The organism is Ruegeria sp. A4 (genome assembly GCF_056543025.1).
This window is the reverse complement of record NZ_JBQGAW010000001.1, coordinates 1,587,233-1,642,262: the sequence shown is the minus strand read 5'-3', so window position 1 is coordinate 1,642,262 and position 55,030 is coordinate 1,587,233. Positions and strand designations below refer to the sequence as shown.

The window sequence follows — 55,030 nt, the reverse complement described above, 5'->3', positions numbered from 1 at the left end:
GCATAGAGGATCAGCGCCAGCAGGTTTGCCACAATCAGAACGCCAAGGAAGCTGAGACCGTCCATAAGCGCCTCTGAGGCCGGGATGCGCTGTGCGGGCGGCAACGCCGGAAAATGCTTGTCCTCAACCGCCTGTGCCACCTCGTCCAGAAAGATCGAGGTGATGGCCGACGCGACCGGCACCATCAGAAAAACGGGCAGGATCAGGACGAGCACGATACCGGAATAGTTCAGAACGTCGTTCAGCCACGGCACAGCCCCCACAAACGGCAGTGAGATTTCGCTGCCTGACAGCCAGTTGATCAACCAGATCGCACCTGCACAGGCCAGAACCAGCAGCAGAATGGTCAGACCCACGCCGCGCAGCAATACGGCGCGAAACCTGGGGTCTCCGGTCTGGCCAAGTGCGCTGAAAAAGGCGTTCAGGATGATCATTCCGTAACCCACTCTGTCAACGCGGCCACGTCGGGCCGGGGGCGTTCCGGAGGGGTCGCTCCCTCGGTGGCGATATGAATCAAACCGGCCACGCGTTCGTTTTCGGCAAGCCCGAAAGCATCGACACAGAATTCGCGATCATGTGTTTGCCAACCCGACAGCCAATTGGCGCCCCAGCCCGCAGCCAGCGCGGCATTCAGCAGCGCCAGACAGACCGCGCCAGCAGAGTAGGATTGTTCGATGGCCGGAATCTTTTCGGATTGTTTGCGAACCTCGATGACCGCGACGGCCAGATGCCCCATATCGAACTGGCTGCGCGCCTTGGCGATGTCTTCCGGGCTTTTGTTCAGCCTTTGTCCACAGACCTCGGTCAGGGTCGCCAGGCGTGGCATGGCGCCCTTTTCCAGAACGATAAATCGCCAGGGCTCCAGTTTGCCGTGATCGGGGCTGCGGGCTGCGGCCGTCAGCAACGGCAGCAACTCTTCCCGGGTTGGGGCCGGAGCAACCAGTGTCTTGGCCGGCCGGGACCGGCGCGACTGCAAAAACTCCAGAGCGGCGGGGTTTTTCAGGGACATATGTTAACTTCCTTTACATCGGGACTCTGTATCTTGGTCGGTATTCTGCCCGTTTCAAGGGCACGCCAATGGATTGCGTGGATCAATTTCATTACGACGTGCTTCGTGCAAGACTTTGAGAAAAAAAGAGGAGACAATGGCGAAACCCAAACTGCGCGATCTGCCGGATCTCAGCGCGATGGCGCAGGCCGGGGCCGTGTTCAAACTGAAGGTGACGCCCAAGGCGGCCCGCGATCGGGTGAGCGTCGAAGACGGGCAGATCAAGGTATCCGTTACGGCCCCGCCGGAAAACGGCAAGGCCAACAGGGCCGTGCAGTTGCTGCTTGCAGAATGTCTTGGCGTCGCGCCCTCGACCCTGACGCTGAAGCAGGGGCAAGCCGCACGGATAAAGCTGTTTTCCTATGACCCCTGAGGTCCGGTTTCGCGAATTTGATAAACACCTTCGGGCAGATCCAGCGCGGCCGCCAGATCCCGCACCTGCTCGGGCGACAACGTGATCTTCTGTATTTGATCGGTGCGGGGATCAAGTTGTTCCAGCGTGACGCATTCCGCGAAATTGTTGATCACCACATCTTCCTGCAAAGGTTGTTCACCTTCGTCCACAAGCGTAATGACCGTCGAGTCGAATTCATGCTCAATCGTAAACATGAGGCCAGAGTGCAAGCCGCCGGGGCGCAATGCAAGCCGTTCGTTGAACCGGCGGTGTGGTTTCGCCGGCACGGGCGTACTATGTTGAAATCACGGCCATTCGGTCTCAAAGGATATGACATGCACAGATGGTTTGTTTTTTTGCTGTCCCTGCTGCTTGCGGCATGTGGAGAGGGGGCCTTGCGCGTCCAACCCGCCGAGGAATGGCGGGGGGATGAGCCAGAGGCCGAACCGATGGTGCAAACCTTCCGAGAGGTCAGTCGGGCCGTTGGGGCGGAAGCCCGCAGACAGTGTCTGAAACAGACGACCGGGCAGAATTGCGACTTTCGGATTCTTGTCGACTTGAACCCACAGGCTTCGGTCAATGCATTCCAGACGCTGGATGAAAACAAGCAGCCGGTGATCATATTCACCCGCTCGATGATCGAATCCACCCAGAACGCGGATGAACTGGCGTTTGTCATGGGGCATGAAGCAGCCCACCACGTGTTGGGACACATCGCCAGGCAGAGTGAAATCGCCAGCGCCAGCGCGGCTGAGTTCGGGCGGGTGGCAGAGTTGCGCGGCGGGGACGCCGCCGCCATTGAAGAGGCGCAAAAGCTGGGCGCGCAGGTCGGCGTTCAGGCTTATGTGAAAGACTTTGAGCTGGAGGCAGACCAGTTGGGAACCATCATCACGTATAATGCGGGATACAATCCGTTGGTCGGGGCAAGGTTCTTTGATCGCATCCCGGATCCCGGTGACAGGTTTTTGGGAACCCACCCACCAAATGCACAACGTGTGCAGATTGTGCGGGAAACAGCAGAGCAGTTGGGTTTGTCCCAATGACCGAACTTACATGCTTGGGTGTTGTCATGACGGATCGCGGCTCGAAATACGCGGTGTCCGGGGCGCAGGTCACGACGCGGGCTGAAATCGACGCCGTTTTGAACGATTTGAAATCCGACAAGAGCTATGCCAAGGCCACCCACAACACCTGGGCTGCGGTCTTGCCGACCGGCGCGTTGAAAGCTGATGACGGAGAAAGCGGCGCGGGCATGGTGATCCTTCGGATGATCGAACGCTCCGGGCTGAAAAATCACGTAATTATCGTGACGCGCTGGTATGGCGGCAAGAAACTGGGCGGTGACCGCTTTCGCCGCGTTCAGGATGCCACGCGGGCCTATCTGGATCACATCGGCGTCCAATCTTGACCTGAGTCAATGTTTGCCTTCGCGGATGCGCTACCCTTTGGACACAGCGTGAAAGCGAAAGGAAACAGCATGCCCACACACGAGACCCTTCGGCTGCATGCCGGATTGGTGGACGATATGGCCAGAATGCTGGACATTGATCTTGAGGAAGCCGCCATTGATGGTTCCGTTTCCGTGGACCAGATCTCTGATGCTGTTTTGCGCTGTACCGACTGCCCGAACCCGGATCACTGCAAAAGTTTGCTGAACGATCCCGGATCTGCTCGGCGTACGCCCGAATACTGCCGAAATCAGGAATTGCTTCACAATCTCCTGCCTTGACACAAAGGTCTGCCATGACACATCTGGGCGAAATCATGACCCATCTGCGCTTGGTGTTGCGTATGGGGCAAGCAACCGGAACCGACTTGGCCGCGGCCTATCGGAAAGGTCATCTGAAACAGGAAGAATGGGCTGAAATCGTGCAGCAGTGTCGCGGCTGTTCCTGGGCCAAGGACTGCCCGGAATGGTTGGAACGGCGTGAGCAGGTTGAACAGGCGCCGTCGACATGCCCGAATCGCAAATACTTTGCAGCCCTCAAAACCAAGCAGGTGGGGAACGCTTGATGTCTCAGGTCGCGTTAGGGGAAATCGAAAAGCACTTTTGGCTTACACGCTCGGTTTCACGCTGCATGGGTATTTCAATGACCGAAGCGATGGCCGAAGGACGTCTTTCACCCGAAAAATACGCCGAGCTTGTCACACGGTGCCGCGCTGCCGGATGTGATGTGCAATGCGAGTTTTGGCTTGCCCGGCAACAGGGCACAGCGACCACTGCCCCGGATTTTTGCCCCAATGCCGAGATACTGAATGGGTTGAAAACCTGATCAAAGCCCGCTGTGCGTTCCGTCGCACAAAGGCGGTTTCGAACTGTGTTTGCAGCCACAAAAGAAGACCTTTTTGCTGCTTTCCGCTGTATATTTCACGGGCTCTGACCCGGTGCCTTTGTGCGATCCGTCGCAAAACGGCTGGCGGCTGGATTTGCCGCAGGCACACCAGAAATAAGTTTTCCCTTCGACGACCTCGACCGGAAATGGCGATTTCTGGGCAACAATGGGCGCGTTTGACATATGGCTTCTCCGTCTTTAGCTGAATTCGCTGCAACAGTTTAGGGCGCCGGAGTCAGAAGAATAGGTTTCACGCCTCAAAGAACATCATTGCGCCATTTGATTGGCATGGATTCGCTGTGACTCACGAAGACGTGATCGATTCAGTTGCCAGATTGCCGTTCAGCCCGTATTCTTAACCTGGCCCCGAAAAGCTGGGCAATATCAGAAAAGTAATAAAGGATTGACGGACATGAAACTGAAACTCGCTGCCGTTGGCGCATTTGCACTGATCCTGACTGCCTGTGCGCAGCAGGAAGAACCGACACCTGTTTACGTTCAGCCCAGCTATGACAAAGCCGGCACACCCAGCTGTCCGGGTGGTTATCAATTGGCCACAACCGAGGCTGGCCAGACGGTCTGTGACCCAATCACTCAGTAAGCCATTCGCAGGCGGCCCGGACCCGGACCGCCTGTACGCTTTCGGGAAAGACCGTCACCAGTTGTGGCGGTTTTTTCTTGCCTGCGATTTCGCGGCTATCGGACAATTTGCGTTCTTCGCGTTGCGCGAACCCTGTTCAGTGCCTTTTTAGGCCGTAGTTATGCTTGAACTTGAATGACTTGAATTTCTGTCGCTTGACCGACCCGTAGGGGATATGCCCGATGACACGCCGTTTGGGGGCGGTGTATCGATAAACCGGGGCCGGCTTTTTGTTATGCGCCTTGGGCCGCTTGGCATATGACTTGGCCTTCGGGGCCACGTAATACCGGTTTATCTTGTGACGGCCGTTTTTGTGAAAGCTTAGATGTTTGCCGCCAACCGCAATGACTCCGGCAGAGCCGACCTGTGTACGCTGGGCGTAACCGGGAGTGGCCACGAAATGCGCGGCCATCAGGAAAACCACGCAGTTCAGGCCAGGCTTGAAGATACGGGACATGAAAACCTCCATGATTGGCTTTCAGTCCAAGATCGGGTCTGACCGCGTGTTCGGCCAATAAACTCGGTTCACGCTTTGCCCATATGCCGTGTGCTCGACGCGGTGTCAGACCTTAGACGGGCTTGCCCCACAAATCGTATTCTCCGGCCTCGTCCACTTCGACCGTGACGATGTCACCGGGCTTGAGGTTTTCGAACCCCTCATCGATGAACAGGTTGCCGTCGATCTCGGGCGCGTCTGCTTTGGTGCGGCAGGTGGCGGCCTCGTCATCGACCTCGTCCACGATCACCTCAAGCGTCTGTCCGACCTTCGCCCGCAACTTGGCCTCCGAGATCGCCTGTGCCTTTTCCATGAAGCGATCCCAGCGTTCCTGCTTGATTTCGGCCGGAACGTGATCGGGCAGGTCATTTGACCGCGCGCCATCGACGTTTTCATACTGAAAACACCCGACCCGATCCAGTTGAGCCTCGTCCATCCAATCCAGCAGGGTCTGGAATTCCGACTCCGTCTCACCCGGATAGCCGACGATAAAGGTCGACCGCAGGGTGATATCCGGGCAGATCGCGCGCCAGGCCTTGATTTCATCCAGCGTTCTGGCCGACGCGGCCGGGCGGGCCATGCGTTTCAGCACATCCGGGTGGGCGTGTTGAAACGGGATATCCAGATAAGGCAGCACGTTGCACCCGGCATCCGCCATCAGCGGAATCAGGTTCCGCACATGCGGATAGGGATACACATAGTGCAGCCGCACCCAGGCATCGAGCTGCCCCAGCTCGCGCGCCAGATCGGTGATATGGCTGCGCACTTCACCGTCTTTCCACGGGTTGATGTCGTATTTCCGGTCCAGCCCATAGGCCGAGGTGTCCTGCGAAATCACCAGCAGCTCACGCACGCCGTTTTGCACCAGCTTTTCCGCCTCGCGCAGAACCGCATGCGCCGGGCGGCTGGCCAGCTTTCCGCGCATGTCGGGGATGATGCAGAACTTGCACTTGTGGTTGCAGCCCTCGGAAATTTTCAGATAGCTGTAATGGCGCGGCGTCAACTGTACGCTGCTGGCGGGCAACAGATCCACGAACGGATCAGGATCGGGGGGCACGGCGGCATGCACCGCATCCAGCACCTGCTCGTATTGGTGTGGGCCGGTGACAGCCATGATGCGGGGGTGATGTTCGCGAATGTAATCCGGCTCGGCCCCCAGACAGCCGGTCACAATGACCTTGCCGTTTTCCACCAGCGCCTCTCCGATCGCGTCCAGCGATTCCGCCTTGGCGCTGTCGAGGAATCCGCAGGTGTTCACAATGACGGCATCGGCCCCGGTATAATCCGGCGAAATGCCGTATCCTTCGGCACGCAACCGGGTCAGAATGCGTTCACTGTCGACCAACGCCTTCGGGCAGCCCAACGACACCATGCCGATGGTTGGCTGGTTCGATTGGGGTGTCTCGGTGATCCGGGCAGAAGGTGCCAGGTCGGGGCGGAGGTTCGGCGGGTTTGTCGTCATGCGCGGCATATAGTCGGGAAAGCTTGCCCTTGCAAATGTGATGCGTGATTTGAATGATCACGGCAATGACAAGCCAAAAGGCGGAGAGCAGAATATGAAATGGCTGATGCGCATCCTGTTTATCGTTGTCGCCGTGATCGCGTTGATCATTGGCGCACTGTTGCTGATGCCGGGGGAAAAGCTTGCCGCGATTCTGGCCGAGCAGGTCAAGGCCCAGACCGGGCGTGATCTGACGCTGACCGGTGATGTGCGCATTTCCTTCTGGCCGGTGGTCGGGATGGAAACCGGGCCGGTGCGTTTCGGCAACGCAAGCTGGGCCGGACCGGAGCCGATGCTCAGCGCGGATAGCCTGGCCGTCGGGGTGGACGCTGCCGGGCTGTTGAACGGGGATCTGCGGATCAAACGTGTTTTTGCAAACAATCCCGTGTTGCGGTTGGAACGATCCGATGGGCGCGGCAATTGGGAATTGAGCACCCCGACAACAGCGACAACTGCGGCCACGACCGGGGGCACCACGCCCGCTGAACCATCGGGGCAGGTCACGCTGGATCAACTGGAGCTGACAAATGCACGGCTGATTTACGTGGAAAATGGCGTCACGCAGATGGACTTCTCGGGCGTGACACTATCTACAAGCTGGCCCGAGGTGACGGCCCCGTTGGTGATGGAGGCCGCCATGCCAGTGCCCGGAGGTGCGGTTCAGGTTGATCTGAAAATCCCGGATTTACCGGCTTTTGCGGCCGGGTCAGTGACTGATCTGGAACTGGCGTTGACGGCTCCGGGCGGCGAGATCGGATTTGAAGGACGCGTCAATCTTACGGGTGAAATGGATGGAACCATCAAGGTCGTGACGCGGGACACTGAAAGAATGCTTGCCGCCTTCGGTCAGGCTGGCACATCTGTACCGCCCGGATTGGGCAAAATCGCCGACATTTCAGCGCATATGACGTATACGCAGGACGGTCGGATTTCCATGCGGAACATGGTTGCGCAATTGGATGACAACCGGTTTGTGGGCGAGGCGGATATCACGATCTCGGACCCGCCGCGTATCGTGGCCCGTCTGGAAGCCGGTGATTTGGATCTGTCGCGGATTTCCGAAACCGCTTCTGCCTCAGGCGGCACGTCTCAGGCAAACGCTCCTGCACCTGAGGGGTGGTCGAAGGACCCTATCGACGCGTCTGCTCTGGCATTGGCGAACGGTAAGATCCGCCTGACGGCGAACTCGATCGCCGTGCCCGGGATGACGTTCGGCAAAAGCGATCTGACCCTGTCGCTGGATCGGTCGCGGGCCGTTCTGGAAATGCACCCGGCCACGCTGTTTGCGGGTCAGTTGCACGGTCAGGTGGTGGCCAACAACCGCAACGGCCTGTCGGTCGGCGGCAACGTGACCGCCACCGGGATCGATCTGAAACAGGCACTGACCACGATGGCCGGGGTCAAACGCCTGTCGGGAACCGCTGCGGGAGCGTTTGAGTTTCTGGGCGTCGGCCAGTCCGAGGATCAGATCATGCGGTCCCTCAGCGGCAAAGGAAATCTGGATGTCGGTCCCGGAGTGATTTCCGGGCTCGATCTGGACCGATTGATGGGGCAGGGCACCGGATCAGGCGGAACCACCGTGTTCAACAGCCTAACGGCCAGTTTCACCATCGACCAGGGCGTGTTGACCAACAGCGACCTGCTCATGTCACTGAAGAATTTCCGCGCAGATGGCACCGGTACAGTGGATCTGGGAGCTCGCAACATCGACTATCTGTTCACGCCCGTGGCGCTGCGTGCCAATTCCGGGCAGGGGATATCGGTTCCCGTTCACGTCAAAGGCCCCTGGAGCGATCCGGCGATCAAGCCGGACCTGACCAAGGTGATCGAGGCGGCCGCGGATGTGAAGGTCAAGGAACTGGAAGACGACGCCAAACAGAAGGTTTTTGAAAAGGTCGGCAACGAATTGGATACGACGATCACCGACAGTGATCAGATCGAAGACGCCATCAAGGACAAACTTGAAGAAGAGGCAAAAAAAGGTCTGCTCAAATTATTCGGCGGCGACTGAGCAACCATCGTGCTTGGGGCATCGGGATATGCCCCAAGCAGTTGTGTTCAGATGGTTTGGTCGTAATCGCCGACACCGGGCTCGGTTCGGATGACGGCGTCTAAGTCCGCGAAGATGGCGCGCATCTCAGCCTCGCTTTCGCTGCTTTCACAGACAACGACCAGATTGGGGGTATTGGACGAAGCCCGCACCAGGCCCCAGCTGCCGTTGTCCAGAATCACGCGTGCGCCGTTCACCGTGACCACTTCTTTGATTGCACGGCCAGCGAGTGTTTCGCCCGCATCTCCCTTGGCGACCAGCTTGTCGACCAGCCGCTGAAGGATTTCATATTTCTCGGTATCGGCGGCGTGGGGCGACATCGTGGGGGTGGACCAGGTCTTGGGCAGGGCCTTGCGCAGGTCCGACATGCTTTTGCCCGGGTTGCGGTCCATCAGTTTGCAGATTTCGACTGCGACACGCATTCCACAGTCGTATCCACGCCCGATCGGTTCGGCCAAAAAGTAGTGGCCTGATTTTTCGAACCCTGCCAGTGCCCCGATTTCCTTGACGCGGCGCTTCATGTGGCTGTGGCCGGTCTTCCAGTAATCGGCATTGACGCCCAGGGCCTGCAACTCGGGGTCGCTGGCAAACAGACCGGTGGATTTCACATCCGCAACAAAGGTCGATCCGGGGTGAAGCTTGGCCAGATCACGCGCCATGATCACGCCAACCTTGTCGGCAAAGATCTCCTCACCCTCATCATCGACGACGCCGCAGCGGTCTCCGTCACCGTCAAACCCAAGCGCCAGATCGGCACCGCTGGACTTCACCGTGGCGGCCATGTCGTGCAGCATCTCCATGGCTTCCGGGTTCGGGTTGTAGTTGGGGAAGGTATAGTCCAGCCGGTTATGGCTGGGCACGACCTCAACCCCGATCCGTTCGAAAATCTCGGGCGCAAAGGCCGAAGCCGTGCCGTTGCCTGTTGCGCAAACCACTTTCAGCGGGCGGGACATTTTGAAATCGCCGACCAGATCGTCGATATAGGCCTCTTTGACGCCATCGACGAACTCGTACGAGCCGCCTTCGCGCGCGACGCCCTCGCCGTTCAGTACGATGTCCCGCAGTTCCGACATTTCATCCGGGCCATGGGTCAGCGGGCGGTCAAATCCCATTTTGACCCCGGTCCAGCCGTTCGGGTTGTGGCTGGCGGTGACCATGGCCACTGCGGGCACATCCAGATGGAACTGCGCAAAATAGGCCATGGGGCTGAGGGCCGGGCCGATGTCTTTGACACGGATACCAGCCTGCATCAGGCCCAGCATCAGGGCATTCTTGATCGCCAGTGAATAGTCGCGATAGTCGTTGCCGACTGCGATCACAGGCTCGATCCCGCGCCTGTGCATCTGTGTGCCAAGCCCCAGCCCAAGTGCGGTCATGCCGGGCAGGTTGATCTCTTCAGGATATTTCCAACGGGCATCGTATTCACGGAACCCGGTGGGCGTGATCATCGCGTCGCGCAGAAAGTTCCAGCTGTTGGGTGTTACCTCGGTGAGGGGTTTGATCATAACAAGTCTCAATCGTTAAATCTGTATCGGATTCGCTTTAGCAAGCGCATCAAATCGCATCAATGTGTCAACAAGTTGGGGCATCTGGTCGAGCGGGATCATATTTGGCCCGTCCGATGGGGCCGAGTCCGGGTTCTGATGGGTTTCGATGAACACGGCCCCAACACCCAGAGAAACGGCGGCGCGGGCCATTACCGGTGCAAATTCGCGTTGTCCGCCCGAAGACCCGCCCTTGCCTCCGGGTTGCTGCACGGAATGGGTGGCGTCCATCACCACCGGATACCCGGTTTTCGCCATTTGGGGCAGCGCACGCATATCGGCAACCAGCGTGTTGTAGCCAAATGAGGTGCCACGTTCGGTCAGCAGGATATTCTGATTCCCGGTACTTTCGATTTTGTCGACGATGTTGGTCATTTCCCAAGGTGCAAGGAATTGCCCCTTTTTCACATTGACCGCTTTGCCGGTGTTACCGGCCGCCAGCAGCATGTCCGTCTGACGGCACAGGAATGCCGGAATTTGCAGAACGTCCACCGCCTCGGCGGCGATGGCGCATTGCGCTTCGGTATGAACATCGGTCAGAACCGGGATACCCATCGTTTTGCGGATGTCATCCAGTACCTTCAGCCCCGCATCGATGCCCATGCCACGCTTGCCCGACAGGGATGTCCGGTTCGCCTTGTCATAAGACGCCTTGAAGACGTATTGCGCCCCGGCTGCGTCGCAGGCTTCTTTCATTTTGCCCGCAATCATCTGCGCATGGTCTGCCGTTTCAAGCTGACATGGCCCAGCTATGATGGTCAGCGGAAGGTCGTTGCCGACTGTCAGGTCGGAGATTTTAACATGTTTCATGAGTTTTATGAGGATACCTGTTCACGAAGGACCGACGCGGTAAGCGAGATCATCAGGTAGATACCAGCAAACAACAGGAATGCCAAAATCGTATTTTCGAACTTGCGCGGATAACTGGGTTCCTGACTGGGAACGGGGTTGACCGAGACGGTAAGATAGCGCACCTGCCGGTTGGCTTCGGACCGGGTCGCTTCCATTTGCTGCATTGCCGTTTGCAGCATCATGTCACGCGCCGCCAAGTCCGCCTGCGCGATCTGGATACGCACGCTCAGCCGCGCCAGCGAGTTTTCGCCGTCCGAGGCATCCTGCATCTCGGCATTCAGTTCTCTCAGAACCTTTTCCAGACGGGCGATATCTGCCTTGACGCCATCAACCTTTGCCTTGTTCGGGCGCAGGTTGTCCTGAAGCGCGGCGAGCTCAAGCTCTTTGTCCTGAACCAGTATTTCGATTTCGTTGATGCGGGCTCGCAGGCTGGCAATGACGTTTTCGGGGTCAAGAACCGCGCCCTGAAGCTGAAGCTCGATCAACTCTTCCTGAGCCTGCCTGCGCGCTTCCTGCGCCGCTTCGAAACTTTGCAGCGCGTCGCGCATCTGGTCTTCACGTTTTTTTCCGGACAAGGCATTCACCCTGTCTTCGGCATAAGAGATCAGGCGCTCGGAAAATTCGGTCGATGTCTGCGCGTCGGGGGCGGCAACCTCCATCCGAATGACCCCTTCGGTCGGGTCATAGCCGATGGTGATCATGCGTTTGAACAGCTTATAGGCGTCTTCAAGCGAGGCGTCCGACGCCAGTCTTTGAATCGGGTCGATCCATTCCTGCTTGAAGACATCAGAAAACCCGGCATCGCGGTCCAGCAACAGCAAAGCTTCTTTCGACTCCAGGAAGGACTGAACCGAGATCGAATCCTGCGTGGTGGCGAATTGCGTACCGGCAAGAAGACCGCCGATATTGCCCGGTCCGCCATCCGCTTGCAGGATCAGGAATTCGGAATCGCTGGCATACATCGGCGTGGCGATGCGGTAGAAATAGAAGCCGACAATGAAGGTCGGCAGGAACACAAAGGCCGCCAGACGCGCAAACAGTCCAAACAATTTACGCTTGCGACGACGGGCGATGTCTTTTTGGATTTGGCCAATTTCAAAATTGCGCCGCTCAGCCGGGCTGAGCTCGGGCCCGGGCAGGTTTGTTTTCTCTGCACCCATGGCCTGCGGCAGTTGAACGTTGATCCTGTCCTTGGGTTTGTCACCCTCGTCCGACGGCCTTGCGGCGGCAAGGTCCAGAAGATTGGTGCGCTGGAAGGGGTCGATGCCCTTTTTGCGCAGCAATCGCACCGCGTCATAGTCCGACGTCGCGGCCAGACCGTGTTTCTGCGCCAGACGTCGTGCGATACGCAATTGACGGCCCGTCAGGCCTTCGCGCTTGATGTCATCCAGCTGCGTGCCGGGCTGCGCTTCGCCGGCGGCCTCGGGGCCCTGCGTCGCGTTGCGAATACGCGAGATGGCGTCCGATCGCGCCTCGGCCGAACTTTCCGTCTGGCGTCTGCGGCGCCAGTTGTATTTTCTAACCTTGGGTTTCGTAGTCATAAAGCTGCTTTGCCTCTTCCAAGGAGTCAAACATATGCAATTGCCCGTCCAGAAGTACGGCCGCTTTCTGGGCGAATTTCTCCAACACGGACGGGCTGTGCGATACGATCACCAAAGTCGTCGTGCGCAACCTTTCCTTCAGGATCGCCCCTGCCTTTTCGTTGAATTCGACATCTGTTGTCGCCGGCATCCCTTCGTCGATGAGATACATGTCAAAGTCCAGCGCCAGCATCAAAGAAAAGGTGAAACGCGCCCTCATCCCAGAGGAGTAAGTGGCAAGGGGCTGGTCGAAATATTCGCCCAGACCGCAGAGCCATTTGCAGTAGGCCTCGATATAGTCGGGGTCCATACCGTAGATCTTGGCGATGTAGCGCGCGTTCTCAAGCGCTGACAGTTTTCCCGACACGCCACCGGTGAACCCCATGGGGAAAGAAACCCGGCATTCGCGACGGACCACGCCTTCGTCGGGTTTCTCCAGGCCGGCCATCATGTTGATCAACGTGGTTTTTCCGGTTCCGTTCGGGGCCAGAACGCCCAGTGAGGTACCCAGTTCGACCCGAAACGAGACCCGATCCAGAATCACCTTGCGGCGCGTTCCGGTCCAGAAGGATTTGCTGACGTTGTCGAATTCTAGCATTCGGGGTCTGCTGCTCGTTTCGTTTGTGTTTTCGCACTTGCGGGCGGCCAGAAAGGGTATTTTTTACCGGCCCATGTTGGCTACATTATGTCGAATTATGAAACAAATGATCAATGCGGTCCGGTTGCGCGCATGAATGTATGATTGGGTGCAGCAAAGGTTATCGGTGACTTGGTGCCGCGTCAGGTCGTTATTATCTGTTTTGGCAGCCAACAACAGACCGGATGGGCAGGGGCCTTCACGATCAGATGAACGCTTTACGTCAGGAAATCCGCGCCTGCCGCTTGTGTGCCGACAGGTTCGCGCAAACAGAAACAGCACACGAGCCGCGCCCGGTGGTCTGGTTCCGCCCCGGAACACCGATCCTTGTCGCGGGTCAGGCACCGGGCGCCCGTGTGCACGAGTCGGGGCGGCCCTTCACCGACCCGTCCGGCGACAGGCTGCGGCACTGGCTGGGGATTGATGAGACGGTTTTTTACGATCGCGACCGTGTTTCGATCGTACCGATGGCGTTCTGCTTTCCGGGGTATGATGCGCGCAATGCTGATCTTCCGCCACCTGCGATTTGCCGCAAGACCTGGCATGACCGGGTGATGCAGGACCTGGGGTGTGTGCCGCTGACCGTTTTGGTCGGAGGTCATGCACACAAGTTTCATCTTGGCGCGCGCGGGTCGGTTACGGACACCGTCCGCAATTGGCGGGACCATGCGCCGCGGGTCTTTGCCTTGCCTCACCCGTCCTGGCGCAATACGGCATGGTTGAAGAAAAACCCGTGGTTCGAGGCTGAACTGCTGCCTGTTTTGCGTACACGGGTCCAAGAGGTGCTGAATGACTGAATCCACGGCGTTGGACACCGCGCATGCCGCGATGCAGGCGGACCCGACAAGTGATGCCGCCCGTCTGCGTTTCTTTGAACGGCTTGCGGATAGCGAGCTGTTTCTGATGCTGACCGAAGAAGCGCGGGACGAAAATATCTCGCCCGAACTGTTCGATGTGGCTGACGGGCGCTTTGTTCTGGCCTTTGATCGTGAGGACCGGCTGGCGCAGTTTGCCGGGCGGCCCGTGCCTTATGTGGCGCTGTCGGGGCGGGTGCTTTCGGGGATGCTGTCGGGGCAGGGCATCGGGCTTGGTCTGAACCTAGAGACTGCGCCATCTTCCATGCTGGTCCCGGCGGAAGCCCTGGAATGGTTGGCTGAAACGTTGCAGCACAGCCCGCAAGAGGTCGAGGAAGAGCTTGCCGAGTTTTTGCCCCCGGCCGGCCTGCCGCAGGCCCTGCTGTCCGCGCTGGATGCGAAACTGGCGACGGCGGGCGGACTTGCCAGCGCAGCCTATCTGGTTGCCACCAAGTCCAAATCGGGCGCGCAGGGCCATCTGTTGGGGTTTGTCGATGCGATTGAAGGGGCCAAGCCCGCTTTGGCCAAGGCCGCGTCCGAGGCGCTGACCTTTTCCGGGATCGAGGCAGGCGCGATGGATGTTGGGTTTTTCACCGCAAGCGAGGCCGCCGCCGCGCTGTTGGCCAAGGTGGGCCTTCGGTTTGATCTGCCCCAGCCGCAAATTGCCGAAACGGTCCGCGAAGCCCCCGGCAGCAATCCTGACAACCCACCCATTCTGAAATAACCATCCAAACGCGAACACGCGGCGCAAGCTGCACCGCGTGTCGTTGCGCCTGGGATATGTTTATTCCGCCGCCGCTTCCAGCTTGTCCTGCGTGCGGGTTTCGAAATCGCTGGCGTCGTGGCGTTCCTGAAGCTGCGTGTGCGGCTCGCCAAAGGCGCGGTTGACCATGCGGCCGCGCTGAACCGCCGGGCGCGCGTCGATTGCCTTGGCCCATCGCATGACGTTCTTGTAGGATTCCACGTCCAAAAACTCTGCCGCGCTGTAAAGGCGGCCCAGAACCAACTGGCCATACCAGGGCCAAATCGCCATGTCGGCGATTGAATAGTCTTCGCCCGCGATAAAGGTTTTTCCCGCCAGTTCACGATCCAGAACATCCAGTTGGCGCTTGGTCTCCATGGCGAAACGGTTGATCGGGTATTCCCATTTCTCGGGTGCATAGGCGTAGAAATGCCCGAATCCACCGCCCAGATACGGCGCGCTGCCCATCTGCCAGAACACCCAGTTCATCACCTCGGTCCGCTCGGGGCCGGATGCGGGCAGAAACGCGCCGAACTTTTCAGCCAGATGGAACAGGATCGAGGCGCTTTCAAAAACACGAACAGGTTTGTCGCCCGACCGATCCCAAAGCGCGGGGATTTTCGAGTTCGGGTTGGCCTCGACAAAGCCCGAGCTGAATTGATCGCCTTCTCCGATGTTGATCAGCCAGGCGTTGTATTCAGCGCCTTCATGACCAAGTGCCAACAGCTCTTCCAGCATCACCGTGACTTTCACGCCATTGGGTGTCGCGAGCGAGTAGAGCTGAAGAGGATGCTGTCCAACGGGCAAGTCCTTGTCATGGGTCGCTCCGGCGATCGGCCGGTTGATGTTGGCGAATTGTCCGCCACTTTTACTGTCCCAGGTCCAGACCGCTGGAGGGGTATACGAGGATTGGTCGCTCATCTCTTGCCTTTCTTGCCTATGTCAGGGCTGCCATACAGCTAATATTGCAAACCGCCGAGTCCAACCCCACTCAACTGGCGTATTCTGTAACAATCCGCCGCCAAACTCTCACGTTTTCTCGTGTCGGGTCACAGCGGCGTTAGGGGGACTACGCACCGCTTGGGAATCGCATATTGTCCTGTCAGACCTGCCGCAAGGCATCACGGATTTAGTTGACCCGAAAAGGATGAACGACATGAAACGCTTTGCATTGACACTCGCTGCGGCCATAGCGCTGGCGGTTCCGGCTTTGGCCGGCCCTCAATATATCGACGGCACAGGTTTTGCTGTTTCGGGTTATGATGTCGTTGCCTATCGCAGCCTGGATCAGATGCCGGTGGGCCAGTCGCAGCCCGAAGGTGTGCGCGGAAATGCCAACATCACCGCCGAATACAACGGTGCGACCTGGGCTTTTGCGACCGAGGAAAACCGCGACAAATTTCTTGAAAACCCAGCATACTACGCGCCGCAATATGATGGGCACTGCGCTTACGGCGTGTCGCGTGGTGGCAAGGTTCCGGCAAATCCGAACCTGTGGCGGATCGTGGATGACAAGCTGTATCTCAACATCACCGACGTGGTCGTCGGATTTTTCGAGGAAGACATTCCAGGCAATATCAATCTTGCCGAAGGAAACTGGCCCGGTATCGAACCAAGCGACGCTTCTACCAATGTGATCCCGAAATTTACGTCTGAAGGCCCGATCGCAAACTGATCCGGCATCAAAAGAACCAAGCCCGGCTGGTCCAGCCGGGCTGAGGCCGTTACCCCGCAAGCCAGAATTGATCCCGAATATCCTGATCGGCATCAAACCTGATCCGCACGCTCTTGGCCCCCGGAAACTTCCGTTCGCGGATCGTATCGGGGATGATGACTTCTCCGGCGCCGGTGTCTTTTGACTGAAAGCTCAGAATTTCAGCCTCGGTGTGACGCGCGTTGGTCAGGACGGTCGTTGGCAAGGCCACGCGATTTGCCCCATGATGCACGGGCGTGGTGACAAAATAGGTCAGATGCCGCCCGTAACACCCGACCGCGTCGGGAACGTGATCCGAGACACATGCATCAGATCTGTCCTGAACATCCGCTTCATCCGGCATTTGTGGCAACCTCTGGTCGGGATTCAGCATCGCCTTGCAGGCGGCGATATCCTCCAGCGGAAGTTCGATGATTCGCTTTTTCAAGCGGGGTCGGCGTGGTTGCGGAGGGCCGGAACTGGCACCACCTTTTGTAACCAACCCTTCCTTGCGCAGAAAATCATATGCCGCTTTGGCGCGCGAAAAACCGGAACTGTCCCCATCCGTATGATCGGGATGTGAATGGAAGGCGATCTGCCTCCAGGCGTCCCTGATCTCTTGGGAACCGGCGCAGGGACTCAACCCCAGATCCGCCAACGCATCCGCGCGCGCCCGCACTTTATCGACAGGTTCCATACTCAAAACACTCTTTACAAACTACACAGAACCAGTGTGGTCACAGTCATAGTTTTGTCAAATTTCAGGGATGATTTGCCGGGCTGGCGACAACAATCGCGATGCTGAGATTCAATTGTCCCTCAAAGGCACTGTTTTAGGGGCGGGGTTGTGAAACAGTACACATCTTCTGAAACGACAAACGCCCGGGCGTAACCGTAACCCGGGCGAATCATTGGGTTTTTTGAAGGTCAGGCGACGTTTTCCAACTCAACGCTCGGTGTAATGCCCAGTGCAAAGCAGACATCGCGCGTCAGTTCGGGACGGTTCAGTGTATAGAAGTGCAGCTTGTCCACGCCGCCTTCGATCAGGTCTGAACACAGCTCTGTGCAAATTGCCGTGGCCAACAGATCCTCACGCCCATCGCGCACCGCCTTTTCAAACGCCTGTTCGACCCACTGGGGAATATGCGTGCCACAGCGCTTGGCGAAGTTGCGAGCACCTGCCCAGTTCTCGATCGGCAAGATGCCAGGCACGATCGGTTTGTCGATGCCGGCCTTGGCGCAAGCATCGCGGAACCGGAAAAAGGTCTCGGCTTCGAAGAAGAACTGTGTCAGCGCTTCGTCTGCGCCTGCGTCCAGCTTGGCCTTCAGCCAGTCCACATCCGCAGCCATGTTTGCAGCCTCGGGGTGGGTGTCGGGATAGGCCCCGACGCGGATGCTGAACATTTCGGTTTCGGCCAGTGCCTCGATCAGTTCTACTGAACTGGAAAACCCGTCGGGGTGCGGCACAAACTTGTCCTGACCCTTCGGCGGGTCGCCGCGCAGGGCGACGATGTCCTGCACGCCGGCGCGGGCAAAGGTGTCTGCGATCTCCAGCGTTTCCTGCCGCGAAGCATCGACGCAGGTCAGATGAGCGGCCACGTTCAGGCCCGATGACTTGTGCAGGGTCGAAACCGCGTCGCGCGTCAGTTCACGCGTCGTGCCGCCAGCGCCGTAGGTGACGGAAACAAAGCGGGGATCCAAAGGGGCCAATGTCTGGACCGTGTCCCAAAGGCGGAAAGAGGCTTCCAGAGTTTTGGGTGGAAAGAACTCGAAGGAAATTTCAGGTTTGGACATCGTGGCCTCACTGGATCAACTGAGCCTCTTGTGCCATGGCAAGCATTGTGAAACAAACTCATATTACTCAACAACAACATGAACGCTGTTTGAAATGCATATTGAATTCCGGCACCTGCGCACCATCAAGGCGATCCATGAATGCGGCGGGTTGGCCCGCGCCGCGGATCAGTTGAACATCACCCAGTCCGCATTGAGCCATCAAATCAAAGGGTTGGAGGATCAGGCCGGGGTCGAGCTGTTTCTGCGCCGCTCCAAACCCATGAAACTGTCGGCTGCCGGTTTGCGCCTGTTGCGATTGGCCGAGCAGATTCTGCCGCAGGTCGAAGCCGCCCAGAATGAATTTTCTTCGCTGCGGGACGGGCGCACAGGGCGGATGCATATAGCCATCGAGTGCCACGCCTGTTTCGAATGGCTGTTCCCGGTGCTCGAATCTTTCAGGAAATCCTGGGGTGACGTCGATGTCGATATCCGCCCCGGTCTGGCCTTCGACGCGCTTCCGGCCTTGCAGAAGGAAGAGGTCGATCTGGTGGTCTCGTCCGATCCCGAAGACCTGCCGGGCGTCGAATTTGTCGAACTTTTTGATTATAACGCTGTGTTTGTGGCCGCTTCGACCCATCCCCTGGCCAAGAAAGACTATATCGAGGCCGAGGATTTTCGCGGTCAGACCCTGATCACCTATCCGGTGGAACGCACGCGTCTGGATGTGTTCAGCCAGCTGTTGATCCCGGCGCGGGTTGAGCCTGCAACGATCCGGCAGGTGGAACTGACCGCCGTCATCCTGCTGCTGGTCGCATCGAACCGGGGCATTTCAGTGCTGCCGGATTGGGTCGTGCGCGAGGTCAAATACAACTCGGACTACGTTACCCGACCCTTGACGAAAGAGGGCATTACACGGCGTCTCTATGCCGCCGTCCGGTCGGAAGATCTGGAGAAACCCTTTGTGCAGGAACTGGTGAAACTGGCTCGGGAAGAAGCGCGCAAGCTGCAATCCCAGTAACGGCGTTTCCTGCGGGTCTGTTATGCGCATCATTCCTCTTGGCAAGGGCGCATTGCGGCAGTATACGCGCGGTTTGACCGGACAGGAGCCTTTTGACAATGGTTGGCAGCGCAAATCTCAACATCATGATCAAGGCCGCGCGCAAGGCGGGGCGTTCTTTGGTCAAGGATTTCCGTGAAGTCGAGAATCTGCAGGTGTCGATGAAAGGCGCCGGAGATTTCGTCTCGAAGGCCGACATTGCCGCCGAAGCCATCCTGAAAGAAGAGCTGCTGGGCGCACGGCCGACCTATGGCTGGCTGGCCGAAGAGGGCGGTTCCATCGATGGCGAGGATCCGACCCGCCGCTGGATCGTCGACCCGCTGGACGGCACCACCAATTTCCTGCACGGCCTGCCGCATTGGGCGATTTCCATAGCCCTGGAACACAAGGGCAAGATCGTTGCCGGCGTGATCTATGACGCCGCCAAGGACGAGATGTTCTTTGCTGAAAAAGGTGAGGGCGCCTGGATGAACGACACCCGTATTCGCGTGTCGGGTCGTCATCGCATGATTGAATCGGTCTTCGCGACCGGTCTGCCCTTTGGTGGCCGCTCGGACCTGCCTGCGACTTTGCAGGATCTGGCGCGTCTGATGCCCGCCTGCGCCGGTGTGCGTCGTTGGGGCGCCGCCGCGCTGGACATGGCATATGTGGCCGCGGGCCGGTACGAAGGCTTCTGGGAGCGCCGCCTGAATGCGTGGGATCTGGCCGCCGGTGTGATCATCGTCAAAGAGGCTGGCGGTTTCGTGCAGGCGCTGAACCCTGAAGGCAACGTGCTGGACGATGGTGAAGTGATCTGTTCGAACGAACCGATCTTCGATCAGTTCGCCAAGGTGATCCGGGGCTAGGCGCCCTTTGAACCGGCTTTAGCGGCGCGGAACGCGCGGAATGCGGGATTGTGACAACTTGTACTTCGCCTCCGGGTGGGGCGGGTGTCCATGGGTGCGATCCCAGAACTGAATTCCGCCGCGTCTCAGCCACAGCGGTATGCACAGGATCAGGCCAACGGCAAACCCCCCGGTATGGGCCCAATAGGCGATGCCGCCTTCGTCCGGATTGCTGGTGACGCTGCCAAAGAACTGTATCGCCAGCCAGACGCCCAGCATGATGAAGGCGGGAATGGTAAAGACCCTGAAATAGACGATCAGGATCAGCAGGATATCCACGCGTGCTTTCGGGAACAGCAACAGATACCCGCCCATCACGCCCGCAATCGCGCCCGAGGCCCCAACAGTGGGAACTTGGGACTCGGGCCCGGTGATGACGTGAATCAGGCCCGCGCCGATTCCAGCTGCCATGTAAAACAGCAGGAAGGGCAGATGGCCCATCTCGTCTTCCAGATTGTCACCGAAGATCCACAGAAACAGCATGTTGCCCGCCAGGTGCATCCACCCCCCGTGCAGGAACATGGATGTCACCAGGGTTTCCAGCCCGAACCCGTCGCTGACCCGCGCCGGGATGATGGCGTAGTCGAAAAACAGCCTGCCGATCCGTGGGCCATCATCCATGATCCCGGCATAGCTGAGGAAGATCAGGATATTGGCCGCCAGCAAGGCATAGACAACATAAGGTGTGCGCCCCGAGGGGTTATGGTCGCGGATCGGAAACATGCCTTGACGCTGGGCTTTTGTGCGCCCAGCGTCAAGGCAAGCTTATGCCGCACCTCCCAACAAAGCGGCGTTTCCGCCCGCCGCGGTCGTGTCGACGCAGACATGGCGTTCACCCAGAACACGCGCGCGGTCGGGCTTGCCGGGTATAAGCGGCAGAATCGGGCCGTCGCGGCGCGCCAGATGCTGTTCGATCTGCCGGGCTGTTTCGTCGTCTCCCCACCACAACACGCCCGAAATGCCGGTCAGGTTTTCCAACCGGTGCAGGTCAAGCATCCCGGTCGCCTGAATGGCGGTGCCACCCAGCGCGTGTACAGCATCGGCCTGCGCACGCGCTGCGGCCTCTCCGGGCCCCATGCACAACAAGGGCGGGCGTGGGTATTCGCTCAGGCGGTTCGATTCACCGGTTGGGCCGGGCAGGGACCGGGTATTGACCGGCGCAGGTTGACCTTGTGCCGCAGGCAGATCAGCCACGGCGCCCCAGGTATCCGCCGTGCTTTGACGGTCGGGAGCGCAGAACCGGATCATGTAGTTCGGCCCGCCCGCCTTGGGGCCCGTGCCTGACAATCCTTCGCCACCAAAGGGTTGAGACCCGACGATGGCGCCTATCTGGTTGCGGTTCACATAGATGTTGCCCGCATGGATCGCCTCGGTCACATGCTGCACGCGGTCGTCGATGCGGGTGTGCAGGCCGAAGGTCAGGCCGTATCCGGTGGCGTTGATATCGGCGATGATCTTGTCGATCTCTTGCGACTTGAACCGGGCGACGTGCAGCACCGGGCCGAACACCTCGCGTTCCAGCGCGGCGATGCCGGGGATCTCGATCAGTGTCGGAGCAACAAAGATACCTTCGGGCGGCAACGGAAGCTCTTTCAGCACCCGCCCTTCGTGGCGCGCCTTGGTCACGTGCTCGGCGATGCCCTGACGGGCCTGTTCGTCGATCACCGGTCCGCAATCCGTCGACAAAAGCCAGGGATCGCCGACCGACAGCGCATCCATCGCTCCTTTGAGCATGGTCAGAACGTCATCGGCGATATCTTCCTGCAAATACAGGCAGCGCAGGGCGGAACAGCGCTGGCCCGCCGACTGAAAGGCGCTTTCGATGATCGACTGCACGGCTTGTTCAGGAAGGGCGGTGCTGTCGACGATCATCGCATTCAGACCGCCGGTTTCCGCGATCAGCGGCCTACCGAGGCGCATGGATCCGGCCATCGCCGCCCGGATTTTCAGCGCGGTGGCTGTTGACCCTGTGAAGGCCACGCCCGAGATGCGCGGATCCGACGTCAGCGCCGCACCCACGGCGGGCCCACCCGGCAACAGTTGCAGCACATCGCGTGGTACCCCCGCCTCGTGCATAAGCTGAATGGCACGATGTGCGATCAGGGGCGTCTGGGGCGCAGGCTTGGCCAGAACCGCGTTTCCGGTTGCCAGCGCAGCAGAGATCTGCCCAGAGAAAATCGCCAGCGGGAAGTTCCACGGGCTGATGCAGGTGAAAATCCCCGCGGGTTCGGCATCGGGGATGTTGGCTGCATAGTAACGCAGGAAATCCACCGCCTCGCGCAGTTCGGCCACCGCATCGGGCAGCGACTTCCCGGCCTCACGTGCCAGCAGGGCAAACAACTCGCCATAATGGGCTTCGTAAAGATCGGCTGCGGCATTGAGGATGCGGGCGCGTTGGGCAGCGGGGGCATCCCAGGGGTTGGCCGAGGCCAATGCCATTTCCACATCCGCCGCGCTGGCTGGGGCCACCGCGCCGGGCCTGTCCTGCGGCCGTGCCGGATTGATCACCGGCTCATCCGCATCGGGTTTGGCCGCATCGGCCAGCAAGGGTTGCGCATACCAGTGATGGGCGCGGAACTGATCCCGTGCCGCATCAATCTGATCCAGGGTAGGTGTGTGATGCAGGTCAAAACCCTTGGAATTCGGTCTTTCAGGCTGGAACAACTCCGGCCCGGTCGGCAGTGCGGGCGGAGGGGTCCGGACCGCAACAAACGGATCGGCAGCGACCACTTCCGGTGGCACATCCTCGTCCACAATCTGGTTGACGAAGGATGAATTCGCGCCGTTCTCCAACAAGCGCCGAACCAGATAAGCCAGCAAGTCGCGATGTGCCCCCACAGGTGCATAGATGCGGCACCGGGTGTTCTGCTTTTCCATCACGATCTGATGCAAGGTCTCGCCCATGCCGTGCAGGCGCTGGAACTCGAACGGTTGATCTTTGGCCATGTGAAGGATGGCGCTGACCGTGTGCGCGTTGTGCGTGGCAAATTGCGGATAGATCCGATCGGTCAGGCCCAGCAGTTTGCGTGCATTGGCGATATAGGAGACGTCGGTTGCCGCCTTGTGCGTGAAGACGGGAAAGCCATCCACCCCCTCGACCTGCGCGCGTTTGATCTCGGTATCCCAGTAGGCGCCTTTGACCAATCGCACCATAATCCGGCGATCGTGACGTTCGGCCATGCCATGCAGCGTATCCAGGACCAGGCCAGCGCGCGGGCCATAGGCCTGAACCACGATGCCAAACCCGTGCCATCCGGCAAGGGCCGGGTCGGACATCACCGCCTCGATCACCTGCAACGACAGCGACAGACGATCCGCCTCTTCTGCATCGACGTTCAGGCCCATTCCGGCCGCCTTGGCCAGCAGGGCCAGCGCCCGCAGCCGCGGCACCAGCTCGTCCATCACACGCTGTTCCTGTGCCAGCTCATAACGGGGATGCAGGGCGGACAGTTTTACCGAAATGCCCGGGTTGGCGCGGATATCGTCATGGGTGCAGGCCTCGGCAATGGCCGAGATGGCGCGGGAATAGGACAGGTGATAGCGCGCCGCGTCCGCTTCGGTCCGGGCCGCTTCGCCCAGCATGTCGTAGGAATAGGTATAGCCTTTCTCCTCCATCCCGCGTGCGCGGTCCATGGCGGACTGAATGGTTTCCCCCAGAACGAACTGCCGGCCCATCTCTTTCATCGCGCGTGCCACGGCAGTGCGGATCACCGGCTCGCCCAGCCGCTTGATCGCACCGCGCAGCGCCCCGACCGGAGACGCCTTGCCCTCGTCCAGCACCTTTCCGGTCAACATCAGCGCCCATGTCGAGGCGTTCACCAGCGAGGACGAGGATTGCCCCAGATGCTTGCCCCAATCGGAGGGCGCGATCTTGTCTTCGATCAGCGCGTCAATTGTGTCGGCATCCGGCACGCGCAGCAACGCTTCGGCCAGACACATCAGGGCGATGCCTTCGTCGGTGGATAGGCCATATTCGGCCAGAAACACCTCCATCAACCCCGGAGAAGTGCTGGACCGGATGTCGCGCACAAGCTGCGCAGCCGCGGCGCCAATGGCGCTGCGATCCGTGTCCGTCAGGCTGGCCTGAGAGATCAGTGTCTCAAGAACTGCCGACTGATCGGCATAGGTGGAAGTATCGATGAGGGTGCGCAGGCTGTGTGACATATGTCCTCCGGTCTTTGCGATAATATAATGTGGAAAAATCAGGACAACGGACTGAGTTTGATGTAATTGAAGGAGAACGATCTGAATTTTTGGTAGCGGACAGTTCAAATGAGTTTTCCTGATCTTGATCGGTTTGACCGGTCGATTCTAAGGATTCTGGCCGAGGACGGCCGTATCTCGGTGGCCGATCTTGCGCGCGAGATCGGGCTGTCGAAATCTCCGACGCAGGCGCGGCTCAAACGGCTGGAGGCGAGCGGAGTGATCACGGGCTATCGGGCGATGCTGGATCCGATCCGGCTGGGGCTGGATCACGTCGCGTTTGTCGAGGTGCGTTTGACCGATACCCGCGAAAAGGCGCTGGCCGAGTTCAACGCAGCCGTCCGCAAAACCGCCGAGGTCGAGCAGGCGCATATGATCGCGTCCAATTTTGACTATCTTCTGAAAGTGCGCACCGCCACGATGTCGGAATACCGCCGTGTATTGGCCGAGAAGATCTCGTCTCTGCCGCATGTCGCCAATACCTCAACTTTTGTTGCGATGGAGGCCGTGAAGGAAACCGGTATGCTGGGCGGTTTTGAACATCAGCCTTGACGCGGCGGAATTATGGCCCACCCTTGTTTCGTGATGCGAACCTATGCTGCAACGTTTATTCTGATCGCGTGTTCATGCTCGGCCATGGCCGAGACATGCCCCACGGCTCCGGATCATATCGAAGGGGTGGATGCGCTGATCAAGCAGGTCCAGAAGGCGCAATCGCAAAGCGACGCCCGGGTCATCTCGAATAAAATGTGGGAACTTTGGACGGACGCGCCGGATGCCCGGTCACAGACATTGCTGGATCGGGGAATGGCGCGACGAGAGGCGTGGGATTTGTCGGGCGCATTGGACGATTTCAACCAACTTGTCGAATATTGCCCGGATTACGCCGAAGGTTACAATCAGCGGGCTTTCGTAAACTACCTGAGGCAGGATTTTGATGCGGCATTGCGCGATCTGAATGTCACGATCGAAATGTCGCCAAACCATATCGGTGCGCTGAGTGGGCGGGCTTTGTCCCTGTTGGGGTTGAGGCGCCTGGAAGACGCGCGCGCAGCACTGTCCGAGGCGCTTGAGCTCAACCCGTGGCTGTCCGAGCGGGCTTTGTTGGAGCCGGGCGGCCTTCTGGAACCGCCCGGAGAAGATATCTGACAGCCGGATCGGGCAAGTTTGGAAGCCGGTCGCAAATCGCCAAACAGGTGCCTTCCGCGGCCGCCTCGGGGACTGGGCCGCCGTAATCAGAAGGGCAAATGGGTCACAAAGCCGTCAGCGTGACAGTATCCGACGCTTTTCGGCCATGGCTTCGCGACGCCGCTGCTCGATCCCGAGTTTGAAAGATTCTTCAACAAAGTCGATGTGATCCTTTGCCGCTTTTTCGGCCCGCTTTTCATCCCCTTCGATCACCGCGCGACCAAGTTCGAGATGTTGTTGCAGCAGCTTTTCGCCGGTCCCGTCAATCGTGCGCAGGAAGTCACGATTGTAGAAAACGCCCTTGCGGGTGAGTTCGTAGATCGACGCCATCATGTGGATCAGGGTCGCGTTCTGGCTGGCATCCACAATGGCTGAATGCAGCGCAAAGTCCGCCTCTTGCGAAGCCTTGGCGTCCTGCTCCTGCCAGGCACGCTCGTTTTCATCAAGGATCTCGGAAATCCGTTCCTTGTCTGCCTTGGTGGCGCGACGTGCGGCAAGCCGGGCCGCGAAACCTTCCTGCTCGCGGCGATACTCCAGATAGTCGAAGAAAGCCGGCTCGTGGCGTTCGTACAAAGCAAGAAGCGCGGGCATCATGGCTTGTCCGGTCAGGGCCGCGACGAATGTCCCCTCACCGTGTTGCGTTGTGACCAGACCGCGTTCTTCCAGCACCTGAAGGGCCTCGCGCAGCTTCGGGCGCGACACGCGCAACATCTCGGCCAGATCGCGCTCGGAAGGCAGTTTTCGGCCCTGCTTCAGGATGCCCGAAGCGATCAGGTCCTCGACCTGTGAAACCACCGCATCAGCCAGCGATTCGTGTCCAACCGGTTCAAAAATCGCCGTGGTGTTCATGAGATGCTGCCCCGTGTGACGCTAAAGTAACAAGAATAACTGGTAAATAAAGATAACCATATCCGTTCAAATTTCAAGCGCGAGGCTATTCTCCCCGGATGTGAATTACGTGTTTGTTTCTGAATGATTTTTGGAGAATCTGTTGGTTTTTGATGCAGTCATATCGGGATTTTGCAGGGCTTGTAGAAGGCGAGATTCCAGTTTCGGTTAGCGCCAGTGGTAAACAAAGTTATTGACTGGTTTAAGCTGGTAAAGTTAGTTTACCACCGGAGCGGCGCTGGAAGAGCCTGCGCCACTGATCGGAGAAAACCCGACCAACCCTGGAGGAGATTTCATGAAGAAGACCCTGACAAGCCTGGCCGTGGCCGCCAGCCTGCTGGCGGCCCCCGCAGTTGCGGCGGACAAGCTGCTGCTGAAAACACCGATTGCCTTTTCGACCGAACTGCCGGGCCTGGGTTCGCCTATTCCACGTGTGGCTGATCAGCTGGAACTGATGTCCGGCGGCACGCTGAAGATGAAGGTGTACGAGCCGGGAAAACTGGTGCCGCCCTTCGAAATTCTGGACGCCGTGTCCACCGGCAAGATCAACTCGGGTTACACCACGGCCGGTTACTGGGCCGGAAAAATCCCGGCTGCGCCGCTGTTCTCGGCCGTGCCGTTCGGCCCCGAGGCGGGCGAATACATGGCTTGGCTGTATTATGGCAACGGCATGACCCTGTATCAGGAGATGTATGATCAGGCCGGTTACAACGTCAAAGTACTGCCCTGTGCCATCATCGCGCCGGAAACCTCGGGCTGGTTCGCGTCCGAAATCAATTCGCCCGAGGACCTGAACGGGCTGAAGATGCGTTTCTTTGGTCTGGGCGGCAAGGTGATGCAAAAACTGGGTGTGGCGACCTCGCTGCTGCCAGGTGGCGAGATCTTCCCCGCATTGGAAAAAGGCGCGATTGACGCGACCGAGTTTTCAATGCCTGCCATCGACGCGCGCCTGGGCTTCCACAAGCTGGTCAAGTTCAACTATTTCCCCGGCTGGCATCAGCAGGCGACCGTGTTTGAACTGCTGATCAACAAGGACGTCTGGAACGAAACCAGCGATCAGCACAAGGCAATCATCGAAAGCGCCTGCAAGGCTTCGATGGCGGACAGCTTTGCCGAAGGCGAAGCCATCCAGCACGCGGCCCTGATCGACAACGTTGAAAACAACGGCGTCACCATCAAGCAGTGGTCGCCCGAGATGCTGGATACCTTCCGCGCGACCTGGGAAGAGGTTGCCGCAGAAGAAGCCGCCAATGATGCCTTCTTTGCCAAGGTTCTGGCCGACATGAACGAATTCCGTGACGGCTATAACCTCTGGAAGACGAACGCCTTCCTCCCACGTCAGTAATCTCTCCCTCACTGACGTTGCCGGGGCGGCCCGATCCGCCGCTCCGGTTCCTGCTTTTCGATCTTCGGACTTTCTAACCTTTCACTGCCCGTATTCCGGGTTGCTGAGCGAGGAATGACCATGACCACCCAAAAGAACCTCAACGATCCGGTCGAAGCCTATGAAGGCATCCTGGAACACCCCGATTCCGACCGCCAGAAAATCGCCGTCGCGATCGATGCCGGGGTAAAGGCTGTGGGTCATGTCGTCATGTGGGCCAATGTCCTGCTGATGGGCGCGATCTTCGCACAGGTCTCGTTGCGCTACCTGCTCAGCCAGAACTACCCGAAACTGGATGAGATCCAGTGGCATTTCTATGGAATCGTCACGATGATCGGCATCTCGTATGCCTTGATCACCGACAGCCATGTGCGTGTGGACGTCCTGCATATGCAGCTTTCGCGCCGCGCGCAGCGGATCATCGAGGTGATCGGCATCCTGACCCTGCTGACCCCGTTCATCTATCTGATGGTCGATCAGGGCTATGATTATTTCTACGAAAGCTTCCGCGTCAACGAACGCTCGGACAGCCCAACCGGCCTGCCTGCGCGTTGGGCTTTCAAGGCGGTCATTCCGATCAGCTTTGTGCTGTTGGCGCTGGCCGCGTTGGCACGGTTGATCCATGACGGGCACGCGCTGATCTACGGGCCGGCCTCAGAACGTGAAGGCGCGCCGCTGCGCCGTATTCTTCTGGTACTGGCGGTATTCGCTGCCGTCTGCGTCGGCCTGACCTTCCTGGTCGAAACGACCGAGGAAAAGCTGGTCATCGCGATGTTCCTGACCTTCATCGCGCTTTTGTTCACCGGTTACCCGGTGGCGTGGGTGCTGGCCGGTGTCGGCGTCGCCTATTGCGGTCTGGCTTATCTGTTCGACAACGATCTGATGCTGTGGACCGGGTTGGAAAGCACCTTTACCGGGCTTGATTACCTGACCCTGGGTGCTGTGGTGAACCGGGTCTACGCGACCATGTCCAACGCGGTTCTGGTTGCGCTCCCGATGTTCATCTTCATGGGGCTGATGCTGGACGAATCCGGAGTGGCCGAGCGTCTGATGTCCTCGATGCAGCGCCTGTTCGGGACGGTGCGCGGAGGACTGGCCATCACCGTGACCCTGATCGGGATCATTCTGGCGGCCTCGACCGGCATCATTGGTGCCTCGGTTGTTCTGCTGGGCGTGCTGTCGCTGCCGTCGATGATGCAGCAGAAGTACCAGCCGACGCTGGCGGCGGGCGTGGTTTCGGCCTCGGGGACATTGGGCATCCTTATCCCGCCCTCGATCATGCTGGTGATCATGGCCGATCAAATGGCCCTGTCAGTCGGTGACCTGTTCATGGCCGCGGTTTTCCCGGGCGTGATCATCGGCGCCTTGTATCTGACCTACATCTTCATTCTGGCTCTGGTGAAACGCGACGCGGCCCCCGTACCCGAAGGCGCGAAAGCCCCCGACTGGGCAGCCGTGAAGGACGTGCTGATCGCAGTCATCCCGACGCTGATGCTGATCCTTGCCGTGTTGGGGTCGATCTTTGCCGGTCTGACCACGCCAACCGAAGCGTCCGGCATCGGTGCCTTGGGTGCGACCCTGCTGGCGCTGGGCTATCGCAAGCTGACCTTTGCCAAGCTGTGGAACGTGCTGGTGTCGACCTTCAACACCACCGCCTATATCTTTGCGATCTTCCTCGGTGCGACCGTGTTCTCATACGTGCTGCGCGAGTTGGGCGGGGATGAGCTGATCGAACACGTGGTGCAATCCACCGGCTTTGGCGCCAACGGGACAATTCTGTTCATCCTGTTCATCGTCTTCCTGCTGGGCTTCGTACTGGACTGGATCGAGATCACGCTGATCGTGCTGCCCCTGATGCGCCCCATCGTGAACGGTCTGGGCATCGACATCCCCGGCTTTGGCGTTCTGGATGAACCGGCGCTGGTGTGGTTCGTGATCCTGGTTGCGGTGACGCTGCAAACCAGCTTCCTGACGCCGCCCGTTGGCTTTGCCTTGTTCTATCTCAAAGGTGTTTGCCCGCCCGAGATCAAGCTGACGCATATCTACAAGGGCATCATCCCATTTGTCCTGCTGCAATTGACCGGATTGGCGCTAGTGTTCCTGTGGCCGACCCTCGCCACCTGGTTGCCCTCGGTCGCCTACTAAGGAGCTTATCGGATGCGTCTGAGCCAATGTCATAACTTCCACGACTTCCGGCGGCTGGCCAAGCAACGACTGCCGGGGCCGATCTTCAACTACATCGACGGTGGCGCGGATGATGAGGTGACGTATCGGGAAAACACCAAGGCGTTCGACCGCTGCGACCTGTTGCCTTCGGTTCTGCGTGGGGTTTCGGACGTGGACATGTCCGTCACGGTGATGGGGCAGAAACTGGACATGCCTGTCTATTGCTCACCCACCGCGTTGCAGCGCCTGTTCCACCATCAGGGTGAACGCGCCGTCGCGGCGGCGGCCGAGAAATACGGAACCATGTTCGGAGTTTCCTCTCTGGGCACCGTCTCGCTGGAGGAGCTGCGCCAAAAACACAGGAACCCGCAGGTCTATCAATTCTACTTTCACAAGGATCGCGGGTTGAACGCCGCCATGATGCAGCGTGCCAAAGAGGCCGGTGTCGAGGTCATGATGCTGACCGTCGACAGCATCACCGGCGGCAACCGCGAGCGTGATCTGCGCACGGGGTTCTCGATCCCGTTCCGCTTGACGCTGGGCGGCATGATACAGTTTGCGATCAAGCCGATGTGGGGGATCAACTATGTCACCCATGAAAAGTTCCGGCTGCCTCAGCTTGAGGAACATGTGGATATGGGCGGTGGGGCCAGTTCCATCGGTGGGTATTTCACCGACATGCTGGATCCGTCGATGAACTGGGATGACGTGGCGCAGATGGTGCGCGACTGGGATGGTCAGTTCTGCTTGAAGGGGATCATGACCGTCGAGGATGCCAAACGCGCGGCTGAGATCGGTTGCACCGGCATCATCCTGTCGAACCACGGTGGCCGCCAACTGGACGGATCGCGCACGCCGTTCGATCAACTGGCCGAGATTGTCGATGCCGTTGGCGACAAGCTGGACGTGATGATGGACAGCGGCATTCAGCGTGGCACCCATGTGCTTAAGGCGCTGTCGATCGGGGCCCAAGCCGTGGGTATCGGGCGGCACTACCTGTATCCTCTCGCTGCCGCGGGGCAGGCTGGGGTCGAACGGGCCCTTGGGCTGATGCGTGCCGAGATCGAGCGCGACATGAAGCTGATGGGTGTCACCAGTGTTGGCCAGCTCAGCCGCGAAAATATTCGTTTCCGCAATCCCTAACCCGAAACGGGGGCCGATATGACCAATGACGCGTTGATCAAACATTTCCGCTCTATCGTCGGTACGCGTCACGTGCTGCTTGGAGAGCGCGCGACAGAGCGCTTTCGGCGCGGTTTCCGCTCGGGTGAGGGTGAGGCGCTGTGCGTCGTTCAGCCGGGGACCCTGCTGGAGCAATGGAAGATCCTGCAAGCCTGCGTTGCAGCCGACAAGATCGTCATCATGCAGGCGGCCAATACTGGCCTGACCGAAGGGTCTACGCCGTCCGGCACCTATGACCGTGACGTAGTTCTGATCAACACGCGCCGGATGGATACTCTGGTGCCCTTGAACGACGCAGAGCAGATCGTCAGCTTTCCGGGCGCCACGCTTTTTGCGTTGGAAAAACTGTTGGCCCCGTTCGGACGCGAGCCGCATTCGGTGATCGGTTCGTCCTGCATCGGCGCGTCGATCGTGGGTGGGGTATGCAACAATTCCGGCGGTTCTCTGGTAGAGCGCGGTCCGGTTTACACGGAACTTTCCGTCTATGCGCAAATCACCGAACAGGGTGAATTGGAACTGGTCAACCATCTGGGCATCGATCTGGGCAGCACGCCGGAAGAGATCCTTGCAAACCTCGATGCAGGCAGGTTCGAACGCAATCCCGGGGCAACCAACAAACGTGCATCGGCCAGCGACTACGCACAGATCGTGCGGGATGTGAATGCGGAAACGCCTGCGCGGTTCAATGCGGACAAGGCCAAGCTTTTCGAATCTTCGGGCTCGGCCGGGAAGCTGGCCGTTTTTGCCGTGCGCCTTGACACCTTTCCCAAGAACGAAGTCGAGAAGGTGTTCTATGTGGGCACCAACAATCCCGACGATCTGGCGGACCTGCGGCGCCACATATTGTCAGAGTTCAAATCGCTGCCGGTTTCGGCCGAATACATGCATCGCGAAGCGTTCGATATTGCAGCACGCTATGGCAAGGACACGGTCGTGATGATCGACAAGCTTGGCACGGACCGTCTGCCAATGTTCTTTGCGATGAAAGGCGCCGTGGATGCACGCCTGCGGCGCATTCCGTTTTTGCGAAATTTCACTGATCGTTTCATGCAGGCAGCAATAGCTTTGTGGCCCCGTGTCCTGCCCAAACGGATGACGGATTTTCGCGACAAGTTCGAACATCACTTGATCCTGAAAATGAAGGATGACGGTGTGTCCGAGGCTGCTGCGTGGTTGCCGCGATTTCTGAGTGGCCGGGATGGCGGATTTTTCGAATGTGATGCGCGAGAGGCAAGGATCGCGGGCCTTCATCGTTTTGCGGCGGCAGGCGCGGCGGTGCGTTACATGGCGATCCATTCGGACGACGTCGAAGATATCATTGCACTTGACGTCGCACTGCGCCGCAACGACCAGGACTGGCTAGAGAAGCTGCCGCCTGAGATCGAAGACCAGTTGGTTCACAAACTCTATTACGGGCACTTCATGTGCCACGTGATGCATCAGGACTACATAGTCAAAAAAGGGGCTGACCCAAAAGCTCTGAAGGCCGCAATGTTGAAACTGTTTGACGAACGCGGCGCGGAATACCCTGCTGAACATAACGTGGGGCACCTTTACAAGGCCAAGCCGGACCTGGCGGCACATTACAAATGCTGTGACCCGACCAACGCGTTCAATCCGGGTATCGGCAAAATGTCCAAGGCGAAGAATTACCAATAGCCGGTTTTCCTGCGCGGCAGGGTGCTGTGAAAACGGCCGACAGATTCGTCGGGTTGTGATGAACAGGGTGTTGGTGCCCGACAGCCTGATATCCTGAGCGCAACCCCGCACGCATCTGCCGCGCAGAAGGCTGCTAGAACCGATTGAACGTCGCGTGCCAGGTGTAGGGAAGATTCGGAAAGCGCAGTCGGGGTCGACGGAGTCGGCAAGGAATCTCGCGTTGAGGCGCGGAATTCAGCCGCGTTTGGCGCAGATCGTTTGGTTTTGAGTATCACAAACACGCATTTGTCAGGCTGTCCGGGATTTGAACCGGCGGGTTCATGCGGTCAATTGACCGAGCACCGTTCTGTTCAGGTAATTTCAGGGTCGCGTGATTTCTGACAGGTTTTCCTAGGGTTACCCTTGGCTTGCAATCGGCTTGCAGATCATCCCTGCGAAGCTGCGGGCCAGAAGCCCGTCTTGCATGCGAAAACTTGCAGATGACCGGGGCCGGAAAAACGCCATTTATCCCTTATTTATCGCGTTTTTTGGGGAACTACGGGAAACCCCCAATTTCGCGCCGCAACAAACAGGGGTAAACGTAACTTACCGTACTTACCACACAAACACACACGGTATTAACTTTCCCCGATGAGGGGCTGGCCACACCCCCTCGGCCGGCCCCTCTTAACTTTTGGGGGGCATGGCAGTCGGGGTCAGTGGCCATGCTGATCGTTACGGGCGTCGAAGGGCGCGATGATCTTTGCGCCCGGCGTCAGCTTTTGATCAATTCGGCGACGAGGGCGGGCAAATCTTGTGATGCGCCATAGGCCACGGTGTGTGGAATTTCGGCGACCGGTGTTTTGCGGTATCCTTCTGTAAACAGCAAAAACGGGATCTTCGCACGCGCAGCCGTTTCCGCGTCAACTTCGCTGTCGCCGACGAACAGACGCGGGCCGGACGCCCTAAGCGCATCGAAGCTTGCGAACAGATGGTTGGGGTCCGGTTTTCGCGTCGAAAGGCTGTCGCCACCCAGAACCGCGTCGAAATACCTGGACAGGTTCAGTGCTTCCAGCACATGCCGCGCCGGTGTTTCGGGTTTGTTGGTGCAGACGCCCAGAACGCATCCCATTTGCTGCAATTTGGCCAATGCCTCTGGGATGCCGGGGTAGGGAACAGTCGTTTCGCTGGCCGCGGAATTGTAGTGTTTGAGGGTCAGTTGGGTCAGTTCCGCGTGGCGATCCAGCGGCAGCTCGCAATGCCGGATCATGCGTTCGACCAGCTTGGGTAAACCGTTGCCAACGAATCCTTTGATGATATCCGTCGCCAATGGATCATGCCCAACGTCGTTCAGCGTGCGGTTGGCCGCCGCCGCCAGATCGCCCAGGCTGTCCACCAGCGTTCCGTCAAGATCGAATACAACTGCTGCGGTCATGTTTGCTTGCCCTTCATCGCCCGACCCAAGACCTAACCCGCCCTGTACCGGGGGGCAATCGTCTGTTTCAAAACGATGCTTGACAATCCTTACTAAAATAATCAGATTAAGCGACAGGAACAGAAAGCCAGCCCTTTCGGGGTCAGCCAAATCAATTGAAACGCGATAGATATGGCACCATGCCGAAACGCTCTGGAGATGTCCCGATGAACGTACAGAACCCGACCCCAACCCAAGGTTACGCTGTCTCGATGCTTCCCGCGCACAAGGCCGAGGATCTGACCAAGGGCGGCAACCTGGCCCATATAGAACTTGGCGATCAACTCTATACCCTGCGCATCACCCGTGCAGGCAAACTGATCCTGACGAAATGAGCGCGCCTTTAAAGCGCGGCGGCGCAGCGGTTGGCCGCCTTGCCGATCTCGATCCCATCGAAGCGGGTGCCGTGATGTACCTGCGGATGTGGAGCGAAGGCGAGGGCGGTCGTGCCGACGCTGCAAGCGATTTCCAAGTCGCGCTGGGCGCGGATTGCGGGCGTGCGGCAATGCTGACTTTGGATCGCTTGTGCTCGCTATGCGCCACCCATGGCCGCCGCCCCCTGATCCGGCATGGTCTTGGATGTGCGTGCCTTGGCGCGGATGAGAATTGCTTTGCACAGATGATCGCGGCAGCGTCCGAAGGGGCGCGTGAAGATGCGATGATGCTGGCGTCTTTGATCGTACGTCCGGATTTTGCCCCGCGCTGGCATCCCTGTCGGAAGAACTGGGGCTGACTCTCAGACGTATGACCGCAGGTTTCAAAATGCCGACCACCGGCCACCAGACCCCCTCGGCCGTGCTCCACTGACCCTGTGTGTGAAACGGTTGAACCCCGGCGATGCGCCGGGGTTTTTTCGTTCAGCAGCACCCGCATCCGGCATGGTGATGGTCATGATCGCAAACAGGGGCAGGGGTAAAGTCGCCCACCTCGGACAACACATCCCGCAGCGCCCACAGGATCATGTCAACATCCTCGGCCTCGATGGTCAGGGGCGGGCGGATTTTCAGGATGTTGTCCTTGGGCCCTTCGCTGCCGATCAGGATGCGATGATCGCGCATCCGGTTTTTGACATATCTGCAAATCTCGGTGCCTTCGCTTCCATCGGGGTTGATCAGTTCCACGCCAAGAAACAGCCCCATACCCCGCACGTCGCCAACGCAACCAAAGTCGGCTTCGATCTGGCGCAGCCCCGCCATCAGACGATCCCCCATCCGGCGGGCATTGTCCTGCAACCCTTCGTCATCGACGATATCCAGCACCTCTTTGCCGATCCGGCAGGACAGGGTTGAACCGCCAAAGGTCGAAAAGAACTCGATCCCGTTGTTGAAGCTGTCCGCGATCTCGCGGGTTGTCACCAGCACGCCCAGCGGGTGCCCGTTTCCGATTGGCTTGCCCATCACCACGATATCGGGAACCGCGCCCTGGTGTTCGAAGCCAAAGTAATACTCACCCAACCGTCCCAGACCTGTCTGCACCTCATCGGCGATGCAAACACCCCCCGCAGCACGTATTTTTTCGTAAACCGCAGGCAGATAGCCCTTGGGCGGAATGATCTGTCCGCCGACGGACGGGAAGGTTTCCGCGATGAAACCGGCCACGCCCTGTCCCCGATCCCGAAGGGCGGCAATCGCCGGATCGACAAGATCAGCAAATTTTTGTGCCCGGTCCGCATCGTCACGCCTGAATGACCCGCGATAGTCATCGGCAACCTCGACCAGTTCAACCCAGTCGGCTTTCCCGATGCCGCCCGGTTTGTTGAATTTGTAAGCCGAGATCGCCACCGCAGCGTTCGTGTTCCCGTGATAGCCGTGATCCGGCGTCACGATCCCCTTCGCGCCGGTATGGGCGCGGGCCAGCCGCAGGGCCAGTTCGTTTGCCTCGGTTCCCGAATTGACGAAGAAGCAGACCTGTAGGTAATCCGGCATCTTCGACAGGATCTTGTCGGCAAATTCCACCTGTGCCGGATGCAGATAGCGGGTGTTCGAGTTCATCTGCTTCAACTGGTCCGCAGCCACGGCCTGAATGCGCGGATGGGCATGGCCCACATGCGGGACGTTGTTGTAGGCATCCAGATAGGGGCGTCCCCATTCGTCGAACAGGTGATGCTTCCAGCCGCGCACCAGCATGACCGGATCGTCATAGGTCAGGGACAGGTTGCCCCCGAAATGCGCCCGCCGTTTGTGCAGGATGTCCGCTTTGTCAGTGGGGTGATAGAACACCTTGTCATCCGGCAGGTTCAGCAACGCCGCCGGGTTCGGGCACACCGCGTGCCACAGCTCCAGTTCGTCCGGGTCTCCGACACCGGGCCAGTCCGCTTCCATGCCATCGGTGGTCAAGGCCAGCTGGAAATGCACATGCGGGGCCCATCCGCCATTCTGGCCGGCATCGCCCAACCGCGCAAACGCGGCCCCCTGTGCCACCGGGTCGCCGGGTTTCAGCCGATCACAGCATTCCGGATCCAGATGGCCATAGAGCGTATAGAACGGGTCGCCTTCGGGCGTTTCGTGATGCAGGATGATCACCCCGCCGTAATCAAGGTGCTGGTCGCGGTTTTCGACCACTTCGACCCGCCCGCTCATCGGTGCATGCAGAACCGTCTCGGCAGGCGCGAACACATCCACGGCCAGATGAACCGTCCGCCTGTCCGAGGCTTTCCAGGGGCCCTTGCGGAACCCCGGCTCGGCATAGATCAGGCGGGGCTCGTTATAGTAACCCAGCCACAGGTCCTGCCCGTATTCCTCGCCAACTCGCGCGGCCTCGGCCAAAGGCATGTGGAATGGGTCTTGGGGCCAGACGCAGTTTTCGACCGAAAGCGAGCCCATGGGCACATCGCCCAGGTCCTGGCCGAACATGTCGGCAAAATGTCCCCGGTGTTCCTGAAGATAGGTGTGGATGCGTTCAGCCCCATCAACCACGGGCAAGCCGCAAGCCGCCCGCAACCGGGCCGACATCAGCCCGCCATTGACTGACGTGTTCTCAAGGAACCGCCAAGCAGGCGCCTGAGAGATCGTCACATAGGGATCATCCGGATTCTCGGCCGCCATCAGGGTCGAGTTGACGACCGACACGGCAAGCCGCATCTTCAGCAACGGCCAGATCAGGTCAACCTCATCCGCCCGCAGCCGGTTGGCCGCGTGATAGCCCTTTACCAATGCAGCCAGCGCCCGTTCCGGCTTGGGGTGATCCAGCACGACATACGCGCCGGCAATCGCCAGATCGCAGATGCGCGGCGCGGCGCACATGTCGCCCAGATCGATCAGGCCCGAGATCCGCCGCCGCTCGCTCAGTTCTCCTTCGACCAGAATGTTGTAGTCATTGGCGTCATTGTGGATGGCGTGTTTCGGCAGATCCGCAAGGACATCCGCGATTGCAGCGAACCCCTCACAGATTTCCGTCAGCAGCGTCCGCCGCGCGGGGTCAGAGATCGCGTTTAACTTGTCAGCAATCCAGCCCGCCTGCATCAGGTCCCATTTGAAATCGGCCCGGTGCAACCCTTCATGCTCAAACCCTTCCAGGGCCCGGTCGGTTGCCCCCAATACGCGCCCCAGTTTCAGGATCAGCTCTTCGGATTTTGGAGCGGCCTTCGCGTAACATTGGCCCGGCAGGCACTCCAACAGCCAAACCAGCCTGCGCTGTCCTTCAGAATCGGCAATCTCGGGCAGCATTGCGCCGGTCAGATCAGGGAACACCTTGGGAAACGGCAGCCCCGGTGCCTCAGAAGCGATATGTGCCAGCGCCTTGATTTGCAGATCAACCAGATCCGCATCGCATCCGGCCCGCATTGCCTTCAGCACATAATCCTGACCATTGGTGGCGTGCACCCGAAAGTTCAGATCATACTCACCATCCAACCGCGTCAAACGGGCGTCCAGCCCCCAGAGCTGCCGCAGCGCGGCCGTCCAAAAAGCACTCAAATCGTCCATTCCCGTCTCCGCTCCGATCGCGCCGGAGCCCTCTTCATCTGGCCAAAAATATCCCCGGGGGGAATCGCGCCTTGGCGCGATGGGGGCAGACAGCCCCCCGCGTTACCCCATGGCCCGCAGGCGCTTGATCAACGACGAGGTGTCCCAGCGGCCACCACCCAGTTTCTGAACATCCTTGTAAAACTGATCGACCAGAGCGGTGACGGGCAGGGACGCACCGGTTTCATTGGCGGTATCCAGACAGATACCCAGATCCTTGCGCATCCAGTCGACGGCAAAGCCATGTTCGAACTGATCATCCAGCATGGTCTCATACCGGTTTGCCATCTGCCAACTGCCCGCCGCGCCCTGGCTGATCACCTCGACCACGGCCCTTCCGTCCAGCCCGGCCTTCTCGGCGAAGTGCAATGCTTCGCTCAGGCCCTGAACCAACCCTGCGATGGCGATCTGGTTGCACATCTTGGTCATCTGGCCCGCGCCGCTGTCCCCGATCCGGCGGCAGATCTTAGCATAGACCTGCATCACCGGTTCAGCCGCATCATACGCCGCCTGATCTCCGCCGCACATGATTGACAGAACACCGTTTTCGGCGCCTGCCTGGCCGCCCGAGATCGGCGCGTCCACGAAGGCGATACCCTGTGATTGGCCGGCAGCGTACAATTCCCGTGTGACTTTTGCAGAAACCGTGGTGTGGTCGACGAAAACAGCCCCGTTGGACATGCCGCGAAATGCGCCGTCCTCGCCCGTGCAAACCATGCACAGATCGTCGTCATTGCCGACGCAGGCCATCACAAATTCGGCGCCTTCCGCCGCGTCTTTCGGGGTGGCCGCCATCGATCCGCCATGCTGCTTTACCCAGGCTTCGGCCTTGGCAGCTGTGCGGTTGTAGACGGTGACGTCATGACCTGCGGCGTGAAGATGCCCAGCCATGGGATAGCCCATGACGCCCAAGCCAAGGAACGCGACTTTTGCCATTTTGTGATCCTCTCCGCTGTTCGGTCGGCTTCAGCGGTGCGTGCCTGGCCGAAATGTTTGCGAAGACAAAGCAAAGCTGCGCCCAAAGGGCAACCCCAAGTCAGCCCTTCCCGCCCAGATCCTGCAGGATCGGGCAATCCGGCCTGTCATCCCCGGCGCAGGCGTCGATCAGGTGGCTCAGCGTCTCGCGCATCGCGTTCAGGTCGGCGATCTTGGCTTCGATCTGCGCCAGATGGTCCCGCGCGACCTGTTTCACATCTGCACTGGCGCGGGTTTCATCCTCGTAAAGCGCCAGCAATGTCCGGCAATCCCCGATGGTGAATCCCAGAGCCCGGGCACGGCCCAGAAAGTTCAGCTTGTGCACATCCTGATCGCGAAATCGGCGATAGCCGTTGTCGTCGCGCAGCGGTTTGATCAGATCGATGTCTTCATAGTACCGGATCGTCTTTGCAGGCAGGCCGGTGCGGGCGGACACATCTCCGATATTCATGCGGGCACCTCCTTGGCAGGCTGGATCGGGGTTTCCGGCACGCTGGCTTGAACGCGACGCAGACGCAGCGCGTTCGAGACGACAAAGACGCTCGAAAGCGCCATCGCACCCGCGGCCAGCGCCGGAGACAACAGATGGCCTCCGAACGGGTACAGCGCACCAGCGGCGACCGGGATCAGCAGGACATTGTAACCGAATGCCCATCCCAGGTTCTGGCGAATGTTCCGCATCGTTCTGCGGCTGATCTCGGTTGCATTTGCTACCCCGCGCAGATCGCCGGACATCAGAACGACATCAGCGGTTTCGATGGCCACATCGGTGCCCGTTCCGATGGCGATGCCGATGTCAGCCGTTGCCAGCGCCGGGGCGTCATTTATGCCGTCGCCGACGAAAGCCAGCGTTCCGAACTGGTCCCGCAAGGCGGTGATCGCATCCACCTTGCCGTCGGGCAGCACTTCGGCGGTGACGTGATCAATCCCCAGCCGATCAGCCAAGGCCTGCGCGGTGCGCGCGTTGTCTCCGGTGACCATGGCCACGGTCAGACCCATTTGGTGGAGCCGCTCCAGCGCCTCTTCCGTGCCGGGTTTGACCGGGTCGGACACAGACAACGTGGCTGCGGCCTGCCCATCCAATGCGACGAACAATGGTGTAGCCCCTTCGGCGGCGCGGGCCTCTGCCTCGCTTGCCAGGGGGCCAAGGTCGATCCCGCGTTGTTGCATAAGCCGGTGCGACCCGATCAACACGTTCCGGCCTTCAACCAGCCCCTGCATGCCAAGCCCGGTAAGCGACAGGACGTCCGTCGCCTGTGGCAGCGTCGCAGGCCCGGCCCGGGTGATCGCCGAAGCTATCGGGTGCTCCGACCGCGCCTCGAGGGCGGCGGCCAGCCGCACGACCTCATCCCTGTCAAACCCGGACGCCGTCAGAACATTGTCCAGTTCCGGACGGCCCAGTGTCAGGGTCCCGGTCTTGTCCAGCGCGATGATGCGTGCCTGCTGAAGCTGCTGCAAGGCATCGCCCTTGCGGAACAGCACCCCCAGTTCGGCCGCGCGCCCGGTGCCGACCATGATCGAGGTCGGAGTGGCCAGACCCATGGCGCAGGGGCAGGCTATGATCAGCACGGAAACCCCGGCAACAAGCGCCAGCGGCAGGGCGGGGCTTGGGCCGAAGATCAGCCAGGCCGCGACGGTGATCACGGCGACCAGGATGACCGCCGGGACAAAGCGATATGTGATCCGATCGACCAGGCCCTGGATCGGCAGCTTTGCCCCCTGCGCCTGCTGCACCATGCGAACGACCTGGGCCAGCACCGTGTCGCCTCCCACGCGCGTCGCCCGAACCCGCAAGGCGCCGGTGCCATTCACGGTGCCTCCGACAACAGCCGCGCCAGCTGATTTTCCAACGGGTATCGGCTCGCCCGTGATCATGCTTTCATCGACGTAAGAGGTGCCCTCGAGCACTTCGGCATCCACCGGCACACGTTCGCCCGGGCGGATGTGCAGGATGTCGCCCACCGCAATCTCGGCGATAGGGCGGTCTTCTATCCGGCCATCGATTTCGACCCGCGCGCTTTTGGGCTGAAGGCCCGCCAGTTTACGGATCGCGGCCCCGGTTTTTCCCTTGGCGCGCGCCTCCATCAGCCGGCCCAGAAGGATCAGAACGACAATCACAGCCGCCGCTTCGTAATAGACGTTGGCAGTTCCCATCGGTAATGCGCCGGGGGCGAATGTGGCCACGACCGAATACAGATAGGCCGCACCGGTTCCCAGCGCGACCAGCGCGTTCATATCCGGCGTGCCCCTCAGCAACGACGGGATGCCCTTGCGATAGAACACGCGACCGGGTCCCAGCAACAGGGCCGTTGTCAGGGCGAACTGAATCAACTGGCTGGTCTGCGTGCCGATGGTGGCGTGTACCCAATGGTGGAAGGCGGGGATCATGTGCCCGCCCATCTCAAGAATGAACACGGGCAGGGCAAGAGCGGCCGCCAGCAAAGTGGCCCGGGTCAGGCCTGCTGTTTCAGTGTCTGCGCGGTCTTCGGGTGTCGAAGCGGCTTGAGGCCGCGCCGGGTATCCGGTGTCGGTGACCACCTGTGCCAGCGCCTGAGGCGTCGTTGTCCCCGCAGCGTAAGTCACCGCGGCAGTTTGTGTCGCCAGATTGACCTGCGCTTCGATCACACCGGGGCTGGCCGTCAGCGCGCGCTCGATCTTGGCCACGCACGAGGCGCAGTTCATACCTTCAATGATCAGATCCGCCCGGCTGGTTTCGGCCGGATACCCTGCCGCGTCCAATGCCTTGGTCAGCGCCAAAACCGGCCCGTCAAAAGCCACCTGTGCGGACTTGGTTGCAAAGTTGACCGAGGCCGTTTCAACCCCGGGCACATCACGCAGCGCCTCTTCAACGCGTCCCACGCAGGATGCGCATCCCATGCCCGTGATTTTCAGCTCTGTCAGTGCTTTTTGCGCCATGCGACTCGCCCATGCAGTTTCCTTGCTCACCAGATGGGGGTTCCAGTGACGGGAAGGTCAAGGGCCTGGGGCAGTTTTTTAATACCCCGAGCCGCGCATGTTTCGTTCCATCATGCGCTGATAGAGGCGCGGTGACAGACGGTTGAGCCACCAGGACAGGCGCGCCACGCGGCCAACCGGGATCATGGGCTGCGATTTGTCCAACCCGCGCAGGATCGTTTCGGCGGCGGCCTCGGGGCTCATCTCGTCCATCCCGTCCTTCGCCGATCCGGGCCGCGCTGTGCCATCCGCCTGCTCTTGTGCGTTGCCGGGGTTGGTGGCCACAAAGGACGGCGCAGCGATCAGAACCTCAACGCCATGAGGGGCTTCTTCCGAGCGCAGCGATTTGAAGAACCCCTCCAGCGCGTGTTTCGAGGCAGCATAGGCCGTCCGATGATAAAGCGGTGCAAACCCGGCCACCGATGAGATGGCCAGATGTGTCCCCTTTGACGTCCGAACCGGGTGCAAGAACGCGCGGGCCATTTCAACGGCCGCAAAATAGTTGATGTCAAACAGAGTTCGGTGACTGGCCGCGTCGGACATTTCAAAGCCCCGGATTTGCGTGACACCGGCGTTGTAGATGACCAGATCGATACTGTCGCTGGTCGCGATGACCTTTTGAGTTGCCCTGGCAAGCTGGTCGGGATCCGTCAGATCGCAGCCAACAGGCAACTGGTTCGGCCCGGTGTCCAGACCTGATACATCGAGATCCAGCAGCACCACCCGCCACCCGCGACTTTGCAGAGCATGGCTGAGGGCCCGCCCCAAACCGCCCGCCCCGCCGGATATGACAGCCGTCTTCATAGCCCCGCCTGCTTTTGCCAGAGCGCGAATACCTGGGCGCTGGTTTTTTCCGGAGTGTACCCAAAGTCGGATTTCAGGGCGGTGTTGTCCAGAACCGGTCGATATTGCAGAAATCGCACCTGTTCCGGCCCATAACGGGACAGACCCAGCGGACGCGCAGCGGCCAAAGCCGATTTCAGCGCCCAAGCGGGCAGGCGCAGAACCGGTTTCCCCATGGCGCGGGCCAGATCGGTCACGCCCATCGCGCCGTCCCCGGCGACGTTGTAAACGCCAACCGGCCCGTCGGTTGCCGCGCGCTTCAGGATGCGTGCCAGATCATGCGTCCAAATGAACACAAACGGGCTTTCGCTGCCGACCACGGCCAGCAGGCGGGGTTTGTGAAACAGGGCGGTGATCTGGTTTTCGGACCCGGCCCCCAGAACCGTGCCCACGCGCAGCACGACCTGTTCCAGATCGGGAGCGGTTTTGCGAACCTCGGCCAGCATCTCTTCGACCTGCCTTTTGTGATCGGAATACGGGAACTCGGGGTTGCCACGCAGCGGATCATCCTCGCGCAGGGGTACGGGGTTGTCCGGGTGATAGCCATAGGCCGCACCCGAGGATGTGACCACCAATCTTCGTACTCCGTTGGCAAGGGCCGCGTTCACCACCTTGCGGGTGCCCTCGACATCAACCGCATATGCCGCCGCCCGTTCCATTTTGGGCGGTGGCGTCACGATGGAGGCCAGATGCACAATGACGTCAGGCTTCACGTTGGAAATCACGCGAGCGGGCGCGTCGGTCGTCACATCCATGGGCAGATAGTGGACGTTTTCCGGCACGCTGTCGGGGCGTTTGATATCCGTTGCAAAAACATCGTGCCCCTTGAGTTCGGGCAACAGTGCCTGCCCGACCATACCGGCGGCGCCCGTGATCAGGATACGGCTCATCGCGCGGCCTCGGTTCGGGCCATGACCGACGCCAGGGCAATCCCAGAGATCGCGTGCCAGATGCCCCAGAACGCGGCCACGACGGCCATGCCGCCCAGCCCGTGGAAAAAGGCAAAGATCAGCACCAGCCCAAGGCCGGAATTCTGAATGCCGGTTTCGATGGTGATGGCGCGGCGATCGAAAGGGGACAGCCGGGTCAGAGTGGCCACAACCCAACCGCCCCCCAGCGCCAGGGCGTTGTGAACGATCACAAGCCCGGCAACAGCCCCGGCAAAGCTGAGGAAGAACCCCCAGTTCGCGCCCAGGGCAAGTAAGATGAAAGCCGCAAAAATACCCATCGACAGGTATTGCAGCGGCGCACGCAACCGTGCGGTCAGGGCCGGGCGGCGCTGGTTCAGAGCAATGCCCAGGACCAGAGGCAGGATCAGCATCAACCCGACAAGGATTGCGATTTGCACCGGGTCAATCTGGGTCTGTTGCAGGATCGCGCGTGTCGGCGGATACAGCCCGCCCCAAAGCGCAATGTTGAAGGGCGTCATGAAAATCGCGCCAATGGTGGCAAAGGCGGTCATCGACACCGACAGCGCCGCATTGCCACCGGCGCGGTGCGTAATGAAGTTCGAGATATTGCCCCCCGGACAGGCTGCGACAAGGATCAGCCCAAGCGCAATTGACGGTCGCGGGGCCGTCACCCACACAAGCGCAAAAGTCAGCGCCGGCAGGACCAGGAATTGGGATACCAGCCCCACGATCACTGGCTTCGGCGCGCGTCTGAGGCGATCAAAATCCCTTGGTGTCAGATCGATCGCAATCGAGAACATCACAATCGCCAGTATCGCATTCAACAACGTCAGAGAGGCCGGGCTGAAATTCAGCGTAATTTCGTCGATACCACTCATACGGCGGCTTTCCGCAGCCGTTCGTTCCACCCGGTGACAGCCTTTCTGTAGGTGGCCTTGTCCACGTAGTAAGCCATTCGCGGCAGATCGATATAGCTCATGCCTCCGGTGGCGCGCGTATAGTCTTTTTGCTTTTCGGATTTCAGATCGGCCGCCACCGAGCAGCCCTTTTGAAGACCTTTGATATAGCGCGCCACCATTTCGGCCTGCTCGTGCCTGCCCTGCCAGCCCAGACCCGTGGCCTCGACCATGCCCAGCACAAAAAGATCGTCCCGTTCGGGGTGCATCGCGTTCAGGTACAGATGTGGGGCATCGCCCTGCCAGTTCAGCAGGGCCCGGTCGATGAACGGATAGTGCAGCTTGTATCCGGTTGCCGCGAGGATCATGTCGTAGTCTTCGCTGGAGCCATCCTTGAAATGAACAGTGTGACCCTCCAGCCGGTCGATATCGGGACGAATGCGCAGATCGCCATGGCCCGCGTGATACAGGACCAGCGAATTCACCACCGGATGGCTTTCGTAAAGCTGGTAATCGGGCTTGAGAAAACCGTATTTCTGCGGATCACCGACAAACCAGCTGAGGATCAGGCCGTCCACCTTGCGCTTCAGCCACATGGGCAGGCGGATCTTGCCGCCCATCGTGTCGGCCGGTTTGCCGAAAACGTATTTGGGCACGAAGTAATAGCCGCGGCGCATGGACAGATCGCAGCGTTCTGCGTGATGGATTGCGTCAACCGCAATGTCACAGCCGGAATTGCCCGCGCCCACGACCAACACGTGCTTGCCGTCGAACTGACTGGGGTACCGGTATTGCGAGGCGTGGATCAACTCGCCGTCAAACGTGCCGGGAAAGCTGGGCATATTCGGTTCCGACAGGGTGCCGTTTGCAATCAGAACCCCTGCGAATTCAGCCTGATGCTCACCTTCGGCGTCCCGCCATGCAACACGCCAACCGTCGCCGGATTTGCCCAGCGGAGTGATCCGGGTGACTTCTGCATTGAAATTGTAACTCTTGCGCAGGCCGAAACGATCGGCAAAGGCCCGGAAATAGTCGCGCATCGCCCGGTGCGAGGGGTACTCGGCCACCGCCTCGTCCATCGGGAAATCCTCGAACTCGGTCATGCGTTTGGAAGAGATCAGATGCGCCGATTCATACATGGTTGATCTGGGGGCATCGATATCCCACAGACCGCCCACATCCGAATGCAATTCGAACCCCTGAAAGGCGATGCCCTGTTCCTTGAGCACCTTGGCTGCGGCCAAACCCATCGGCCCCGCCCCGATCAGGGCGAATGCGTTGCGTGTCTGTGTCATGAACCCTCCCGACGTTCGCGATGCTTAACTTGAACGAACGACCAAAATAAGGCAAGATGAAATTCATGAGTCCAAAAAACATAGAAAAACCAAGGCAAAGAGCACCGTCCAAGCGATCGCTTGAAACCAAGGCGCGGATCATGGATGCGGCTGAAACCGTCTTTGCCGAACGGGGATTCGAGGGTGCGTCGATCCGGGATATCGCGGCCTTGGCGGGGGTTCAGATTGGTCTTGTGCACCATCATGGTGGTGGCAAGGAGGAGTTGTTTTACAAAACCGTGGCGCGGCGCGCGGACGCGCTGGCGCAGCTTCGGATCGACGCGTTGAACAGGGCCAAGGCCGCCGCTCCGCTGACGCTTCACAGCATTCTGGACAGCTTTATCCGACCCTATGTGGACCTGGCAGAAACGGGTGGGCCCGGGTGGATGGCATATGGGCGGTTGGTGGCCCACGTATCGGTTGACCCCAGGTGGCGCGATATCGCAGCGGAGTGTTTCGACCCTACCGCCCAGCTGTTCATCACCGAGATCGCCACGCTTTACCCGGATGTCGATCCTGCGGTTTTGGCAAGTGGCCAGGTTTATTCGGTCTCGGCGATGCTGGCCCATCTCAACAGTGGATGGCGGGTCAAAGCCCTGTCGCAGGGCGGTGACGTATCAGGCATGGACCGTCTGGTGGACTTTTGCGCCGCCGGTATCGAAGCAATGGTCCGATCCGGTCGCAAATGAGCCCTCACTCGGCGCCCGGTTGCGTGTTCAATCGTTCAGATGGCGCCTTGTATCCGAAGTATCTGTTTCCAAAAGTTAGACAATTGGCGCAGGCCAGATGATTGTGTCCTTTTCGGCGCTCTTTGCGGCGTCATTCGCCTTGATTGAGGTAAAAACGTGGCGTCAATGTGGCGCGTGAGCTAGAAATATGATTCTGTTGTGCTACTCTTTTCCAGAGTGGTTTGTAACGAGTATTCATACGTAAGGTGGGCACATGACATTCATACGAAACATAGCTGCGATCGCTGTTGCAGGTGTGATGACTGCAAGCGGTGCGTCGGCGCTGACCATTTCCAGCATCTCGCCCTCTTGGCAAAACGTAAATCCAAGTTCCGGCGTTACTGAAAGCACCTCTGGTTCTACGATTTCTCTTCGCTGGGGAAGTGGCAGCAGCTCGAGTGGTTACGATTTCACGCCAACTGGCACGCCAATTTCAGGTCTGATGCCTGGAACTGCTTTTGCTCTGGGTCAGTTCTCGCATCTGAATTTCCCGATCACGGGAACAACCCTAAGCTCCGTCGACCTTCTTGTTGACATATTGATCAGCGGTGGCCCTTTGGTGTCTTCGTCGTTTGCCCTGACGCATAACGAGACATTGAATCGCCCAGCGAACTGTCCGGCGGACTCTACCCCTTGTGATGACATCGTGACCATTACCAACAATTTGGGCTCTCAGAGCTTTAATTTTCGTGGACAGAATTATGTGTTCTCGGTCCTCGGTTTCTCTCAGGACGGCGGCAGCACCATTTCGAACGGCTTCAGCACAACGGAAAACATGCAAAACGTCGCAACGCTGTATGGGGAATACACGGTAGCCCCCGTGCCGCTGCCCGCAGCTGGCTGGCTGCTTCTTGGCGGCATCAGCGGTTTGTTTGTGATGGGGCGCCGGAAAAAGCGCAGCACGGCCTGATCTGGCTTATTTATGCTCTCACCATTCTTGGTGGTGAGAGCAGACCTGGAACCGGGCCGCTTTTTGGCCAGGTTCTTCAGCCTTTCAGCCTAAGCGCCCCATGAGCCCGAGTTGATGGCATTGGCTTGAAACGACAAGCGCGCTTGCCGGGTTCCTGCCGCAGTGACGCTCGGTCATCATTCTTGCTGCAAATGTTCGAACAAAATCTTGCTGAATACCGATGGCGGCGACGTTCGTACGGCGCTGGGCGAGACGAAAAAACCGAACATGATGATCAGAATGATCAGGGCAGTACCGGCAAGGCAAGCCGCCGAGAGGTGAAAGACCGAGCGAACCATTGCGACGCTCCCTTCTCTTGAAATCCGTAAATTCTGTGAGGGCTGAAACGTCAACCTGACTTTGCCAATTGCTGTTTCAGCCTTTGGTTTTCCGCCTGCAACTCTGCCAACTGCTGCCCCAGCCTGTTCAGATGAGGGCGCAACTCTGCTTCGGTGAAGCGCGGCGTGATGTGGCTTGGGCAGTTCCAGTCCAATGCCTCGACGCGGATGATCACGGCCCGTTCGGCCGGTCCCTCGGCCTCTTCCGGGTAAAGGGTGGCGGCCGCTGTTTCGCCTTCCGTGAACTCTACGCGCCCAAGGATCTTGAGGCGGCGTCGGTTGGCGTAATCCATCAGGATCATTGCAATACGATCATTGCCGTCCAGATTCCCGCGCGAGATATACTGTTTATTGCCCGAAAAATCCGCATATCCGATGGTCTGAGGGCCAAGTACCTTCAGAAATCCTGTCGGCCCGCCCCGATACTGCACATAGGGCCAGCCGGTCTCGGACACTGTGGATTGATAGAACCCGTCCCGCGCCTGAATGAACTCTTTCTCGGGGTCTCCGATCAGATGGCCTTGCCGCGGGCCACCTGCAATGAACTTGGCATAGGTTCTGGCCGATCCCATCCTTTCTTGATGGGCGCGGACAGCGGGTGTGAAGGTCAGTTCGGAAAAAGCGCGGGGCATTGGAAAATCCTTTCAAAGACCCAATTCGGACAACCCGGGGTGGTCATGAGGGCGTTCGCCCAAGGGCCAATGGAACAGCCTGTCATCTTCAGCTATCGGAAGATCGTTGAGCGAGGCATGGCGATGTGACATGCGCCCGTCATCGGCGTATTCCCAGTTTTCATTGCCATAGGATCGGAACCACTGACCGCTGTCGTCGCGCCATTCATAGGCATAGCGTACGGCAATGCGATTTCCGGCAAAGGCCCACAGTTCCTTGATCAGACGATAATCCAGTTCCTTCCGCCATTTGCGGGTCAGAAAGGCGTGTATGTCGGCGTGGCCGGACAGGAATTCAGCCCGATTCCGCCATTGACTGTCATCCGTATAGGCGGGCGTCACGCGGTCGGGATCGCGACTGTTCCAGGCATCTTCCGCCGCGCGCACTTTTTGAGCGGCAGTTTCCAACGTGAAGGGGGGCAAGGGGGGTCTGGACATTCCGCAAAGGCTTTCAGGTGAGGGAGGCGGCAAGAAGAGCCATGGTCAGAAGGAAGGGGACGTACTGAGGTGGAAAAATGCTGGCGCGACGTTTCATCGGTCAAATCCTCGGGTGTACAGATCAGTTAACTTACAGGTAAAGTGTACCGATCTGTAAACTTTTTCAAGTGGAAATTTCATGGTGAGACAAGGCGCCTGGCAAAACTATTTCAAAACAATGCCTTGGCCTGGGGTCATTGTGCTTCACGCTTCATGATAATATGTACAGAACGGTACACCATGGAGCCGAATCATGCGTCCAAACAAACGGGATGAGTTGGTCAGCAAGGCCCTGAAGGTCTTTTACCGCGACGGGTTTCACGCAACCGGCATGGACAAGCTGGTTGTGGAAACGGGCGTGTCCAAGACGTCGATGTACAAGCATTTCCGCACCAAGGAAGACCTGATCGTCGCCGCGCTGCGCTTGCGGGATGAGAACTTTCGCAACTGGTTCTTTCAGCGCATCGACGAGATGGCGGAAACTCCGGCCGATCAGATCATCGTCAGTTTCGATGCCCTGAAAGAGTGGTTCGAAGAGGACGGGTTCCGGGGCTGCATGTTCATCAAGGCCGGGGCCGAGTATCAGGACAAGGATCACCCGATCCATGTGCAGGCCGCCGAACACAAACAGCTTTTGCTGGAACACTTCACGGCCATAGCCCAACAGGCCGGCGCGCATGATCCGCAGAAGCTTGCGAGTCAGATCGTGTTGTTGCAAGAAGGAGCAATCGTTTCCGCCGTTCTGCTCAAGAATTGCGATCCGGCGGAAGACGCCAAGGATGCGGCCAGGCACCTTGTGGCCAAAGCACTGGCTTAACCCCGCCAGTCAAAAGGTATTCTCTGACGTCGCAGGTCGAGGAACGTTGCGTTGTTCCTCAAAGGGACGCCGCGTCACAAGGATTGGCGTGAACCGAACACGGCGCTAGCCTTTCCCCAAGAGACCGATTGGAGGGCGTACAATGTCACTTTTCACTTCGACTGCGGCATGGGTCACTGATGAACACCGCATGTTCGCGGAAATGGCGGGTCGGTTCATGGATGACGAACTGTCGCCCAATATCGAAACCTGGGTTGAAAACGGTGTTGTGGATCGCGATTTCTGGCGCAAGGCCGGCGAAACCGGGCTGATGGCGGGTGCGATCCCCGAAGAATATGGCGGTGTCGGCGGCGGCATGGGTTTTGACGCCATCACGGCCTACGAACAGGGCGCGCGGGGTGATGCGGGTTGGGGCTATGGCATTCAGTCGATCGTGACCCACTATCTCACCGCTTATGGCAGCGAAGATCAGAAGAAGAAGTGGTTGCCCAAACTGGCGTCGGGTGAATTGGTCGGCGCGCTGGCAATGACCGAACCCAGCACCGGTTCGGACGTACAGGCGGTGCGGACGACGGCCGAGAAGGACGGCAATTCCTACCGGTTGAACGGGTCCAAAATCTTCATCACGAACGGACAGACTGCGGATCTGATCATCGTGGCCGCCAAGACCGACAAGACCGCCGGCGCACGCGGCGTTTCGTTGATCGTGGTGGAAACCGACGGGTGTGAAGGTTTTCGCAGGGGGCGGAACCTCAAGAAACTGGGCATGAAGGGCAATGACACTGCCGAGCTGTTTTTCGAAGATGTCAAAGTGCCGATGACAAACCTGTTGGGCCCCGAGGAAGGGCAGGGTTTCTATCAGCTGATGAAACAGCTGCCGTGGGAACGGCTGAATATCGCGATCATGGCGCTGGGCGCGATCGATTTCGCCATCGGCGAAACCGTGAAATACGTGCAGGAACGCAAAGCCTTCGGGAAGCGGGTGATGGATTTTCAGAATACCCGGTTCAAACTGGCGGAATGCAAGACCAAGGCCGAGGTTCTGCGCAGTTTCATCAATGATTGTATCGGGAAACTGGAAGCAGGCGAGCTGGACGCGGCAACTGCTTCGATGGCCAAATACTGGGGATCCGAGGTGCAGAACGAGATCATTCATGAATGCCTGCAACTGTTCGGCGGCTACGGGTTCATGATGGAATACCCGATTGCGCGTCTTTACGCGGATGCCAGGGTGCAGATGATCTATGGCGGCACCAATGAGGTCATGAAAGAGCTGATCGCGCGATCGCTTGACGTCTGAGCCCACCACGCGGGCTCTCCCGCCCGTCGTTATCATTCCTGACGGAATGACTCCTCCGGTTGGGCCCGGCAGGCCCGGGCAAAGCCCGTTCCTGCCGGGACTGTTTCGTTGTCGCAGCACGGGTCAAAAGGCCGCTTGCAAAAGGGGGGGTGTCGGTATGATGATCCGCCGACAGGACTCAGAGGCCCGACGTGAACGATCCCGAACAATCACTTTGGCAGACCACCTGCACCGAAAAAGTCCCCGCACCGCCCCTGACCGCTGACGCAGCGGTTGATCTGGCTGTCATCGGAGGTGGCTACACCGGCTGTTCAGCGGCATTGACCGCAGCCCGCGCCGGCGCGTCGGTTTGCCTGCTCGATGCGCAGGAGATCGGGTTTGGCGGTTCGGGGCGCAATGTCGGTCTGGTCAATGCGGGGCTGTGGCTGCCGCCGGACGACATCCGGGCGCATATCGGTATTGAACCGGGGAACCGTTTGATCGACTTGCTGGCCAAGGCGCCGTCGGATGTGTTTGCCTTGATCGATGAATATGGCATTGCGTGTGAACCTGTGCGCAACGGAACCCTGCATTGCGCCCATTCCGCGTCGGGTTTGAAAGACCTGCGAACGCGTCATGCGCAGTTGAGCGAAGCCGGAGCACCGGTTGAGCTGTTGTCGGCGGACCAGGCCGGTGAGCGCACCGGCAGCCAGGCCTTTCACGGTGCCTTGTTCGATCCACGGGCAGGAACCATTCAGCCTTTGGCCTATGCGGTGGGTTTGGCGCGCGCGGCGTCACAGGCCGGGGCGCGCATACATACGCAAAGCCCGGTGCAGACCATGACATATGAGGGCGGGCACTGGGTTCTGGTGACACCGGGCGGGGCGGTTCGGGCAAGATCGGTCATTCAGGCGACGAATGCCTATCATCTTGCGCTGCCGGATACCGCGCCTGCCTATGTGCCGGTCTACTATTTCCAGTACGCCACGGCCCCGCTGACCGACAATTTGCGCGCCAGTATCCTGCCAAGGAAAGAAGGGTGTTGGGATACCGGGCTGATCATGACGTCATTCCGGCTGGATCAGGCGGGTCGGATGATCATTGGCGGCATGGGGGATCTGGAACATGCCGGCCGGGTTGCACATTCCGGTTGGGTCCGGCGCAAGCTGGCCGAGCTCTATCCGCAATTGGCCGACCAGTCGTTTGAACACGGGTGGCACGGGCGGATCGCAATGACATCGGATCATATTCCAAAGATCACGCAGATCGGCCCCAACGCCTTGGCCGCACATGGGTATTCCGGTCGCGGCATCGGCCCGGGCACGGTGTTCGGTCGCATGATGGCCCAAAGCCTTCTGGCCGATGATCCCTCGCTTCTGCCGGTTCCCGCCGTGTCGGAACACCGCGAAAACTGGACGCGCGTGCGCCGCGCCTTTTTCGAATCCGGCGCGGCGCTGACGCATCTTGTAAAGGCGCGGTTCTAAGCTCAGACAGACCGGGTGATACCGCCGTCCACCCGGATATTCTGTCCGGTGATGTAACCGCCGCCCTCCGAGGCGAGCAGAGCGACGACCGAGGCGATCTCGTCATAGCTGCGCCCATAACGACCCATCGGAATGCGGCTGCGGAATTCTTCTTTCTCGGGCAGGCTGTCAATGAAGCCCGGAAGAATGTTGTTCATGCGGATATTCTCGGCGGCATATTTGTCCGAGTACAGCTTGGTGAAGGCCGCCAACCCGGCGCGGAACACGCCCGAGGTCGGGAAAACCGGATCCGGCTCGAACGCGGCAAAGGTCGAGATGTTGATGATCGAGCCTCCCCCCTGCGTCTGCATGATCGGGGTTACAAGCCGGGTTGGCCGCACCGCGTTCAGGAAATAGACATCCATGCCGGTGTGCCAATCCTCATCCGTCAGTTCAAGGATCGGGGCGCGGGGGCCGTGACCGGCAGAATTGACCAGAACGTCAATTCGCCCCCAATGGGCCATGGCGGCATCGACAAGATTCTGCAAATCCTCGGTGGACTGGTTCGAGCCGGTAATGCCGACGCCGCCCAGCTCTTTTGCCAAAGCTTCCCCTTTGCCCGAGGAGGACAGAATGCCGACCTTGAAACCGTCCGCCGCCAGCCTCCGGGCGGAATCCGCCCCCATGCCGCTGCCGCCCGCCGTGATAAGTGCTACTTTTTCCATTTGACATCTCCGTTTTCAGTTGATCCCAAGATGGCCGTCGGACAGTGGTTTGACCAATCAGTTCTGCTGCCTCTATTCTGTAGAAAATCTACAGGATAACTGCATGACCGCCCTTCCACCCCTTAACGCCTTGCGCGCTTTCGAGGCTTCTGCCCGTCACTTGAACTTTCGACTGGCCGCCGAAGAGCTGGGCGTGACGCAGGGCGCCGTGGCGCAGCAGGTGCGCGGGCTTGAGGCGCGATTGAACGAGGTTCTGTTCGACCGCCTGCCGCGCGGGTTGCGCCTGACGGATGCCGGGCGGCGGTTTCACGCGCCCCTGCGGCGTGCTTTCAGGTTGATCGAAGAGGCTGTGGCCGACCTGTCCCAGGACCGGCGGATCACGTTGTCGGTCACGCCCAGCTTTGCCTCGAAATGGTTGGTGCCGCGTTTGTCGGGCTTCACGGACCTGTATCCGGACATCTCGGTTCAGGTGGATGCGCGCGAGCGTCTGGCGGATTTCAGTTCGGATGGCGTCGATCTTGCGGTCAGGCAGGGTCGGGCGCCGTTTGCGGCGGAACTGGAGGCGGCGCCTTTGTTCTCGACCGAATTCATCCCGGTATGCAGCCCTTCTGTTGGGGGCGGAATCAGCAACCCTTCTGACTTGATGAAACAGGTATTGCTGAACGATACACACGGATTGTGGCCCTTGTTCCTTGAACGGGTGGGTGTCAGCGGAAAACCCAGAATGATGAGCTTCAGCCAGACCAGCCTTGCGATCGATGCCGCAGTTTCGGGGCAGGGGATAGCACTGGCCAATGCGCCTCTTGTCGCGCCCGAGGTGGCCTCGGGCCGTCTTGTTCAGCCGCTTGCGGATGTCCTGCTTGCAGATCTGGGGTTTTACGTGGTTGCGCCCCGCAAGCCGCGCCAGCCGCAACTGATCAGGATCATGCGCGACTGGCTGTTGTCTCAGGTCTGAAGAGACGCGGCGATCGCCTCGATCCGGGCCCGCACCCAGCGATGGGCCGGGTCATTGGCCGACCTTTGGTGCCAGACCATGTAGATCGACACCGGCGCGCATTCAAACGGCAGTGGCGCGCAATCCAGCATGGCCAGCGGGCCCTGTTTCATCAGCGCCGTGTCGGTCGAGATCAGGTCGCTGCCCAGAATGAAGGCCGGGATGGCGTTGAAATGCGGCAAGGTCACCACCGCTGGCCGGATCTGGCTTTGATCGACGCCACGCATGACGGCGCGGGCATTGCGGCCATCGGCAAAGCGAACCTCGACATGATCGCAGTTGCAATAGGCGTCCCAACTGTCCGGTGGCGTGCGCTGTGTGGCGTCATAGAACAGCATCAGCGGGCTGGTCATCAGGCGTTTTTGAAAGATATCCGGCCCATCCGGTGGCAACGGGGTCAGCATCAACTGGCATCTGTCACTGCGCAGAAGCTCGGGGTCGGGAACGCCTGAAGGAATGAATTCCAGCCGCAGACCTGCGTCTTCGGCACGTGTTTCTCGAAGCAGCTG

General features: G+C 59.4%; 57 protein-coding genes (2 of these 57 cut by a window edge). 27 read left to right on the top strand and 30 right to left on the bottom strand.

Annotated features, from left to right (window positions below):
* Positions 1-434, bottom strand: the 5' portion of a protein-coding gene (locus ACR0E2_RS08105; protein ID WP_480446038.1) for an EI24 domain-containing protein. The gene continues 265 nt to the left of window position 1, outside the view; the window shows 434 of its 699 coding nt (coding positions 1-434); it begins with the start codon at positions 432-434; its stop codon lies beyond the left edge, outside the window.
* Positions 431-1,009 carry a nitroreductase family protein gene (locus ACR0E2_RS08100; RefSeq protein ID WP_480446037.1) on the bottom strand — a complete coding sequence of 193 codons (579 nt, stop codon included), beginning with the start codon at positions 1,007-1,009 and terminating at the stop codon, positions 431-433. The genes ACR0E2_RS08105 and ACR0E2_RS08100 overlap by 4 nt, the downstream gene beginning before the upstream one ends.
* Before the next feature lie 136 nt (positions 1,010-1,145).
* Between ACR0E2_RS08100 and ACR0E2_RS08095 the strand changes: the two genes are divergently transcribed.
* Positions 1,146-1,421, top strand: a complete 276-nt coding sequence (locus ACR0E2_RS08095; protein ID WP_171228976.1) for a DUF167 domain-containing protein — start codon at positions 1,146-1,148, stop codon at positions 1,419-1,421.
* On the opposite strand, the gene ACR0E2_RS08090 is transcribed toward ACR0E2_RS08095, so the two are convergent.
* Positions 1,409-1,657 carry a hypothetical protein gene (locus ACR0E2_RS08090; protein ID WP_170346090.1) on the bottom strand — a complete coding sequence of 83 codons (249 nt, stop codon included), beginning with the start codon at positions 1,655-1,657 and terminating at the stop codon, positions 1,409-1,411. The two genes, ACR0E2_RS08095 and ACR0E2_RS08090, sit on opposite strands and share 13 nt — an antisense overlap.
* A gap of 120 nt (positions 1,658-1,777) precedes the next feature.
* On the opposite strand from ACR0E2_RS08090, the gene ACR0E2_RS08085 reads away from it, so the two are divergent.
* The 5 genes from ACR0E2_RS08085 to ACR0E2_RS08065 all read left to right on the top strand — a co-directional run bounded on the left by ACR0E2_RS08085 (position 1,778) and on the right by ACR0E2_RS08065 (position 3,715).
* Positions 1,778-2,485, top strand: coding sequence for a M48 family metallopeptidase (locus tag ACR0E2_RS08085; protein WP_171118712.1), 708 nt, complete (start codon positions 1,778-1,780; stop codon positions 2,483-2,485).
* Positions 2,482-2,850 (top strand): YigZ family protein, encoded by a 369-nt coding sequence (locus tag ACR0E2_RS08080; RefSeq protein WP_480446036.1) that lies wholly within the window; start codon positions 2,482-2,484, stop codon positions 2,848-2,850. Before ACR0E2_RS08085 ends, ACR0E2_RS08080 begins: the two co-directional genes overlap by 4 nt.
* A 69-nt stretch (positions 2,851-2,919) precedes the next feature.
* Complete coding sequence (locus tag ACR0E2_RS08075) at positions 2,920-3,171, top strand: DUF6455 family protein (RefSeq protein ID WP_152458952.1); 252 nt, start codon at positions 2,920-2,922, stop codon at positions 3,169-3,171.
* Positions 3,172-3,185: 14 nt separating this feature from the next.
* Positions 3,186-3,455, top strand: coding sequence for a DUF6455 family protein (locus ACR0E2_RS08070; RefSeq protein WP_480446035.1), 270 nt, complete (start codon positions 3,186-3,188; stop codon positions 3,453-3,455).
* Positions 3,455-3,715 carry a DUF6455 family protein gene (locus ACR0E2_RS08065; RefSeq protein WP_152458950.1) on the top strand — a complete coding sequence of 87 codons (261 nt, stop codon included), beginning with the start codon at positions 3,455-3,457 and terminating at the stop codon, positions 3,713-3,715. The genes ACR0E2_RS08070 and ACR0E2_RS08065 overlap by 1 nt, the downstream gene beginning before the upstream one ends.
* Here the strand turns inward: ACR0E2_RS08065 and ACR0E2_RS08060 are convergent, their stop codons facing one another.
* The gene (locus ACR0E2_RS08060) at positions 3,716-3,958 is read right to left on the bottom strand and encodes a CDGSH iron-sulfur domain-containing protein (RefSeq protein WP_480446034.1); all 243 of its coding nucleotides are present in this window, start codon (positions 3,956-3,958) and stop codon (positions 3,716-3,718) included. It abuts the gene before it with no gap.
* Between the two features lie 229 nt (positions 3,959-4,187).
* Here ACR0E2_RS08060 and ACR0E2_RS08055 point away from each other — a divergent pair, with 229 nt between their 5' ends.
* Positions 4,188-4,376 (top strand): hypothetical protein, encoded by a 189-nt coding sequence (locus ACR0E2_RS08055; protein WP_050604769.1) that lies wholly within the window; start codon positions 4,188-4,190, stop codon positions 4,374-4,376.
* A 136-nt stretch (positions 4,377-4,512) separates the two neighbouring features.
* On the opposite strand, the gene ACR0E2_RS08050 is transcribed toward ACR0E2_RS08055, so the two are convergent.
* Together ACR0E2_RS08050 and rimO are read right to left on the bottom strand one after the other, a co-directional pair.
* Complete coding sequence (locus ACR0E2_RS08050) at positions 4,513-4,872, bottom strand: hypothetical protein (protein ID WP_480446033.1); 360 nt, start codon at positions 4,870-4,872, stop codon at positions 4,513-4,515.
* A 112-nt stretch (positions 4,873-4,984) separates the two neighbouring features.
* Positions 4,985-6,373, bottom strand: coding sequence for a 30S ribosomal protein S12 methylthiotransferase RimO (gene rimO / locus ACR0E2_RS08045; RefSeq protein WP_480446032.1), 1,389 nt, complete (start codon positions 6,371-6,373; stop codon positions 4,985-4,987).
* Positions 6,374-6,413: 40 nt separating this feature from the next.
* Here rimO and ACR0E2_RS08040 point away from each other — a divergent pair, with 40 nt between their 5' ends.
* On the top strand, positions 6,414-8,423 hold the full coding sequence (locus tag ACR0E2_RS08040) for an AsmA family protein (RefSeq protein WP_480446031.1): 2,010 nt from the start codon (positions 6,414-6,416) through the stop codon (positions 8,421-8,423).
* 47 nt (positions 8,424-8,470) lie between these two features.
* On the opposite strand, the gene ACR0E2_RS08035 is transcribed toward ACR0E2_RS08040, so the two are convergent.
* Genes ACR0E2_RS08035 through ACR0E2_RS08020 form a run of 4 tightly spaced genes read right to left on the bottom strand, consistent with a single transcriptional unit; the run spans position 8,471 to position 13,036 of the window.
* Entirely contained in the window at positions 8,471-9,967 is a 1,497-nt protein-coding gene (locus ACR0E2_RS08035) for a phosphomannomutase/phosphoglucomutase (protein ID WP_480446030.1), read from the bottom strand.
* Positions 9,968-9,982: 15 nt separating this feature from the next.
* Positions 9,983-10,816, bottom strand: coding sequence for a 3-deoxy-8-phosphooctulonate synthase (kdsA, locus tag ACR0E2_RS08030; RefSeq protein WP_480446029.1), 834 nt, complete (start codon positions 10,814-10,816; stop codon positions 9,983-9,985).
* A 5-nt stretch (positions 10,817-10,821) separates the two neighbouring features.
* Entirely contained in the window at positions 10,822-12,399 is a 1,578-nt protein-coding gene (locus ACR0E2_RS08025; RefSeq protein WP_480446028.1) for a KpsE/RkpR family capsule polysaccharide export protein, read from the bottom strand.
* Positions 12,377-13,036 carry an ABC transporter ATP-binding protein gene (locus ACR0E2_RS08020; RefSeq protein WP_480446027.1) on the bottom strand — a complete coding sequence of 220 codons (660 nt, stop codon included), beginning with the start codon at positions 13,034-13,036 and terminating at the stop codon, positions 12,377-12,379. The genes ACR0E2_RS08025 and ACR0E2_RS08020 overlap by 23 nt, the downstream gene beginning before the upstream one ends.
* Positions 13,037-13,260: 224 nt before the next feature.
* On the opposite strand from ACR0E2_RS08020, the gene ACR0E2_RS08015 reads away from it, so the two are divergent.
* Positions 13,261-13,872, top strand: coding sequence for a uracil-DNA glycosylase family protein (locus ACR0E2_RS08015; protein WP_480446026.1), 612 nt, complete (start codon positions 13,261-13,263; stop codon positions 13,870-13,872).
* Positions 13,865-14,653, top strand: a complete 789-nt coding sequence (locus tag ACR0E2_RS08010; RefSeq protein ID WP_480446025.1) for an SseB family protein — start codon at positions 13,865-13,867, stop codon at positions 14,651-14,653. The genes ACR0E2_RS08015 and ACR0E2_RS08010 overlap by 8 nt, the downstream gene beginning before the upstream one ends.
* Before the next feature lie 60 nt (positions 14,654-14,713).
* Here ACR0E2_RS08010 and yghU read toward each other — a convergent pair whose 3' ends face one another.
* Positions 14,714-15,592, bottom strand: coding sequence for a glutathione-dependent disulfide-bond oxidoreductase (gene yghU, locus ACR0E2_RS08005; protein ID WP_480446024.1), 879 nt, complete (start codon positions 15,590-15,592; stop codon positions 14,714-14,716).
* A 235-nt stretch (positions 15,593-15,827) separates the two neighbouring features.
* On the opposite strand from yghU, the gene ACR0E2_RS08000 reads away from it, so the two are divergent.
* On the top strand, positions 15,828-16,346 hold the full coding sequence (locus tag ACR0E2_RS08000) for a YHS domain-containing (seleno)protein (protein WP_171232848.1): 519 nt from the start codon (positions 15,828-15,830) through the stop codon (positions 16,344-16,346).
* A gap of 49 nt (positions 16,347-16,395) precedes the next feature.
* Here ACR0E2_RS08000 and ACR0E2_RS07995 read toward each other — a convergent pair whose 3' ends face one another.
* Both ACR0E2_RS07995 and metF read right to left on the bottom strand, forming a co-directional pair.
* On the bottom strand, positions 16,396-17,061 hold the full coding sequence (locus ACR0E2_RS07995; RefSeq protein WP_480446023.1) for a J domain-containing protein: 666 nt from the start codon (positions 17,059-17,061) through the stop codon (positions 16,396-16,398).
* Between the two features lie 230 nt (positions 17,062-17,291).
* Positions 17,292-18,158, bottom strand: coding sequence for a methylenetetrahydrofolate reductase [NAD(P)H] (gene metF / locus ACR0E2_RS07990; RefSeq protein WP_480446022.1), 867 nt, complete (start codon positions 18,156-18,158; stop codon positions 17,292-17,294).
* A gap of 94 nt (positions 18,159-18,252) precedes the next feature.
* On the opposite strand from metF, the gene ACR0E2_RS07985 reads away from it, so the two are divergent.
* On the top strand, positions 18,253-19,158 hold the full coding sequence (locus ACR0E2_RS07985) for a LysR family transcriptional regulator (protein WP_171725953.1): 906 nt from the start codon (positions 18,253-18,255) through the stop codon (positions 19,156-19,158).
* Positions 19,159-19,256: 98 nt separating this feature from the next.
* Positions 19,257-20,042, top strand: a complete 786-nt coding sequence (locus tag ACR0E2_RS07980; RefSeq protein WP_480446021.1) for an inositol monophosphatase family protein — start codon at positions 19,257-19,259, stop codon at positions 20,040-20,042.
* Between the two features lie 18 nt (positions 20,043-20,060).
* Here the strand turns inward: ACR0E2_RS07980 and ACR0E2_RS07975 are convergent, their stop codons facing one another.
* Positions 20,061-20,804 carry a rhomboid family intramembrane serine protease gene (locus ACR0E2_RS07975; RefSeq protein WP_171329321.1) on the bottom strand — a complete coding sequence of 248 codons (744 nt, stop codon included), beginning with the start codon at positions 20,802-20,804 and terminating at the stop codon, positions 20,061-20,063.
* Positions 20,805-20,846: 42 nt separating this feature from the next.
* Positions 20,847-24,245 (bottom strand): bifunctional proline dehydrogenase/L-glutamate gamma-semialdehyde dehydrogenase PutA, encoded by a 3,399-nt coding sequence (gene putA / locus ACR0E2_RS07970; RefSeq protein ID WP_480446020.1) that lies wholly within the window; start codon positions 24,243-24,245, stop codon positions 20,847-20,849.
* Positions 24,246-24,353: 108 nt separating this feature from the next.
* Between putA and ACR0E2_RS07965 the strand changes: the two genes are divergently transcribed.
* Both ACR0E2_RS07965 and ACR0E2_RS07960 read left to right on the top strand, forming a co-directional pair.
* The gene (locus tag ACR0E2_RS07965) at positions 24,354-24,836 is read left to right on the top strand and encodes an Lrp/AsnC family transcriptional regulator (protein ID WP_152458934.1); all 483 of its coding nucleotides are present in this window, start codon (positions 24,354-24,356) and stop codon (positions 24,834-24,836) included.
* Between the two features lie 84 nt (positions 24,837-24,920).
* Positions 24,921-25,433: a tetratricopeptide repeat protein gene (locus ACR0E2_RS07960; protein ID WP_224854600.1), complete on the top strand. Its 513-nt coding sequence runs from the start codon at positions 24,921-24,923 to the stop codon at positions 25,431-25,433.
* Between the two features lie 114 nt (positions 25,434-25,547).
* Here ACR0E2_RS07960 and ACR0E2_RS07955 read toward each other — a convergent pair whose 3' ends face one another.
* The gene (locus tag ACR0E2_RS07955; RefSeq protein WP_152458933.1) at positions 25,548-26,321 is read right to left on the bottom strand and encodes a FadR/GntR family transcriptional regulator; all 774 of its coding nucleotides are present in this window, start codon (positions 26,319-26,321) and stop codon (positions 25,548-25,550) included.
* A gap of 334 nt (positions 26,322-26,655) precedes the next feature.
* Here ACR0E2_RS07955 and ACR0E2_RS07950 point away from each other — a divergent pair, with 334 nt between their 5' ends.
* From ACR0E2_RS07950 to dld, 4 genes are all read left to right on the top strand, one after another.
* Entirely contained in the window at positions 26,656-27,705 is a 1,050-nt protein-coding gene (locus tag ACR0E2_RS07950) for a TRAP transporter substrate-binding protein (RefSeq protein WP_152458932.1), read from the top strand.
* 120 nt (positions 27,706-27,825) lie between these two features.
* Positions 27,826-29,889, top strand: a complete 2,064-nt coding sequence (locus ACR0E2_RS07945; RefSeq protein ID WP_152458931.1) for a TRAP transporter large permease subunit — start codon at positions 27,826-27,828, stop codon at positions 29,887-29,889.
* A 12-nt stretch (positions 29,890-29,901) separates the two neighbouring features.
* Positions 29,902-31,053 (top strand): alpha-hydroxy acid oxidase, encoded by a 1,152-nt coding sequence (locus tag ACR0E2_RS07940; RefSeq protein ID WP_480446019.1) that lies wholly within the window; start codon positions 29,902-29,904, stop codon positions 31,051-31,053.
* Between the two features lie 18 nt (positions 31,054-31,071).
* Entirely contained in the window at positions 31,072-32,751 is a 1,680-nt protein-coding gene (dld, locus tag ACR0E2_RS07935; protein ID WP_480446018.1) for a D-lactate dehydrogenase, read from the top strand.
* A gap of 754 nt (positions 32,752-33,505) precedes the next feature.
* On the opposite strand, the gene gph is transcribed toward dld, so the two are convergent.
* On the bottom strand, positions 33,506-34,165 hold the full coding sequence (gene gph, locus ACR0E2_RS07930; protein ID WP_171118672.1) for a phosphoglycolate phosphatase: 660 nt from the start codon (positions 34,163-34,165) through the stop codon (positions 33,506-33,508).
* Positions 34,166-34,371: 206 nt separating this feature from the next.
* Here gph and hemP point away from each other — a divergent pair, with 206 nt between their 5' ends.
* Both hemP and ACR0E2_RS07920 read left to right on the top strand, forming a co-directional pair.
* On the top strand, positions 34,372-34,539 hold the full coding sequence (gene hemP / locus ACR0E2_RS07925) for a hemin uptake protein HemP (protein ID WP_083445319.1): 168 nt from the start codon (positions 34,372-34,374) through the stop codon (positions 34,537-34,539).
* Positions 34,536-34,937 (top strand): hypothetical protein, encoded by a 402-nt coding sequence (locus ACR0E2_RS07920; protein WP_480446017.1) that lies wholly within the window; start codon positions 34,536-34,538, stop codon positions 34,935-34,937. The genes hemP and ACR0E2_RS07920 overlap by 4 nt, the downstream gene beginning before the upstream one ends.
* 124 nt (positions 34,938-35,061) lie before the next feature.
* On the opposite strand, the gene ACR0E2_RS07915 is transcribed toward ACR0E2_RS07920, so the two are convergent.
* The 8 genes from ACR0E2_RS07915 to ACR0E2_RS07880 all read right to left on the bottom strand — a co-directional run bounded on the left by ACR0E2_RS07915 (position 35,062) and on the right by ACR0E2_RS07880 (position 46,041).
* Complete coding sequence (locus tag ACR0E2_RS07915) at positions 35,062-38,127, bottom strand: aminotransferase class III-fold pyridoxal phosphate-dependent enzyme (protein WP_480446016.1); 3,066 nt, start codon at positions 38,125-38,127, stop codon at positions 35,062-35,064.
* A 102-nt stretch (positions 38,128-38,229) separates the two neighbouring features.
* Positions 38,230-39,102, bottom strand: a complete 873-nt coding sequence (locus ACR0E2_RS07910) for an NAD(P)-dependent oxidoreductase (RefSeq protein WP_171232840.1) — start codon at positions 39,100-39,102, stop codon at positions 38,230-38,232.
* 100 nt (positions 39,103-39,202) lie between these two features.
* On the bottom strand, positions 39,203-39,592 hold the full coding sequence (gene cueR / locus ACR0E2_RS07905; RefSeq protein WP_171118663.1) for a Cu(I)-responsive transcriptional regulator: 390 nt from the start codon (positions 39,590-39,592) through the stop codon (positions 39,203-39,205).
* Positions 39,589-42,057 (bottom strand): heavy metal translocating P-type ATPase, encoded by a 2,469-nt coding sequence (locus ACR0E2_RS07900; protein ID WP_480446015.1) that lies wholly within the window; start codon positions 42,055-42,057, stop codon positions 39,589-39,591. The genes cueR and ACR0E2_RS07900 overlap by 4 nt, the downstream gene beginning before the upstream one ends.
* 78 nt (positions 42,058-42,135) lie before the next feature.
* The gene (locus ACR0E2_RS07895; RefSeq protein WP_480446014.1) at positions 42,136-42,900 is read right to left on the bottom strand and encodes an SDR family NAD(P)-dependent oxidoreductase; all 765 of its coding nucleotides are present in this window, start codon (positions 42,898-42,900) and stop codon (positions 42,136-42,138) included.
* Positions 42,897-43,829 (bottom strand): SDR family oxidoreductase, encoded by a 933-nt coding sequence (locus tag ACR0E2_RS07890; protein ID WP_480446013.1) that lies wholly within the window; start codon positions 43,827-43,829, stop codon positions 42,897-42,899. The genes ACR0E2_RS07895 and ACR0E2_RS07890 overlap by 4 nt, the downstream gene beginning before the upstream one ends.
* Complete coding sequence (locus ACR0E2_RS07885) at positions 43,826-44,728, bottom strand: bile acid:sodium symporter family protein (protein WP_480446012.1); 903 nt, start codon at positions 44,726-44,728, stop codon at positions 43,826-43,828. The genes ACR0E2_RS07890 and ACR0E2_RS07885 overlap by 4 nt, the downstream gene beginning before the upstream one ends.
* Positions 44,725-46,041, bottom strand: a complete 1,317-nt coding sequence (locus ACR0E2_RS07880) for a flavin-containing monooxygenase (RefSeq protein WP_480446011.1) — start codon at positions 46,039-46,041, stop codon at positions 44,725-44,727. The genes ACR0E2_RS07885 and ACR0E2_RS07880 overlap by 4 nt, the downstream gene beginning before the upstream one ends.
* A 65-nt stretch (positions 46,042-46,106) precedes the next feature.
* Between ACR0E2_RS07880 and ACR0E2_RS07875 the strand changes: the two genes are divergently transcribed.
* Entirely contained in the window at positions 46,107-46,769 is a 663-nt protein-coding gene (locus ACR0E2_RS07875; RefSeq protein ID WP_480446010.1) for a TetR/AcrR family transcriptional regulator, read from the top strand.
* 253 nt (positions 46,770-47,022) lie between these two features.
* On the top strand, positions 47,023-47,718 hold the full coding sequence (locus ACR0E2_RS07870) for a THxN family PEP-CTERM protein (RefSeq protein ID WP_171363876.1): 696 nt from the start codon (positions 47,023-47,025) through the stop codon (positions 47,716-47,718).
* Between the two features lie 176 nt (positions 47,719-47,894).
* Here the strand turns inward: ACR0E2_RS07870 and ACR0E2_RS07865 are convergent, their stop codons facing one another.
* From ACR0E2_RS07865 to ACR0E2_RS07855, 3 genes are read right to left on the bottom strand one after another with little or no spacing between them, the layout of a single operon-like run.
* A complete protein-coding gene (locus ACR0E2_RS07865) occupies positions 47,895-48,056 on the bottom strand; it encodes a hypothetical protein (protein ID WP_162896721.1) in 162 nt (53 codons plus the stop codon).
* 50 nt (positions 48,057-48,106) lie between these two features.
* The gene (locus tag ACR0E2_RS07860; RefSeq protein WP_171118650.1) at positions 48,107-48,727 is read right to left on the bottom strand and encodes a pyridoxamine 5'-phosphate oxidase family protein; all 621 of its coding nucleotides are present in this window, start codon (positions 48,725-48,727) and stop codon (positions 48,107-48,109) included.
* Between the two features lie 12 nt (positions 48,728-48,739).
* Positions 48,740-49,204, bottom strand: a complete 465-nt coding sequence (locus ACR0E2_RS07855; protein WP_480446009.1) for a nuclear transport factor 2 family protein — start codon at positions 49,202-49,204, stop codon at positions 48,740-48,742.
* A 292-nt stretch (positions 49,205-49,496) separates the two neighbouring features.
* Here ACR0E2_RS07855 and ACR0E2_RS07850 point away from each other — a divergent pair, with 292 nt between their 5' ends.
* The 3 genes from ACR0E2_RS07850 to ACR0E2_RS07840 all read left to right on the top strand — a co-directional run bounded on the left by ACR0E2_RS07850 (position 49,497) and on the right by ACR0E2_RS07840 (position 52,823).
* Positions 49,497-50,060: a TetR/AcrR family transcriptional regulator gene (locus ACR0E2_RS07850; protein WP_224853939.1), complete on the top strand. Its 564-nt coding sequence runs from the start codon at positions 49,497-49,499 to the stop codon at positions 50,058-50,060.
* A gap of 142 nt (positions 50,061-50,202) precedes the next feature.
* Positions 50,203-51,360 (top strand): acyl-CoA dehydrogenase family protein, encoded by a 1,158-nt coding sequence (locus ACR0E2_RS07845; protein WP_480446008.1) that lies wholly within the window; start codon positions 50,203-50,205, stop codon positions 51,358-51,360.
* Between the two features lie 191 nt (positions 51,361-51,551).
* Positions 51,552-52,823, top strand: coding sequence for an NAD(P)/FAD-dependent oxidoreductase (locus tag ACR0E2_RS07840; RefSeq protein ID WP_480446007.1), 1,272 nt, complete (start codon positions 51,552-51,554; stop codon positions 52,821-52,823).
* A 2-nt stretch (positions 52,824-52,825) separates the two neighbouring features.
* Here ACR0E2_RS07840 and ACR0E2_RS07835 read toward each other — a convergent pair whose 3' ends face one another.
* Positions 52,826-53,527 carry an SDR family oxidoreductase gene (locus ACR0E2_RS07835; protein WP_480446006.1) on the bottom strand — a complete coding sequence of 234 codons (702 nt, stop codon included), beginning with the start codon at positions 53,525-53,527 and terminating at the stop codon, positions 52,826-52,828.
* Between the two features lie 103 nt (positions 53,528-53,630).
* Here ACR0E2_RS07835 and ACR0E2_RS07830 point away from each other — a divergent pair, with 103 nt between their 5' ends.
* Positions 53,631-54,482: a LysR substrate-binding domain-containing protein gene (locus ACR0E2_RS07830; RefSeq protein WP_480446005.1), complete on the top strand. Its 852-nt coding sequence runs from the start codon at positions 53,631-53,633 to the stop codon at positions 54,480-54,482.
* Here the strand turns inward: ACR0E2_RS07830 and ACR0E2_RS07825 are convergent.
* Positions 54,473-55,030, bottom strand: partial view of a LysR family transcriptional regulator gene (locus ACR0E2_RS07825; protein ID WP_480446004.1) — the 3' portion only. It continues 345 nt past the right edge of the window; the window shows 558 of its 903 coding nt (coding positions 346-903); its start codon lies off the right edge, out of view — the gene reads right to left on this strand; its stop codon occupies positions 54,473-54,475. The genes ACR0E2_RS07830 and ACR0E2_RS07825 overlap by 10 nt on opposite strands.

Coding starts and splice junctions, on each gene's coding strand:
- ACR0E2_RS08100 (WP_480446037.1), bottom strand. CDS start 1,009: ATGTCCCTGAAAAACCCCGCCGCTCTGGAGTTTTTGCAGTCGCGCCGG.
- ACR0E2_RS08095 (WP_171228976.1), top strand. CDS start 1,146: ATGGCGAAACCCAAACTGCGCGATCTGCCGGATCTCAGCGCGATGGCG.
- ACR0E2_RS08090 (WP_170346090.1), bottom strand. CDS start 1,657: ATGTTTACGATTGAGCATGAATTCGACTCGACGGTCATTACGCTTGTG.
- ACR0E2_RS08085 (WP_171118712.1), top strand. CDS start 1,778: ATGCACAGATGGTTTGTTTTTTTGCTGTCCCTGCTGCTTGCGGCATGT.
- ACR0E2_RS08080 (WP_480446036.1), top strand. CDS start 2,482: ATGACCGAACTTACATGCTTGGGTGTTGTCATGACGGATCGCGGCTCG.
- ACR0E2_RS08075 (WP_152458952.1), top strand. CDS start 2,920: ATGCCCACACACGAGACCCTTCGGCTGCATGCCGGATTGGTGGACGAT.
- ACR0E2_RS08070 (WP_480446035.1), top strand. CDS start 3,186: ATGACACATCTGGGCGAAATCATGACCCATCTGCGCTTGGTGTTGCGT.
- ACR0E2_RS08065 (WP_152458950.1), top strand. CDS start 3,455: ATGTCTCAGGTCGCGTTAGGGGAAATCGAAAAGCACTTTTGGCTTACA.
- ACR0E2_RS08060 (WP_480446034.1), bottom strand. CDS start 3,958: ATGTCAAACGCGCCCATTGTTGCCCAGAAATCGCCATTTCCGGTCGAG.
- ACR0E2_RS08055 (WP_050604769.1), top strand. CDS start 4,188: ATGAAACTGAAACTCGCTGCCGTTGGCGCATTTGCACTGATCCTGACT.
- ACR0E2_RS08050 (WP_480446033.1), bottom strand. CDS start 4,872: ATGTCCCGTATCTTCAAGCCTGGCCTGAACTGCGTGGTTTTCCTGATG.
- rimO (WP_480446032.1), bottom strand. CDS start 6,373: ATGACGACAAACCCGCCGAACCTCCGCCCCGACCTGGCACCTTCTGCC.
- ACR0E2_RS08040 (WP_480446031.1), top strand. CDS start 6,414: ATGCGTGATTTGAATGATCACGGCAATGACAAGCCAAAAGGCGGAGAG.
- ACR0E2_RS08035 (WP_480446030.1), bottom strand. CDS start 9,967: ATGATCAAACCCCTCACCGAGGTAACACCCAACAGCTGGAACTTTCTG.
- kdsA (WP_480446029.1), bottom strand. CDS start 10,816: ATGAAACATGTTAAAATCTCCGACCTGACAGTCGGCAACGACCTTCCG.
- ACR0E2_RS08025 (WP_480446028.1), bottom strand. CDS start 12,399: ATGACTACGAAACCCAAGGTTAGAAAATACAACTGGCGCCGCAGACGC.
- ACR0E2_RS08020 (WP_480446027.1), bottom strand. CDS start 13,036: ATGCTAGAATTCGACAACGTCAGCAAATCCTTCTGGACCGGAACGCGC.
- ACR0E2_RS08015 (WP_480446026.1), top strand. CDS start 13,261: ATGGGCAGGGGCCTTCACGATCAGATGAACGCTTTACGTCAGGAAATC.
- ACR0E2_RS08010 (WP_480446025.1), top strand. CDS start 13,865: ATGACTGAATCCACGGCGTTGGACACCGCGCATGCCGCGATGCAGGCG.
- yghU (WP_480446024.1), bottom strand. CDS start 15,592: ATGAGCGACCAATCCTCGTATACCCCTCCAGCGGTCTGGACCTGGGAC.
- ACR0E2_RS08000 (WP_171232848.1), top strand. CDS start 15,828: ATGAAACGCTTTGCATTGACACTCGCTGCGGCCATAGCGCTGGCGGTT.
- ACR0E2_RS07995 (WP_480446023.1), bottom strand. CDS start 17,061: ATGGAACCTGTCGATAAAGTGCGGGCGCGCGCGGATGCGTTGGCGGAT.
- metF (WP_480446022.1), bottom strand. CDS start 18,158: ATGTCCAAACCTGAAATTTCCTTCGAGTTCTTTCCACCCAAAACTCTG.
- ACR0E2_RS07985 (WP_171725953.1), top strand. CDS start 18,253: ATGCATATTGAATTCCGGCACCTGCGCACCATCAAGGCGATCCATGAA.
- ACR0E2_RS07980 (WP_480446021.1), top strand. CDS start 19,257: ATGGTTGGCAGCGCAAATCTCAACATCATGATCAAGGCCGCGCGCAAG.
- ACR0E2_RS07975 (WP_171329321.1), bottom strand. CDS start 20,804: ATGTTTCCGATCCGCGACCATAACCCCTCGGGGCGCACACCTTATGTT.
- putA (WP_480446020.1), bottom strand. CDS start 24,245: ATGTCACACAGCCTGCGCACCCTCATCGATACTTCCACCTATGCCGAT.
- ACR0E2_RS07965 (WP_152458934.1), top strand. CDS start 24,354: ATGAGTTTTCCTGATCTTGATCGGTTTGACCGGTCGATTCTAAGGATT.
- ACR0E2_RS07960 (WP_224854600.1), top strand. CDS start 24,921: ATGGCCGAGACATGCCCCACGGCTCCGGATCATATCGAAGGGGTGGAT.
- ACR0E2_RS07955 (WP_152458933.1), bottom strand. CDS start 26,321: ATGAACACCACGGCGATTTTTGAACCGGTTGGACACGAATCGCTGGCT.
- ACR0E2_RS07950 (WP_152458932.1), top strand. CDS start 26,656: ATGAAGAAGACCCTGACAAGCCTGGCCGTGGCCGCCAGCCTGCTGGCG.
- ACR0E2_RS07945 (WP_152458931.1), top strand. CDS start 27,826: ATGACCACCCAAAAGAACCTCAACGATCCGGTCGAAGCCTATGAAGGC.
- ACR0E2_RS07940 (WP_480446019.1), top strand. CDS start 29,902: ATGCGTCTGAGCCAATGTCATAACTTCCACGACTTCCGGCGGCTGGCC.
- dld (WP_480446018.1), top strand. CDS start 31,072: ATGACCAATGACGCGTTGATCAAACATTTCCGCTCTATCGTCGGTACG.
- gph (WP_171118672.1), bottom strand. CDS start 34,165: ATGACCGCAGCAGTTGTATTCGATCTTGACGGAACGCTGGTGGACAGC.
- hemP (WP_083445319.1), top strand. CDS start 34,372: ATGAACGTACAGAACCCGACCCCAACCCAAGGTTACGCTGTCTCGATG.
- ACR0E2_RS07920 (WP_480446017.1), top strand. CDS start 34,536: ATGAGCGCGCCTTTAAAGCGCGGCGGCGCAGCGGTTGGCCGCCTTGCC.
- ACR0E2_RS07915 (WP_480446016.1), bottom strand. CDS start 38,127: ATGGACGATTTGAGTGCTTTTTGGACGGCCGCGCTGCGGCAGCTCTGG.
- ACR0E2_RS07910 (WP_171232840.1), bottom strand. CDS start 39,102: ATGGCAAAAGTCGCGTTCCTTGGCTTGGGCGTCATGGGCTATCCCATG.
- cueR (WP_171118663.1), bottom strand. CDS start 39,592: ATGAATATCGGAGATGTGTCCGCCCGCACCGGCCTGCCTGCAAAGACG.
- ACR0E2_RS07900 (WP_480446015.1), bottom strand. CDS start 42,057: ATGGCGCAAAAAGCACTGACAGAGCTGAAAATCACGGGCATGGGATGC.
- ACR0E2_RS07895 (WP_480446014.1), bottom strand. CDS start 42,900: ATGAAGACGGCTGTCATATCCGGCGGGGCGGGCGGTTTGGGGCGGGCC.
- ACR0E2_RS07890 (WP_480446013.1), bottom strand. CDS start 43,829: ATGAGCCGTATCCTGATCACGGGCGCCGCCGGTATGGTCGGGCAGGCA.
- ACR0E2_RS07885 (WP_480446012.1), bottom strand. CDS start 44,728: ATGAGTGGTATCGACGAAATTACGCTGAATTTCAGCCCGGCCTCTCTG.
- ACR0E2_RS07880 (WP_480446011.1), bottom strand. CDS start 46,041: ATGACACAGACACGCAACGCATTCGCCCTGATCGGGGCGGGGCCGATG.
- ACR0E2_RS07875 (WP_480446010.1), top strand. CDS start 46,107: ATGAGTCCAAAAAACATAGAAAAACCAAGGCAAAGAGCACCGTCCAAG.
- ACR0E2_RS07870 (WP_171363876.1), top strand. CDS start 47,023: ATGACATTCATACGAAACATAGCTGCGATCGCTGTTGCAGGTGTGATG.
- ACR0E2_RS07865 (WP_162896721.1), bottom strand. CDS start 48,056: ATGGTTCGCTCGGTCTTTCACCTCTCGGCGGCTTGCCTTGCCGGTACT.
- ACR0E2_RS07860 (WP_171118650.1), bottom strand. CDS start 48,727: ATGCCCCGCGCTTTTTCCGAACTGACCTTCACACCCGCTGTCCGCGCC.
- ACR0E2_RS07855 (WP_480446009.1), bottom strand. CDS start 49,204: ATGTCCAGACCCCCCTTGCCCCCCTTCACGTTGGAAACTGCCGCTCAA.
- ACR0E2_RS07850 (WP_224853939.1), top strand. CDS start 49,497: ATGCGTCCAAACAAACGGGATGAGTTGGTCAGCAAGGCCCTGAAGGTC.
- ACR0E2_RS07845 (WP_480446008.1), top strand. CDS start 50,203: ATGTCACTTTTCACTTCGACTGCGGCATGGGTCACTGATGAACACCGC.
- ACR0E2_RS07835 (WP_480446006.1), bottom strand. CDS start 53,527: ATGGAAAAAGTAGCACTTATCACGGCGGGCGGCAGCGGCATGGGGGCG.
- ACR0E2_RS07830 (WP_480446005.1), top strand. CDS start 53,631: ATGACCGCCCTTCCACCCCTTAACGCCTTGCGCGCTTTCGAGGCTTCT.